Below are 57,671 nucleotides of genomic sequence, written 5' to 3' on the forward strand. Positions count from 1 at the left end.
CTGGTGGCCGCTGCTGGTCGAGGGGCAGTTCGAGCCCGTGCTCGGCGAGGACCTCTACAAGTCGCTCACCGGGGTCGCACCCGTCAACGAATCCCCGTCGGGCGGCCAGAACGGCGGCGGAGGAGGCGGCGGAGGCGTCGGAGCGAGCCAGCCGCACAAGGGCTCCGCGCTGCAGCACGGCTGGTGGTCCTTCGTCGAGAAGGACCTGCGGGCGGTGCAGGGCGAGGACGTCGCGTCGCCGCTGGACAGGCAGTACTGCGGCAAGGGCTCGCTCGAGGAGTGCCGAAGGGTGCTGCTGAGCACGCTGTCGGACGCGCTCGCCACCCCCGCCGAGGAGACGTACCCCGGCGACAAGGAGTGCGACGCGGGCGACCAGGTGTGCGCCGACTCGATCGTGCACCGCTCCATGGGCGGCATCACCGTCCCGCGGATCGCCTGGCAGAACCGGCCCACCTACCAGCAGGTGGTCGAGTTCCCCGCCCGCCGCTCCGGGCGGTAGCCCCGGCGTGTGAGGCCGCCGGCCCGTGCCGCCGCCCCTCCGGACACCGGGAGGGGCGGCGGCACGGCCTTCTCGGTCCGGCGGTGCCGCGGGCCACGGTACGGCGGCGGCGCGGTCAGCTCGCGCCGAGACCTCCGCGCGCCTCCCGCACGTAGCGCATGTAGCGCTTCCAGTCCCAGTGCGGACCGGGGTCGGTGTGGTCCGCGCCCGGGACCTCGTTGTGCCCGACGATGTGCTCCCGGTCGACGGGGATGCCGTACTTCTTGCAGATGCGGGCCGTCAGCCGCGCCGAGGAGCGGTACATCTCGTCGGTGAAGTTCTCCGGCCGGTCCACGAAGCCCTCGTGCTCGATGCCGATGCTCCGCTCGTTGTACGAGCGGTTCCCCGCGTGGTACGCCACGTCCAGCTCCCGCACCATCTGCACCGTCCGCCCGTCCCGCGCCCGGACCACGTAGTGGGTGGCCGACGCGTGCAGCGGGTCGCGGAAGACCTTCACCGCGGTCGGGAAGTCGCTCTGCGTGACATGCACGACCACGCGGTCGATCGTGTAGTCGGCGGGACGGTCGGCGAAGCGGAGGTTCGCCTCCGAGGCGGCGATCCAGCGCACTCCCGGCTGGTCCACCTCCCCGTCGGTGCGCTGCTTGTCGACACCCGGGATCCGCCACCACAGCCGGGACGTCTCGTCCCAGGTCAGCGCCCCTGCCGTGACCAGTGTCGCTGCGCCGCCGGATATGAGGAGGGTGCGCCGGGAGATCGAAGCCATACCGGTCACAACGCATCCGGGGCACGGACTGGTTCCACCCCGCGAGACCGCTCGCCACTCCGTGCGGGGAGAGCGTGCGTTTCCCTCTACTCTGGACGGGTTATGACTGACGCCTCCAGCAGCTCCACGTCCCCCGGCCGCGCCGTCCGTCCCCAGCCCCCGGCGGGGGCCGCCCCCAGACTGCGCGTGCTCGCTGCCATGTCCGGCGGCGTCGACTCCGCCGTGGCCGCCGCCCGCGCGGCCGAGGCCGGCCACGACGTCACGGGCGTGCACCTGGCCCTCTCCGCCAACCCGAAGTCCTTCCGCACGGGCGCCCGCGGCTGCTGCACCATCGAGGACTCGCGCGACGCGCGCCGCGCCGCCGACGTCATCGGCATCCCCTTCTACGTCTGGGACCTGGCGGAGCGCTTCCGCGAGGACGTCGTCGAGGACTTCGTCGCCGAGTACGAGGCGGGCCGCACCCCCAACCCCTGCCTGCGCTGCAACGAGAAGATCAAGTTCGCGGCCCTGCTGGACAAGGCGCTCGCGCTGGGCTTCGACGCGGTGTGCACGGGCCACTACGCGACAGTGGTCACCCGCGACGACGGCACCCGCGAGCTGCACCGCGCCAGCGACGCCGCGAAGGACCAGAGCTATGTGCTGGGCGTGCTGGACGCCCGGCAGCTCGCCCACGCCATGTTCCCCCTCGGCGACACCCTCACCAGCAAGGACGAGATCCGCGAGGAGGCCGAGCGCCGCGGCCTCGCCGTCGCGAAGAAGCCCGACAGCCACGACATCTGCTTCATCGCGGACGGCGACACCCAGGGCTTCCTCGCGGACCGCCTCGGCACGTCCGAGGGCGACATCGTGGACGAGGAGGGCCGGAAGCTCGGCACCCACGAGGGCGCGTACGGCTTCACGATCGGCCAGCGCAAGGGCCTGCGCATCGGCCACCCGGCACCGGACGGCAAGCCCCGCTACGTCCTCGACATCTCACCCGTGGACAACACGGTCACCGTCGGCCCGGCCGCTTCGCTCGACGTCACCGGACTCACCGCCGTCAAGCCCCGCTGGTGCGGCCCCGCCCCCGACGGCCCCGGCACGTACACCGCCCAGCTCCGCGCCCACGGCGGGGAGACCGAGGTCACCGCCGAACCGGCCGACGACGGGCGGGAGTTGCGCGTCCGCTTCACCGAACCCGTCCGCGGCGTGGCACCCGGCCAGGCGATCGTCCTCTACGACGGCACCCGCGTCATCGGCTCGGCCACGATCGCCACGACGGACCGCGCCCACCCGGCAGGCGCGGTCAGGGAATAACATTTCTGTGTCGCCGGGGACCTCTCCTGACGCAACGGACCCACAACGAGTGCTGCGTCGCAACTATCGTCTGTTGACCCGTCGTCTGGGTGCCCGGATAGGGATTTATGGCGCCCTGTTGGTACTGCCCATCGTCGTGATCAGGCTAGGGGCCCCCAACTCCTTCTGGTCCATCGCGCCATCACTCATCGGGTTCATCGGGCTAGCTTTTACGGTCCTCAATTTTGCAGGCCACCCCTTCCGTCTCCGCAAGTGCGGCAAGGTGCTGGACGCCTATCCCTTGGAGCCGGGAACCGTGACCCGTATCGGAAAGCCCACGCAAACCCACAACCAGAGCTTTTACACGCTGGACGTGGGCCGAGGGGATGGTGCGGAGAGCTGCAGGGTGCGTGCGGTCGAACCCCAGGGCCTGAACAGGTGGCCCAAAGGAGCCGACGACGGCGTGTACATCGCCGGGGACTTGGCGTTCGGCGGCGTGATCGTGGTGCCCGGCAGCAACGCACTGCTGCTCATGCGTCCAGAGCCTTGGGACGACGCCGGCCCGAAGCGGAACGCCGCCGCCCCGGACCGCAGGGAGCGTGCCAAGAAGGCAGGGATCGAACTCATCCCCTTCTAGTGCCGTGGCCGAGAGACGGCCGACGACGGTCAGTTGACGGCGTAAACCAGGATCAGCGCGTCAACCACCCCTGAGGTGCTCGTAGTTGTGGGCCCGGGCATCGCCCGGGCCCACAACTGCGAGGCAGAGGTCAGGATCCGTACACCGACCCGCTGAAGACCTTCTCCAGCTTGTCGAACTCCTCCAGGCAGCGGCCCGTGCCGATGGCCACGCAGCTCAACGGGTCGTCTGCGACGTACACGGGCATGCCCGTCTCCTTCGCGAGGCGTTCGTCCAGGCCGTGCAGCAGGGCGCCGCCGCCGGTGAGGACGATGCCGCGTTCCATGATGTCGCCGTAGAGCTCCGGCGGGCACGCGTCGAAGGCCGTGCGTACCGCGTGGACGATGGCGGCGACGGGTTTCTCCGTGGCCTCCCGGATCGCCTCCTCGCTCAGTTCCACCGTCTTCGGCATGCCGGTCTCCTTGTCCCGCCCCCGTACCGGTGACGAAGTGCCGCTGCCCAGCGACATCTTGACGTCCTCCGCGGTTCTCTCGCCGACCGCCATCGCGTGGTGCTGCTCGATGTAGGAGGCGATGGCGGCGTCCAGCGCGTCCCCCGCGACCCGCGCGGAGTGCGTGACGACCGTTCCGCCGAGGGAGATGATCGCCACCTCGGTGCTGCCGCCGCCGATGTCGACGACCATGGAGCCGCGCGCCTCGTGCACCGGCAGCCCGGCCCCGATCGCCGCGGCCATCGGCTCCTCGATGAGGTGGACGGAGCGGGCGCCGGCGCGTGCCGCGGTCTGGAGGACGGCCCGCCTCTCGACTCCCGTGACGCCACTGGGGACGCAGACGACGACCCGCGGGCCGCGGCCCCGGCCGACGCGCGCCGCGCGGATGAAGTGGCGCAACATGCCCTCGGTGGCCTCGAAATCGGTGATGACGCCGCCCTTGAGGGGGCGAGTGGCGGTGATGGAGCCCGGAGTCCGGCCGACAGCCTGCTTCGCCTCGGTCCCCACGGCGAGCACCTTGCCCGTTCGCGACTCGACGGCCACGACCGAGGGTTCGTTGAGGATGATGCCGCGTCCGCGCGCGTAAACCAGCGTGTTGGCCGTGCCGAGGTCTATGCCGATGTCACGCGTGGTGAACGAGCTGCTCTTTGCCATGTGCTCTCGCCGTGTTAGGTGCGGGGTGTGCCGAAATGTCTCGCTGCGCTTGCAGCATACCCAACTGTCCAGGTTTCAGGACAACTCGGCCCCCAGAAACCTGAGATCGCAAAGGCGCTGGTGGGGGGCGCTATTCGAGTCGAACAGGGGGCCGACCGTTCGGTTCGGTGGCATAGACCCCGGCGAGTCTGGATAGCTATGCGCTGGAGTCCGAGCGCGCGGTGCCCGTGACTGAAGCCTTGGCGTCCTGGGTCGGCCGCGCCGTAGGCCACCGTCTCAGCAACCGGAGGTTCCCCATTACCGCGCGACCGACGCAGGAATTCGGAGACAATCCCGTCGACGTCCGGGAGACCGGGCATTACACGGAGGAATACGTCCCAAGTTTCGTGGATAAATGGGACTCTCTCATAGACTGGGAAAAGCGCTCGCAGAGCGAGGGCAATTTCTTCATCGACCTGCTGCGAAAGCACGGCGTGAAGAGCGTACTCGACGTCGCCACCGGCACCGGATTCCATTCGGTGCGGCTCCTCGAGGCAGGGTTCGACGCAGTGAGCGCCGACGGCAGCGCCGACATGCTGTCGAAGGCGTTCAAGAACGGAATGGAGAACGGCGGCCACATACTCCGCGTCGTCCAGGCTGACTGGCGGTGGCTCAACAGGGACGTGCACGGGGAGTACGACGCCATCGTCTGCCTCGGCAACTCCTTCACGCACCTGTTCTCCGAGCGCGACCGCCGCAAAGCGCTCGCCGAGTTCTACGCGATGCTGAAGCACGACGGCGTCCTCATCCTCGACCAGCGCAACTACGACGCGATGCTGGACCGCGGCTACTCCAGCAAGCACACCTACTACTACTGCGGTGAGGACGTCGCAGTGGAACCGGAGTACCTGGACGAGGGGTTGTGCCGTATGCGGTACGAGTTCTCCGACGGATCCGAGTACCACCTCAACATGTATCCGCTGCGGAAGGACTACACCCGCAGGCTCATGAGCGAGGTGGGCTTCCAGCACATCGAGACGTACGGGGACTTCCAGCACACCTACCGTGAGGAGCAGCCGGACTTCTTCGTGCACGTCGCCGAGAAGGAGTACCGCATGGAAGAGGGGGGTGGCGCCTACTCGGCCGCCGTCAGCACCGCCCGCACGTACTACAACTCGGCCGACGCCGACGCCTTCTACCACTCGGTGTGGGGCGGCGAGGACATCCACATCGGCCTCTACGAGGACTCCGCGGAGCCCATCGCGGACGCCAGCCGGCGCACCGTGCAGCGCATGGCGGACAAGCTCGGCCTCGACGAGTCCTCGGTCGTGCTCGACCTCGGTGCCGGGTACGGCGGTTCGGCGCGCTACGTGACCGAGACGCACGGCAGCAGCGTCATCGCGCTCAACCTGAGCGAGGTGGAGAACGAGCGGAACCGTCAGGAGAACGCCCGCCGCGGGCTCACCGGCAAGATCGAGGTCGTGGACGGTTCGTTCGAGGACATCCCCTGCCCGGACGAGAGCATCGACGTCGTCTGGTCGCAGGACGCGTTCCTGCACAGCGGCAACCGTCTCAGGGTCCTGGAGGAGATCGCCCGCGTGCTGCGCCCGGGCGGGCAGCTCATCTTCACCGACCCGATGGCCGCGGACGGCACCTCCACCGGCGAGCTCAAGCCCATCCTGGACCGCATCCACCTCGACACCATGGGCTCTCCCGGCTTCTACCGGCGCGAGTTGGCGCGCCTCGGGTTCAGCCCGGCGAGCGGTGACGGCTTCGAGGAGCACCGCGAGCAGCTCGTCAACCACTACGGCCGGGTGCTGGAGGAGACCGAGCGCCAGGAGGCCGAAGGGCTCGCCGGCAAGGTGAGCAGCGAGTACCTCGCGCAGATGAAGAAGGGACTGAAGCACTGGGTGGACGGCGGCAACGAGCGCCGACTCACCTGGGGCATCTTTCACTTCAAGCGCTGAGAAACGATTTTGCGGCGCTGTGACGGCGTCGCCGGACGGCCCGTGCACCTTGGGCTCCGCCGCGTCGGCGTAGCTGGGACGAACACGCCTGCGTGCGTGTCAGGGGAGGCGCGGGCCGTCCCCGTGCGGTCCTTCCCGCTCCGGCGGTCCGCCGCCCTGGCCCGGGAGGGTGCCCTGTCCCGTCGTGCGGCCCTGCCCGGGCGTGCGTCCCCACCCGGGCGGCTGCGGCGGTCCCTGCCGTAAGGACGGCGGGAACTGCTGCACCACGTCGCGGAACCGGTGCTCCCCCGTGCCCGGGACGGGCGGCATGCCGGAGGCCGGGCCCGCGGCGAGCAGGCGGCTCAGCCCGCGCCGCGTCGCGGCGACCACGACACGGTCGCCGCCTTGGAGGACGTAGCCGGGGTGGAGGCGCCACTCCAGTTCGCCGGCGCCGGTCGACGAGACGGACGAGAGGTCGTGCCGCCGTTCCTCCTCGTCGGCGGTGTCCAGCGCGACGACGCGCCACGCCTCCGCCCGGAAGGCGCTGGCCACGGTGCGTCCCTCCAGCAGCGGGTTTCCGCGCACCTCCACGGTCGCGAAGACCAGCACGCGGCGCCCCACCGAGATGGCTCCCAGCACCTGGCGTCCCATCATGGCCCCGGCGAACGCGGGGGCGGCCAGCGCCGAGACGCTGCGGCTGCGGGTCTGCGCGGCCGGGTAGGTGTCGCGCAGGGCGCGGTACACCGTGGCGGCGAACTGGTCGTCGAACAGCCGCATCACGACGCGGAGTTCGGCCTTGATCTGGCGTGCGTTGAGCGAGGCCTCGAGGTTGATGCCGTCCGTGCTGGTGAGCGCCAGCAGAGCACGGCTGCGTTTGATCTTCGCCTCCTCCAGCACTCCGTCCTCGGTGACGTCGGCGATGAGCGTGGGGACGCGCCGCCGGCGGGCGAGGGCTATGCCCCGCGCCTCCGGGTCCCGTTCGATGCACACCACGGGGATGTTGAGCTCCAGCAGCCGCTCCAGGACGTGCTTGCCGACCTTTCCCAGGCCCACCAGCACCACGTGGCCGGAGAGTCCGCGCGGCGGGTTCGGCAGCGCCGTCGCCTTGCGGAAGGCGCCGTAGCTCTCCAGCACGACGGCGAGGAAGAGCGGCAGCAGCATCATTCCCGCGAGTGCGGCGAGCAGTTGGAGGACCTGCTCACCGGAGCTCTTCTCCAGGTTGGGCTCGTTGATGGCGAAGACGTCCAGAAGCGTGACGTACCCGGCGTGCAGCGGGGTCTCCCCTGTGATCGCCCAGCTGACGGTGGCGAGGACGAGCACCACAGCCGTCATGGCGAGCAGCGAGTAGCGCAGCCGCCGCGAGAACAGCTCCTTGAGGGCCAGCATCCGGGGCAGCCGCGGCGCGCGCACGGCACCGGCGCGGTCCCGCCGCGTGATGGCCTCCAGGACGACGGCGCTGCGCTCGGGCGACAGCCCGGCCAGGTCCTCCTCGTCGGGCAGCAGCACCGGCCCGTCGTGCGGGCGGGGGCGCCCGCTCCCGGCCTGCGGTGCGGTGGCGGTGGTGCCTCCGGTGGCGTCCGCGGAGGCGCCGGGGCGGGGGTGTGCTCCGTCCTCGTCCTGCCCGTCGCCCTGGCCCGGTCCCGCCCCGGACGTGCCGTCGGCTCCGTCTTCGGGGGAGCCGGCGGCGTCCTCGGTGTCGCCGCCGCCGTCGTCGGCGACGCCCTCCGCGTCGTCCGGGTCGTCCGCGGCGGGCAGGAGGGCGAGTGTGCACAGGGGGTTGCGGCGGTCGACCGTCCGCAGCGTGCGTTCCTTGGCCCGCAGCAGCAGCCCGTCCGCGTAGAGGACCTTGTCGCTGCCCACGACGGCCGCCGCGACGATCGACGGCGCCGCGGTGTCGGAGTCGGAGAGCACTGTCGTGGTGGCGTCGGTCAGGGCGCCGCCGGCCGCCCTCGCCCCACGGAGCCGGGCGGCGCGGTCGAGCAGATCCGCCAGGTAGCGGCCCAGGTTCTGGTTGAACATCCGGATGACGAGCCGGACTTGCGGGTTGAGACGCCGCGCCCGCAGCGCGATGTAGATGTTCAGCTGGTCGTCGCCGGAGGTGAGGGCCAGGGCGCTCGCCCGCTCGATGCCGGCCCTGAGCAGCGCCGTGTCGTCGGGCACGCCCGCCTCGACGGCGTCCACGGAGAGTTCGCCCGCTCCGACCAGTTCGGCGATCTGCGGGCCGTGGTTCCCTCCGCGCAGCGACGGCAGGACGACGGTGACGTGCTGCCTGTAGACCGTGGCCAGTTCCTTGGAGACCCGCTGGGCGAGGGCGTTGTCGCCGCAGACCACCATGTGTCCGCGCAGGGCGCCGGGCTCTAGGCTGCTGTCCATGGCCGCCAAGGACAGTTCCCCCTTGAACATCTGTGTCTTCTGCTCAGCCGCTGAACTCGACGCCGTGTACACCGAGTCGGCGCGCGAGTTCGCCGAGCTTATCGGCAGCCGCGGACACTCGCTGGTGTGGGGAGGATCGGACGCCGGGCTGATGAAGGTCGTCGCCGACGGCGTCCAGCGGACGGGCGGACGGCTCGTGGGGATCTCCGTGGAGTTCCTGCAGGGCGTGGCGCGGAAGAACGCGGACGAGATGGTCGTCACCGCGAACCTCGCCGAACGCAAGGCCAGGCTCCTCGAACGGGCGGACGCCTTCGTGATCATGGTGGGCGGCACGGGGACGCTCGACGAGGCGACGGACATCCTCGAGCTGAAGAAGCACGGGCTGCACGCCAAGCCCGTGGTCCTGCTGAACACGGCGGGCTACTACGACGGCCTCCGTCAGCAGCTCGCCAGGATGGAGGCGGAGGGCTTCCTCCCGGTGCCGCTGGCCGAACTGGTCGCCTTCGCCGACGACGGCGAGCGCGCGATGGAGCTGCTGGAGTCCGCGTAGGACTGCCGGGACGGCCCGGACGGGCGTGGTGGACGGCTCCCGGCGCACGACCCGCGCCACTGGCGAGGGGCACCGCCGGCGAGCCGGGGTGCCCCTCCAACAGCCGAGCAGCTGCGGTTACTTCCTGTTGTACAGCCGCATCGTGAGCGTGCCGAACACCGCGATGAGGACGCCGGACGCGATGAGGGTCCAGCTGATCTCGCCGCCGGGCCAGTGGCCGTCCATCAGGCCGCGGACCGCGGCGACGAGGTGCGTGACGGGGTTGACGTCGACGAACGCCTGCAGCCAGCCCGGCATCGTGCGGGGCTCCACCAGGATGTTGCTGAGGAAGGTGAGGGGGAACAGCACCATCATGCTGACGCCCATGACCGACTTCTCCGTGCGCAGCAGCAGCCCGAACATCGTCCACAGCCAGGAGAAGGCGAACGAGAAGGCGACCAGCAGGGCGATCCCGGCGACCACGCCCATGAAGCCGCCGCCCGGCCGGAACCCCAGCACCAGGCCCACCGTCAGGATCACGACGGACGCCATGGTGTAGCGGAAGGCGTCACCGAGGAGGTAGCCGACCATCGGGGCCGGACGCCAGATCGGCAGCGTGCGGAAGCGGTCGAACACCCCTTTCTCGATGTCGGTGTTGACCGAGACGCCCGTGTACATCGTGGTCATCACGACGCTCATCACCATGATGCCCGGCAGCAGGTACTGCAGGTACTCCGTCGTCGAACCCGCCAGCGCCCCGCCGAAGAGGTACGTGAACATCAGCGTCATCATGATCGGGAACGCCGTCACGTCGAAGAGCTGCTCGGGCACGTGCTTGATCTTCAGCATCGCCCGCCAGCCGAACGTCAGGCACACGGACAGAGCGCTGGGACGCGGGGGCCTCGGGCCGGCGACGAGCACCGTGGCGAGGTCCTCCGGTCTGCCCTGCGACGGCCGGCCTCTCTGCTGCTGACGTGCCGCGGAGGCCGTCATCCGGGCGTGGGACGCCTGTGCGGAGGCCGCGGAGGCCCCCGGGTGGCCGGAGGGGGAGGCGGCGGGCGGCGGGGCGGATGCGGGCGTGCTGGTCATGAGCGTGTCTCCTCGGCGGCGTGGCCGTTCTGCGAACTGCGCGAGACGGGCTCGCGGCCGTCGGCCTGCTCGCCCTCGTCGTGCGCGGGGTGGTCGGTGAGGGCGAGGAAGACCTCGTCGAGGCTGGGCTGGCCCAGCGAGAAGTGGTCGACGGTGATCCCCGAGCGAGTGAGCTCCGCCAGCGCCAGAGCGGCCTGCTCGGCGGCTCCGCGCTCCGTGCCGCCGCCCTGCACGCGGGCCGTCAGCGCCACCGGGTCGGACTCGGGCTGCACTTGGGCGGCGAGAGTCTGCGAGAGCACGGAACGCGCCTCCTCCCGCTGGGCGCCGTCGCGCAGCCGCAGATGGATCGAGCCCGCGCCGACGGACGACTTCAGCTGCCCGGGCGTCCCCTCCGCGATGACCCTGCCGTGGTCGATCACGGCGATGCGGCCGGCGAGTTGGTCCGCCTCGTCCAGGTACTGCGTCGTGAGCAGCACCGTCGTCCCCTGCGCGACGACGGCCCGCACGATGTCCCACACCTGGTTGCGGCTCCTCGGGTCGAGGCCGGTGGTGGGCTCGTCCAGGAACAGCAGGTCGGGGGTGTTGAGGATGCTGGCGGCGATGTCGATGCGCCGGCGCATGCCGCCCGAGTACTGCTTGACCTGCCGCCCGGCGGCCTCCTCCAGGCCGAACGCCTCCAGCAGCTTCGCCGCGCGCTTGCGTGCCGACTGCTTGGAGTGGCCGAGCAGCCGGGCCAGCAGCACGAGGTTCTCCGTGCCCGTCAGGTCCTCGTCGACCGAGGCGTACTGCCCGGTGAGGCTGACGCGGGAGCGTACGGCGTCCGCCTCCCGCAGCACGTCGTGCCCGAAGACGCGGGCCTCCCCGGCGTCCGGGCGCAGCAGGGTGGCCAGCATCTTCACCGCGGTGGTCTTGCCCGCGCCGTTGGGGCCGAGCACGCCGTAGACCGTGCCCGCGGGAACCCGCAGGTCGATGCCGTCGACGGCTCTGTTGTCCCCGAAGACCTTCACCAGTCCTGACGTCTCGATCGCCGGACCGTCGTGCTGCCGCGGCTCGGTGTGCTTCGCGGTGTCGGTGCGCATCGCTGCCCTCCCTCTTTCTCGTGGTGTGCCGTGCGACGGTACGACGCGGCGCGTGCGGGAAGCCGCCGGCTTCACTGCGAGCAGACCCGGCGCGGCGCGAAAACTCATCGGCGGCGCGCCACCGGTTCGTAACCGGGTTCGAACCTGAGCGACCATGGAGCCATGGCAACCCATCTGATCACCGGTGCCGGTTCCGGCATCGGCGCCGCCGTCACGCGGCGCCTGCTCGACCGTGGCGACGAACTCTGGCTGCTGGCGCGGGACGCCGGACGGGCCAAGGAGCTGCGGGACCGCTTCCCGGGCGTCCGCACGCTCGTCGGCGACCTCGCGGAGCCCGAGCGGCTGTCGTGGGCGCTCGGTCACCAGGAACTGCCCGGACAGCTCGACTCCCTCCAGCACATCGCGGGCGTCGTGGAGCTCGGAGAGGTGGGCGAGACGACGGCGAAGGTGTGGAGCGGCACCCTCGCCGCGAACCTCACCGCGCCCGCCGAGCTGACCCGGCTGCTGCTGCCGCAGGTGCGTCTCGCGCGGGGGCACGTGCTCTTCGTCAACTCCGGTGCCGGGCTCCGCGCCAACCCGCAGTGGGCCGCGTACGCCGCGAGCAAGCACGGCCTGAAGGCGCTCGCGGACGCGCTGCGGGCCGAGGAGAGCGGGCACGGGGTGCGCGTCACCTCCGTCTACCCGGGGCGCACCGCCACGCCGATGCAGGAGAAGGTGCACCGGCAGGAGGGCAGGGCGTACGACCCGGAACGATGGATCCCCGCCGACGCGGTGGCGACGGCGCTGCTGACCGCGCTGGACATGCCGCGCGGCGCGGAGGTCACCGACCTGACCGTGAAGCCGACCGCATGAGCGGCACGCCGCACGGAACGGGCACGCGCGCGGACTCTCCCGCTCCCGGCGGGACTTCGGGGGGCTTCCCCTGGGGGCCGGCCGCGGCGACCGGCATCGGCTCGATGCCGGGGGAGGACGCAAGGGAGGCGGCGCGAGCCGTCGCCGGCACCCTCGAAGCCCTGCCGTTCCTGCCGGAACTGCCCGCGAGGGGACCGGGCGCCGACATGATCGGCAGGACGGCCGGGCTGCTCGTCGAGCTCTACGCGCATCTCGAACCCAGCGGCTGGCGGCTCGGCGACAGGCCGGGGCGCGACACCAGGCGGTCCCGGGCCTGGATGGGGGAGGACCTGGACGCGCTGGAGGAGTTCACGCAGGGCTTCCAGGGGGCGCTGAAGGTCTCGGCCGTCGGTCCCTGGACCCTGGCGGCGGCCCTGGAGCGGCGCAACGGCCAGGCAGTGCTCGGTGACGCGGGCGCGTGCCGCGATCTGGCCGCCTCCCTCACGGAGGGGCTGCGGGCGCATCTCGCGGACGTACGGCGCAGGGTGCCCGGGGCGCGCCCCGTACTGCAGCTCGACGAGCCGTCGTTGACGGCGGTGCTGCGCGGGCGCGTGCCCACCGCCAGCGGCTACCGCACGCACGCGGCGGTGGACAGGGCCGTGGCGGAGGGTGCGCTGCGAGAGCTGATGTCGGCCGTGGAAGTGCCCGTCGTGGTGCACTCGTGCGCGCCTGAGCCGCCTTTCGCACTGCTGCGCCGTGCGGGGGCCGCGGGCGTCGCAGTCGACGCCTCCCTGCTCACCGAGCGTGAGGACGAGATGATCGGCGAGGCGGTCGAGGGGGGCACGGCGCTGTTCGCGGGGGTTGTGCCCGGAGTCGCGCCGGCGTCGGGTGCGTTGTCAGACCCTGCCGGTAGCGTCAGTGGTGTCAGGTCGCTGTGGCGCAGGCTCGGGCTGTCCCCCGCCCTCCTCACGGAGTCGGTGGTGGTCACTCCGTCGTGCGGTCTGGCGGGCGCCTCACCCGCGTACGCGAGTGCCGCTCTCGCCCACTGCGTCCGGGCCGCGAGATCCCTCGCTGACAACCCTGAGTAACGGGAGGACGAGACGGTGGCCGGGGAACAGCAGTCGACAGTGCCCGCCGAGGCGCGCGAGAAGCACCAGCGGATCGCGGAGCAGATCGAGGAGCACCGCTTCCGCTACTACGTGCGGGACGCACCCGTCGTCAGCGACGCCGAGTTCGACCGGCTGCTGCGCGACCTGGAGGCCCTGGAGGCCGAGCATCCGGAGCTGGTGACGCCCGACTCCCCGACGCAGAAGGTCGCCGGGAAGTACGAGACGGAGTTCACGGAGGTCGCCCACCGCGAGCGGATGCTCTCGCTGGACAACGCGTTCGACGACGCGGAGCTGGGGGAGTGGGCGGACCGGGTCGCCCGCGAACTGGAGGGCGTGAAGCACCGCTTCCTCTGCGAGCTCAAGATCGACGGGCTCGCCGTCAACCTCACCTACGAGCGGGGGCGTCTCACCCGGGCCGCCACCCGGGGGGACGGCCGCACGGGCGAGGACATCACGCCCAACGTCCGCACCATCGCCGACATCCCCGAGCGGCTCAGCGGCGAGCGCGTCCCGGAGCTGGTGGAGGTGCGCGGCGAGGTCTTCTTCCCGATGGAGCGCTTCGAGGAGCTCAACGCCCGCCTGGTGGAGGCCGGCGACAAGCCGTTCGCCAACCCCCGCAACGCCGCGGCCGGTTCGCTCCGCCAGAAGGACCCGAAGGTCACCGCGTCGCGCCCGCTCCACATGGTGGTGCACGGCATCGGCGCCCGGGAGGGCTTCGAGACCGACACCCTGAGCCACGCGTACGACCTGCTGCGCGAGTGGGGTCTTCCGACGTCCACGCACACCAAGGTGGTCGACGGGCTCGACGGTGTCCGCGAGTTCATCGCGTACTACGGGGAGAACCGGCACTCCGTGGCCCATGAGATCGACGGCGTCGTGGTGAAGCTGGACGAGGTGCGCCTCCAGGGCCGCCTGGGCTCCACCTCCCGTGCCCCCCGGTGGGCCATCGCGTGGAAGTACGCGCCGGAGGAGGTGAACACGAAGCTCCTGGAGATCCGCGTCGGCGTCGGACGCACCGGCCGGGTGACGCCGTACGCCGTGGTGGAGCCGGTGACGGTCGCGGGTTCCGAGGTCGAGTTCGCGACGCTGCACAACCAGGAGGTCGTCCGGTCCAAGGGTGTCCTCGTCGGGGACACGGTGGTGCTGCGCAAGGCGGGAGACGTCATCCCGGAGATCCTGGGCCCGGTCGCCGACCTGCGGGACGGCAGCGAGCGCGAGTTCGAGATGCCCGCGCACTGCCCGGACTGCGGGACGGCGCTTCGGCCCATGAAGGAGGGCGACATCGACCTCCGCTGCCCCAACGCCCGTTCGTGCCCGGCCCAGTTGCGGGAGCGGCTGTTCTATCTCGCGGGCCGCAAGTGCCTGGACATCGAGCACTTCGGGTACGTCGTCGCGACCGCACTGACGCAGCCGCTGGAGCCCGCGGAGCCGCCGCTGAAGGACGAGGGAGGGCTGTTCGACCTGAAGGTCGAGGATCTGCTGCCGATCAAGTCCTACGTCCTGGACCCGGACACCGGCCTGCCCAAGCGCGACCCGGAGACGGGCGAGGAGAAGGTCGTCACCCTCTTCGCCAACCAGAAGGGCGAGCCGCGGAAGAACACGCTGGCGATGCTGGAGAACATCCGGGCCGCCAAGGAGCGCCCGCTGGCCCGCGTCATCGCCGGGCTGTCGATCCGGCACGTCGGGCCCGTGGCGGCGGAGGCGCTGGCGCGGGAGTTCCGTTCGCTCGACCGCATCGCGGCGGCCGACGAGGCGGAACTCGCCGCCACCGAGGGCGTCGGCCCCACCATCGCCGCCTCCTTGAAGGACTGGTTCGCGGAGGAGTGGCACCGCGACATCGTCGGACGCTGGCGCGCCGCCGGCGTCCGGATGGAGGCGGAGGGCGCCGCCGAGGCCGGTCCGCGGCCCCTGGACGGGATCACGGTCGTCGTCACGGGGACGCTCGCGACGCTCACCCGGGACAGCGCGAAGGAGGCGCTCCAGCAGCGGGGCGCGAAGGTGACCGGGTCGGTTTCGAAGAAGACCGGATTCGTGGTCGTCGGCGAGAGCCCGGGGTCGAAATACGACAAGGCCGTCCAGTTGAGGGTGCCTGTTTTGGACGATGACGGACTCGCCGTCCTGTTGGAGCAAGGGCCGGACGCGGCACGCGAAGTGGCGGAAAAGCACCCCGAATAGGGCGCTGAGGGCCCGTCAACTGCCCTCCCTTTTCCCGGTGTTGTGCGCGGGTCACAGGTGTCTCATGCGTTTACGCCAGGGTATGCACTCAGGAGCCGCACTGTTATCGGCCGTTGCTCCTGAAAGGGGCCGGATAAGCCGGGTCGCGCACAGCCAACCCCGGCCGATCGCTGCCCTGGCGGCGCTGTGCGGCCTACTGTTGATGTGTGTGCCTGGTTGGCGAGCAGGCACAGACGGCTGCGAGAGGGACGGGCATGCAGGAATTTCCTGGGGGCCACGGCCCCCCGTACTCCGGCCTGCCCGACGGCGCGGGCGGCAGCGGTACGGGGTCCACGGCCGGAGCGGAGGACGTGCCGTGGGTGCAGCGCATCGCCGCGCTGAGGGTTCCCGGACTGCCGTTGCTCGTCGCCGTCGGCGCGGGGGTGGCGCTGGGAACGGGCGTCTTCCGCGTCCTGTCGGAGGGGCGTGCGCTCTTCCCCTCCGGCGTCACGGGCTGGTCGCTGGCGGTGCTCACCGGCGTCATCGTCGGGCATCTCGTCGCCCTCGGCCGTGACCGCTGGTGGGGCGGCACCGGTTCGGGCGCCGCGCTCACCCTCGCGATCCTGCTGCTCCACGGCTGGGTCCCGGCGGTCCTGGTGAGCCTGGCCGTCGTCGTGCTGGTCGGCGCGGCGCGGCGGCACCGATGGCGCCAGGCCGTGCTGCACGGCGCCGTCGACATCCTCGGAATCGGGTCCGCGGCCGTCGCGCTGGCGGCGTTCGGCGTGCACCCGTCCGTCGAGAAGCCCTGGGATCCGGAGAGTTGGGGCTACGCGGCGCTGCCCGCGATCGTCCTCGCCGCCTGCGCCTATCTGGTGGCCACGCGCACCCTGCTGTGGTTCTCCTACGCGCCCCGCAAGACGGGGCTGCTCACCGTGCTGCGCCGCTCCCTGCTCCGTCACGGGCTGGTGGCGCTGGCGCTGCTGGGGATCTCGCCGCTGATAGCTGTCGTCGCGGCCCACCGTCCGGTGCTGCTCCCGCTGTTCACGGTCCCGCTGATCGCGCTGGACTCGACGCTGTGGATCGCGCGTGTGCGGGCGGAGGAGGCGCTGCGCGACCCGCTGACAGGTCTCCCCAACCGGCAGTGGCTGCTGGAGCGCACCTGGTCGGCGCTGGAGGAGGCCGACCGCACGGAGGCGCGCGGCGCGCTCGTCCTGATCGACCTGGACCGCTTCCGCTCCGTCAACGACACCCTCGGCCATCTCGCGGGCGACAGGCTGCTGTTGAAGATCGCGGAGCGGCTGCGCGGAGCGCTGCCGCGCGGTGCGGAGGCGGCACGCCTCGGGGGCGACGAGTTCGCCGTCCTGCTGCCGCTCGCCGACTCCACGACGAGCGCCATGCGCGCGGCCCGCACCCTCGTCTCCGCCCTCGGGTCCCCGCTGGACCTCGACGGCCTCACCCTCGTCCTCGAGGCGAGCGCCGGTGTCGCGGTCTTCCCGGAGCACGCGCGCGAGGCCGAAGGGCTGCTGCGCCGCGCGGACGTGGCGATGTACGAGGCCAAGCGCGACCGTACGGGCGTCGAGGTGTACGAGGCGACGCGCGACGGCAACACCCCCGACCGGCTGGGGCTCCTGGCCGACCTGCGGCGTGCCCTCGACGCCGGCGAGGTCGAGCTGCACTACCAGCCGAAGGTCCGGTTCGACGGCGTCGTCTCCGGTCTGGAGGCGCTGGTGCGCTGGGTCCACCCCGAGCGCGGCCGCGTCCCTCCGGACGAGTTCATCGCCATCGCCGAGACGTCGGGGCTGATGCCGCGCCTGACGGAGTACGTGCTGGAGACGGCGCTCGCGCAGGTCGCCCGCTGGCGCAAGGGCGGCCTGACGGTGCCGGTCGCGGTGAACGTCTCGCCGCGCGACGTGCACGCGCCGGGCTTCGCCGGAGCCGTCGCGGGGCGCCTGGCGCGGCACGGAGTCCCCGCGGGGGCCCTGCAGTTGGAGATCACCGAGCACGTGCTGCTGGAGGACCCGCAGCGCGCCGCCGACACCCTGGCCGCTCTCGCCGGGCACGGCGTGAAGATGTCGCTGGACGACTTCGGCACCGGCTACTCCTCTCTCGTGCACCTGCGGAGGCTCCCGGTGAGCGAGTTGAAGATCGACCGGTCGTTCGTCGCGCGCCTCGCGGTGGACGCGGAGGATGCGGAGATCGTCCGCTGCACGGTCGACCTGGCCCACTCCCTCGGCCTGCTGGTGGTGGCCGAGGGCGTCGAGGACGACGAGACGTGGGAGCGCCTGCGGGACCTGGGCTGCGACGCCGTGCAGGGCTGGCTCGTCGCGGCGGCCATGCCCCCGGACGAGACGACGGCCTGGCTGCGGGCGCGCGACGGAGTCCCGGACTCCCTCGAACGCGCCCGTCCGCGGCCCGAGTTGGAGTGCGGTTCCCCGCCGGCGACGGGTTCGGCCACCTCGTCGTCGCGGCACACGCCGGGTCCGGCGGGAGGATCGCCGCGCTCGTCGGGGCCGCAGCCCCCGGGCCCGACCCAGTCGCACGACGCGAACCGTCCCACGGGCTGGCAGCCGGTCCAGTAGGGCGCGGCACCTCCCGCCACGTCACGTCACGTCCCGCCCGCCACGCCGCCGCCCGCCACACTGCCGCCCGCCGCGACCCGGCGGGCGCCTCCGGGGCGCTTTCCGGGCGCCGCGCGGCGGTGCGTCCCGGGGCGCGCGCCGCACGTCGGGCTTCCACCCGGCTCCCGGGCGCTCCGCGCCGCACGCACGACCTGCGGTGTTCCTGGCCGCACGGAGGCCGCCGGGCAGCCGAGCGGTCCGGCCCCGTGCCGCTGCCCGTGCCGCCGGGCGCCGGGCCCCGCCGGGGGCTCGCGGCCCCTTCCGGTCCGGCTCCGATCCGGCTCCCGTCCGGAGCCGTCGGCGTTCCCCGGCGCCCGGCGGCACGGGCAGCGGCACGGGAGCCATAGGATTGGGGCGGAAAATCCAACACTCACCCAGAGGACCGCTGCATGCCTGGCATCTCGCGCGAGGAGGTCGCCCACCTCGCCCGGCTGGCGCGCCTGGAGCTGAAGGACGAAGAGCTCGATCACTTCGCCGGACAGCTCGACGACATCATCGGTGCGGTCGCCGCCGTGTCCGACGTCGCCGAAGAGGACGTACCGCCGACCTCCCACCCGCTGCCGCTCACCAACGTCATGCGCCCGGACGTGGTGCGTCCGGGCCTGACCCCCGGGCAGGCGCTCTCCGGCGCCCCGGCGCAGGAGCAGCAGCGTTTCAAGGTGCCGCAGATCCTCGGGGAGGACTGATCGCGATGGCCGATCTGACCAGACTGACCGCCGCGGAGACCGCGGAGCGGATCGCGAGCGGCGCCGTCAGCGCCGTCGAGGTCGCCGAGGCGCACCTCGCGCGCATCGACGCGGTGGACGAGAAGGTGCACGCCTTCCTCCACGTCGACCGCGAAGGCGCGCTGGCGAAGGCCCGCGAGGTCGACGAGAAGCGGGCACGCGGCGAGGAGCTCGGCCCGCTGGCTGGCGTGCCGCTGGCGCTGAAGGACATCTTCACCACCAAGGGCGTGCCCACGACGGTGGGTTCGAAGATCCTCGAAGGCTGGATCCCGCCGTACGACGCGACCGTGACGCGGAAGCTCAAGGAAGCCGACGTCGTCATCCTCGGCAAGACCAACATGGACGAGTTCGCCATGGGGTCCTCGACGGAGAACAGCGCATACGGTCCGACCGGCAACCCCTGGGACCTGACGCGCGTTCCGGGCGGCTCCGGCGGCGGCTCGTCCGCCGCGATCACCGCCTACGAGGCGCCGCTCGCCATCGGCACCGACACCGGCGGTTCCATCCGCCAGCCGGCGGCGGTCACGGGCACCGTGGGCGTCAAGCCGACGTACGGCGGGGTCTCGCGGTACGGCATGGTCGCCTTCTCCTCGTCGCTCGACCAGGCCGGGCCGTGTGCCCGTACGGTGCTGGACGCGGCTCTGCTGCACTCCGTGATCGCCGGCCACGACGAGCTGGACTCGACCTCCATCGACCAGCCCGTCCCGGACGTCGTCGCCGCCGCCCGCAACGGGAGCGTCGAGGGCCTGCGCGTGGGCGTCGTGACGGAGTTCCGCGGAGAGGGCTACCAGGCGGGCGTGCTCCAGCGCGTCGACGAGACCGTGGAGTTGCTGCGCGAGCTGGGCGCCGAGATCGTCGAGGTCTCCTGCCCGTCGTTCACGAAGGCGCTGGCCGCGTACTACCTGATCGCCCCCTCGGAGTGCTCGTCCAACCTCGCCCGCTTCGACGCCATGCGCTACGGCCTGCGCGTGGGCGACGACGGCTCGCACTCGGCGGAGGAAGTCACCGCGCTCACCCGGGAGGAGGGCTTCGGGGACGAGGTCAAGCGCCGCATCATGCTCGGCACGTACGCGCTCAGCTCCGGCTACTACGACGCGTACTACGGCTCGGCACAGAAGGTGCGCACGCTCATCACCCGTGACTTCGAGCGGGCCTTCTCCCAGGTGGACGTGCTCGTCTCGCCCACGACGCCGACCACGGCCTTCCCGCTCGGCGAGCGCGCCGACGACCCGATGGCGATGTACCTCGCCGACCTGTGCACCATCCCGGCCAACCTGGCCGGCAACGCCGCCATGTCCGTTCCGTGCGGCCTGGCTCCGGAGGACGGCCTCCCCGTGGGGCTGCAGATCATCGCTCCGGCCATGGCCGACGACCGTCTCTACCGTGTCGGTGCGGCTCTCGAAGCCGCCCACCAGGCACGTTGGGGTCACCCGCTGCTCGAGGAGGCACCGTCGCTGTGAGTGGAAAGCTGCAGAAAGCCAAGGGGCTCAAGAAGTCCAGGATCGGTATGTACGCGTCCATCGCCGGCTCCCTGTTCGGTGCCGTGAGCACCTTCAAGCGCGGCCGGGAGGCCAAGCGCGAGGGCGACACGCTGCAGATGATCGACGTGGCCGTCTCCGCGGCGGGCATCGTCACCGGACTCGCGCTCCTCGTGCGGGAGCTCCGGCAGCTCGACATCGACGATGTCCTCGGGGACGACTGAGAGGCAATTCCGTGACCGTCACTGAACTGGTGTCCTACGAGGACGCGTTGGCGTCCTACGACCCCGTCATGGGCCTCGAGGTCCACATCGAGCTCGGCACCCGTACGAAGATGTTCTGCGGCTGTTCGACGACGCTGGGAGCGGACGCCAACAGCCAGACCTGCCCCACCTGTCTGGGGCTGCCCGGCGCCCTGCCGGTCGTCAACGCGAGCGGCGTCGAGTCCGCCATCCGTATCGGACTCGCGCTCAACTGCCGTATCGCGGAGTGGTGCCGCTTCGCCCGGAAGAACTACTTCTATCCGGACATGCCGAAGAACTTCCAGACCTCCCAGTACGACGAGCCGATCGCCTTCGACGGCTACCTCGACGTGCAGCTGGAGGACGGCGAGATCTTCCGCGTCGAGATCGAGCGCGCGCACATGGAGGAGGACACCGGCAAGTCGACCCACATCGGCGGTGCCACCGGCCGCATCCACGGTGCCTCGCACTCGCTGCTCGACTACAACCGCGCCGGTATCCCGCTCATCGAGATCGTCACGAAGCCGATCGAGGGCGCGGGGGAGCGGGCGCCCGAGGTCGCCAAGGCCTACGTCGCCGAACTGCGGGAGCTCATCAAGGCGCTGGGCGTCTCCGAGGCTCGCATGGAGATGGGCCAGATGCGCTGCGACGTGAACCTGTCGCTGCGTCCCCGTGGCCGGGAGGCGTTCGGTACGCGCAGCGAGACGAAGAACGTCAACTCGCTGCGCAGCGTCGAGCGGGCCGCCCGGTTCGAGATCCAGCGGCACGCCGCGGTGCTCGACGCGGGCGAGGAGATCGTCCAGGAGACCCGGCACTTCCACGAGGACGACGGCAGCACCACCTCGGGGCGCGTCAAGGAAGAGGCGGAGGACTACCGCTACTTCCCCGAGCCGGACCTGGTGCCGGTGGCGCCGTCCCGCGAGTGGGTGGAGGAGCTGCGCGCCGGGCTGCCGGAGTTGCCGCGCGTGCGCAGGAACCGGCTGCGCGAGGAGTGGGGCATCTCGCAGCACGAGATGCAGTCCGTGCTCAACGCGGGGGCCGTCGGCCTCATCGTCGCCACGGTCGACGCCGGAGCGCCGGCCGACCAGGCGCGCAAGTGGTGGATGGGCGAGCTGGCCCGTCGCGCCAACGAGTCCGGCACCGACCTCGCCGACCTGCCGATCGGGCCCAAGGAGGTCGCCCGCGTCTGCGAGCTGGTCCAGGAGGGCTCGCTCAACGACAAGTTGGCGCGCCAGACGATCGAGGGCGTCCTGAACGGTGAGGGGACGCCTGACGAGGTCGTCGAGAAGCGGGGCCTGAAGGTCGTCTCCGACGAGGGTGCGCTGGGCGCCGCCGTCGACGAGGCGATCGCCGCGAACGCCGATGTCGCCGAGAAGATCCGCGGCGGCAAGGTGCAGGCCGCGGGCGCGCTGGTGGGCGCCGTCATGAAGGCGACGCGGGGCCAGGCGGACGCGGCACGCGTCCGGGAGCTGATCCTGGAGAAGCTGGGCGCCGAAGGCTGAGACCAGGGGCCGGCCCCGCGACCCCGGACGGGGCCGGGGCCGGTGCACGGGAGAGCAACGGGAGCCGGGGGCGGTCCGATCGGACCGCCCCCGGCTCCTGCCGTTCCGTACGGGCCGCCGAGCCTGCGGTCACCCGGTGTGACCTGCTGGTATGCGGTTTCGTCCCGTCTTGTGTGGTCCTCGACACAAAGCTCGCCAAGGATCTTCCTCAGGTGTCACGCTGCAAAGACGGTCACATCACGACAGCATCACGACCGCCTTGTCACCGCAACGCTCGGCACCGCACGGACAACCCGAACCGGGTGATCGAGCCGCCACGTCACCTGGGAAGGTCGAAGCACATATGACGGCTCTCGCCCGCTGGTGCCTGCGCCGCCGTCTCGCTGTCGTGCTGATGTGGTGCGCAGTGCTCGTCGGAGTGGGCGCGTCGGCCCTCGTAGCCGGGTCCGGCTACTCCAACAAGTACGACGTGCCGGGCACGGAGACGGCCCGCGCGAGCACCCTCCTCAGCGAGGCGTTCCCGGACCGCTCCGGCGACAGCGACACCATCGTCTGGCACACGGACTCGGGACGCGGCGCGGACAAGGCCACCGACAGCGTCCGCGACACGGAGGTCAGGGACCGGATGGACCGGGCTCTCGACGACATCGCGGACCAGCCCGGCGTCCGGAACGTCACCAGCCCCTACGGGGAGGGCGTCGAACCTCCCCCGGAGCCGGGAGAGCAGGGGCACGAGGAGCGCATCAGCCGCGACGGGCACACCGCCTACGCCACCGTGACGTTCGACTCCGCCGTCGAGGACGTCGAGGAGAAGGACGTACAGGCCGTCATCGACACCGCCAAGAAGGCGGGCGGCGACGTGGAGGGCCTCCAGGTCGAACTGGGCGGCCCGGGCATCGCACTCACCGAGGAGCAGGACGGCCACCTGAGCGAGGCCGTCGGCATCGCTGTGGCGGCGGTGGTGCTGCTGCTCGCCTTCGGATCCTTCGCCGCGATGCTGCTGCCGCTGGTCACCGCCCTGGTGAGCGTCGGCACGTCGATCCTCGGCATCGGCCTGCTCAGCCACGTGATGACGATCGCCGACTTCGCGCCCATGCTGGGGACGCTGATCGGGCTCGGCGTCGGCATCGACTACGCCCTGTTCATCGTCACGCGGCACCGGCGCGGGCTGAAGGAGGGGCTGCCGGTCGAGGAGGCCGCTCAGCGTGCCCTCGCCTCGGCCGGCCGCGCGGTCGTCTTCGCGGGCGTCACGGTGTGCATCGCCCTGCTCGGCATGCTCGTGCTGCGGCTGGACTTCCTCAACGGCGTCGCCGTGGCCGCCTCGTTGACGGTGGTCCTCGCGGTCCTGGCGTCGGTGACGCTGGTCCCGGCGCTGCTCGGCGTGATCGGGATGCGGGCGCTCAGCAGACGCGAACGCCGGCGGCTGGAAGCGGACGGGCCCGAAGCGCCCGCCGGGACCGGTGATCCGGGCGCGACGGCGGAGAAGCCCGCCCTGGGCGGTGCGGCCGCGAAGGAAGCGCCGGGCGAGTGCGAACCGGCGGCGAACACTCCTCGTACGGCGCCGGCCGGTGCCGCGGCGCGCTGGTCCTCGTTCGTGGCACGCCGTCCGCGGCTGCTGGGCGGGTTCGCCGCGGCGGTGATGGTGCTGCTCGCGCTCCCGGTCTTCGGGCTGCAGCTCGGCACGTCCGACCAGGGGAACAACCCCACGACCTCCACCAGCCGCCAGGCCTACGACCTGCTCGCGGACGGATTCGGGCCGGGGACGAACGGTCCCCTGACCCTCGTCGCCGAGATCGACGGAGCCGCTGCCAAGCTCGACTTCGAGAAGCTCCCCGCCGAACTGCGCGACGTCGAGGGCGTGGCGCATGTTTCGGGCGGTGAGCTGGACGGCAGCGGCAGTACCGGCGTGATCACCGTCGTGCCCGACAGCGCCCCTCAGGCGCAGGAGACGTCGGAGCTCGTCGAGCACCTGCGTACGGACGTGCTGCCGGAGGCGTCCGACTCCAGCTCGCTGGAGGTCCGCGTCGGCGGCGTCACGGCCGCGCACGACGACTTCGCCGACGTCATCCTCGGCAAGCTGCCGCTGTTCGTGGGGATCGTCGTCTCGCTGGGCTGCGTGCTGCTGCTGCTCGCCTTCCGCAGCATCGGGATTCCGCTCAAGGCCGCGCTGATGAACGTGCTGGCGGTGGCCGCCGCCTGCGGCGTGGTCGTGGCCGTCTTCCAGTGGGGGTGGGGGAGCAGCCTGCTGGGGCTGGGCGGGCCAGGGCCCATCGAGCCCTTCCTCCCCGTGATCATGGTGTCCGTGCTCTTCGGGCTGTCGATGGACTACCAGGTCTTCCTCGTCAGCCGCATGTACGAGGAGTGGCGCCGGACGGGAGACAACCGCAGAGCGGTACGCGTCGGCCTCGCCGAGACGGGGCGGGTCATCAACTCCGCCGCAGTGATCATGATCGCGGTCTTCGGTGCGTTCGTGCTCAGCGGCGACCGGATCATCGCCATGTTCGGCATCGGGCTGGCGGCGGCAGTGGCGCTGGACGCCTTCGTCCTCCGTACGCTGCTCGTCCCGGCGCTGATGCACATGCTCGGCGGCGCCAACTGGTGGCTCCCGGCCTGGCTGGAACGCCGCCTGCCGCGCCTGAGCATCGAACCGGAGCAGGTACCCGGCCCCGTCCCCGGGACGCCGGTGCCCGGGCAGGTTCCGGCAGCGGAACCGGTGCCGGAACCGGTGCCCGGAGCGGTGCCGGAACCGGCCGGCGGACCGGCCCCCCCGGCGCTGCCCGGACAGCGCCGGGAAGCTCTCATCGGACTCTCAGAATCGACCCCTACGGTGACGCCCCATGGCTACCGAGACATCGAAGACTGACAAGACCGAAGAGACCGGCACCGCGCCGGAGACCGAGCGCGAGGAGAAGGTCACGGGCGTGGGGTCGACCGCCCCCGAGGCCACCGATACCGAGGACGCGGTCGTCGCGAAGGACGCCGTCGAGGCCGACGAAGGCCACGCCCACGTCGAGGACGACGACCCCGGCACGGACACCCCCGCGCCCGTCACCGCCGCACGGGGCGGGTTCGGCGCCGGTGCGGCGGCCGTCGTGAGCGCCGGACTGGGCCTGTGCTCCCTGACGGGAACCTCGCTGAGCGAGATGCTGCGTGAGCGCAAGCAGATGATGGGACAGATCGAGGCCAGCTCGCAGCCGCCGACCGGCGGCGGTGGCGGCGTCGACCAGGTCGCCGCGCTCTACGGCGCGCCCTGGCACACGTCCGCCCTGTTCAACGGCGTCTTCGCGCTGCTCGCCGTCGTCGTCGGCGGTGTCCTCCTGGCGCTGGTCAGCAAGCGTGCCGACACGGGCTCCTGGGTGAAGGCCGTCGCACTGGGCGGACTCATCCTCGGCGTCATCGGCCTCGCCGTCGCGGGAGGCATGTACCTGGACCTCTTCGCGTCGCAGCCCAAGGTCCCGGGCCAGCCCGGCTGACGCCCCGCCCGGCGCCGTCGCCTGTACCATCCGGCCGGCCGGGCCCGCCTTTCCACACGGCTCGTGAGCGGGCCGGGGACGTCTCAGCGGTCTGCCCGAACGCTGAGACGCCCTCCCGTCCGCTCACGAGCCGCTCGTGCGCGTGCGGCCGTCACGCCGCCCGACTACCGGGCCCTCGAATGAGCGTTGTACTCGGGCAGCCCGTGCCGCGGCGGCTCCTGAAGCCACAGGAATCGGGCCCTAAGGCACCCGGCGCGGCGTCTGAGGACCTGCCCGCGGGGACTAAGGCCCCCGGTCCACCGAAGACAGGGCACTCGCCCGATGTGCCGGAGTCGTCCGGAGACGAGGCTGGACGGACAGCGAACGCCGCACAGAGGCGGCGTTCCGCCTCTGTCGGGGAGTCCGGAATGAACTACACGCACGAAGCCGCGCTGCTGCGCATCGCCGAACTGCGTCACCAGGCGGCGGCCGAGCGCAGGGTGCGGGAGCACGCAGCGAGCCGCCGTGAGCACGAGTCCCGGGAGGAGGCCGAGAGCCGCGTCCGGACGCTGCGGCGCAAGTGGTCCCCGGCCGCGTGACGGCGGCAGCGGCGCAGTCGGCCCTCGCACATCGGATACCGGGGGTGAAATCGCCTCCCGCGATGCCGGTGCCCGGTGTCATGCTGGTCGATGTGCCCGTCGACTCCACTGTCAGTCCCGTCCTCGTCGGCCGTCAGGACGAACTCGGCCTTCTCCGTGAGGCGCTCGCCCGTGCCGACGAGGGCCAGCCGCAGGCCGTGCTCCTCGGAGGCGAGGCCGGCGTCGGCAAGTCCCGGCTGCTGGAGGAGTTCCTGTGCCGGGCCCGCTCCGCCGGGGCCGTGACCGCGGTCGGCGGATGCCTCGAACTCGGGGCGGACGGGCTGCCGTTCGCGCCCTTCGCCACGGCGCTGCGGTCCCTGCACCGCTCGCTGGGCGACGCGGAGCTCGCGTCGGCCGCATGCGGCAGGCAGGCGGAGCTGGCACGGCTGCTGCCCGATCTGGCTCCGCCGCCGGGCACTCCGGAGGCGGCGCAGGCCGAGGCGTGGGACGAGGAGGACGGCCGCGCCCGGCTCTTCGAGCTGACCGCGCAACTGCTGGAGCGCCTGGCCACGGGCCGCACCGTCGTACTGGTCCTGGAGGACCTGCACTGGGCGGACCGCTCGACGCGTGAACTGCTCGGCTACCTCTACCGGTCGGTGCAGACGTCGCGGCTGCTCGTGCTCGCGAGCTACCGCGCCGACGACATCCACCGCCGCCATCCGCTGCGCCCCTTCCTCGCCGAGGTCGACAGGCTGCGCACGGTGCGGCGCATCGAGCTGCCCAGGCTGAGCCGCACGGAGGTGCACGCCCAGATCGCGGCCATCCAGGGCGTCTCCGAACCCGACCCCGAGCAGGCCCGGATCATCTTCGAACGCTCGGAGGGCAACCCGTTCTTCGTCGAGGAGCTCACGGCCAACTGCGCGACCTGCGGCATCAGCGACTCCCTCCGGGACCTGCTGCTGGTCCGCGTCGAGGGGCTGCCGGAGCCGGTGCAGCGCGTGCTGCGGACGGCCGCGCAGGCCGGGTCGGCCGTCGAGCACGCGCTGCTGGCCGCCGTGTGCGGGATGCCGGAGCAGGAGCTGCTGGAGGCGCTGCGGCTCGCTGTCGGCGCGAACGTCCTGCAGCCCACCGCCGACGGGGACGGCTACCGGTTCCGGCACGCGCTGCTGCGGGAAGCCGTCAGCGAGGATCTGCTGCCCGGTGAGGGGGCGGCCCTCAACCGCCGGTACGCGGAGGCCCTCGAAGCGGAGCCCGGGCTCGTACGGGCGGAGCAGTGCACCACGCGCCTGGCGCACCACTGGTACCACGGCCGGGACGCCTCCCGGGCGCTGCCCGTGGTCCTCGCCGCGGCCGTCGAGGCGCGCCGCCGCCACGCCTTCTCGGAGCAGCACCAACTGCTGGAGCGCGCAGTCGAGTTGTGGCACGAGGTCCCGCCGGAGGTGCGGGAGGGGCTGCGTCCCGTCGACGAGGCCGAGGTCTATCCGGGCTGTGCGGACGGGCCGGGCTCCGGGTCGCTGACGTTCATGGACGTGCTGGCCGAAGCGGTCGTGGCCGCCCGCACCGGCGGGGACGTCGAACGCGCCTACGCGCTGACCAAGCGCGCCCTCGACCTGCTCGACGAGGGCGAGGAGCCGCTGCGTGCCGCCTGGTTCTGGGTCCAGCGCGCCAAGCTCGTCGAGGCGTCGGGCCGCGGGGACGGCTGGGACGAGATCGCCCGCGCCCAGGAGCTGGTACGCGGGCTGGCCCCCTCGGCCGTGCACGCGGAGGTACTGGCGAGCGCGGCCGGCTGGGGCATGATGCACCGGCCCGGCGCGGAAGCCATGGGCGCCGCGGTCCGCGCTGTCGAACTGGCCCGGGTCGTCGGGGCGACCACCATCGAACTGCAGGCACGCACCACCCTCGGCATACTGACGGCGGACTCGGGCGATCTGGACGCGGGCATCGCCGAGATGCGGCGGGCACGCGAACAGGCGGTGGAGGCAGGCGCGTTCGGGGTCGTAGGCCGCGCCGACATCAACATCGCCACCGAACTGGAGGCGATGGGGCGCTCCAGCGAGGCGGTCGCGGCGGCGGCCCGCGCCGTCGAGGTTGCCGTGGCGCACGGGCGGCCCGCGCAGTGCTCCGTCGCCCTCATCTGCCAGGCCGAGTCGCTCTTCGCCCTGGGTGACTGGGCGGAGGCCGCCCGGCTCAGCGACGAGGCCGCGGCCACGGCACGCTCCGTCGACAGCCGCGGCTGGGCGGCCATGCTCAAGGCCCAGTTCCTGATGGGGCGGGGCGAGCCGGTCGCGGCGGAGGCCGCTCTCGGCACTGCCCGTGAGGTGATGGGCAGCTTCGCCGCGTCGCCGTACATCGCTGTCCAGCTCCGCCACGGCGCTCTGATGCTGGCCGCCGAACGCGATGAACCCGGCGCCGCGCGCGCGGAGTTGGACGCCGCCCTCGAGAGGGGCTTCCCGCCGGGGACCCACCGCTACGCGTGGCCGCTGCTGCACGCGGCGGCGGTGCACGAGTCGACGGTGCGGGGCCTGCCCGCCGCCGAGGAGGGGCGGTCCGTGACCCTGGCCGCGCTGGCGACGGCGGTACGCCGCCTGGCGCACCCCGCGCCCGTCTGGCAGGCCTACTCCCTGCTGGTACGGGCGGAACTCGGCCGCGCGCACGGGCGGAGCGACCCGGCGGCGTGGGAGGCCGCGGTGGAGGCGTTCGCGGTGCAGGAGCGTCCGTACCAGCTTGCGCAGGCACGGCAGCGCTGGGCGGAATCGCTGCTGAGCGTCCCCGCACAGGGCGACGAGGGCGTGGCGGCGCGGACCGGCCGGGCAGAAGCGCGAGCGGACCGCGACCGCGCGCGGGAGCTGCTGGCGGCGGCCCACGCGGAGGCCGTGCGGCTCGGTGCCGGGCCGCTGCGCAGGGAGGTCGAACAGCTGGCGGTCCGCGCGAGGTTGCCGTTGCAGGCCGGGGGTCCGAGCGCGGGCGACGGCGTGCCTGCGCGCGCCGTTCCGGTGTCCGCGGGCCCGGCTGCCGAGCCCGAGCCCGCCTCGCGGACGGGAGGGGCGGGCGGTTCCCCGGAGGGGCGCGGGCAGGCGGCGGAGGCGTTCGGGCTGACGCGGCGCGAGGAGGACGTACTCCGGCTCGTCGCCGCCGGGCGCAGCAACAGGCAGATCGCGGAGGAGTTGTTCATCTCGCCCAAGACGGCGAGTGTGCACGTGTCCAACATCCTGGCGAAGCTCGGGGTGGCCGGCCGCGGCGAGGCGGCCGCCATGGCTCACCGGCTGCGGCTGCTCAGCGAGGACGCCTCACCGGCGGCGGGCTGACACGGGCCGGCCTGGGGCGACGGATGCCGGGCCGGGCCGGCCGGGCGGTGAGCGTCAGTCCGGCAGGCCGTCGTCGTCTGGGCCGTCCGCGTCCGCCTCGTCCGCCGTCTTCGGGCGTGCGGGCAGCACGGCGTGCTGATCCTCGAGAGCGATGACGATCCTGCCGGAGCCGAGGTCGACCGGACCGCAGCCCGGCTGGTGCGTGCCCTCCAGCACGTAGGTGTGCTCCAGGCGCTGCTTCTCCTGCTCCAGATACTGCTGGCCGGGGAGGAAGACGTTGCCGGCGATGTCCATCAGTGGCTCCCGTTCTCGTCGTGCTCCGGCGGCGGCCGTTGCCCCGGAGGGCGGATCACGACCTGCCCTGAGGTGAGGTCGACCGGGCCCCGGCCCGGGTCGTCGCTGCCCTGTTCGACCCGGGTGTGCTCCTGCCGCCTGCGTTCGTCGTCGGTGTGCCGGCGTCCCGGCGAGAAAAGCTCCTCGATCAGGTTGAACATGGGCCTCCGCTCGGCCGGGCGCCGCTCCGCGCGCCGCGTCGCGGCCCGCGAGATCCGGACGAAGCGCCTCAGCTCACCTTCAGCTTCAGGATACGGTCATCGCCTTTTTCGGGGGTTCCCCTGCCGTCCGTCTCGCTCGTGACGAGCCACAGCCCGTCCTTGCCGTCCGAGACGACCGTTCGGAGCCGCCCGTACTTGCCGTCGAGGAACGACTGCGGCTTCGCCGCGGGCTTCGTGCCCTTCAGCGGGATGCGCCACAGGCGTTCGCCGCGGAGCCCCGCCATCCACACCGAGCCTTCCGCGACGGCGGCGCCGCTGGGGGAGGCGTCCGCGGTCCTCCACTGCTCGACCGGGTCGACGAACCCGGACCCGCCCGTCTTGCCCTCGGCGTCCGGCCAGCCGTAGTTCTCACCCGGCCTGATGAGGTTCAGTTCGTCCCACGTGTTCTGGCCGAACTCGCTCGCCCACAGCCGCTTCTCCTCGTCCCAGTCCAGGCCCTGGACGTTGCGGTGGCCCCAGGAGTAGACGACGGAGTCCGTGTCGGGATTGCCCTGGCCGGGGGGCTGCCCGTCCGGGGTCATCCGGAGGATCTTGCCGCCCAGCGACTTCTTGTCCTGGGAGAGCCCGCCCTCGCCGGACTCCCCGGTGCCCGCGTAGAGCATCTTGTCCGGGCCGAACGCGATCCGGCCGCCGTTGTGGATCTGGCCCTTGGGGATGCCCTTGATGATCGTGTCGGGGGCGCTGAGCTGGTCGCCCTGGGGCTTGTCCGGGTCGTAGAGCATCCGCACGATGCGGTTGTCGGACGCGGTGGTCAGGTAGGCGTAGACGGTCTCCGCGTTGTCCGGCGGCACCGCGATGCCCAGCAGGCCGCCCTCGCCCCCTGCCGCTACGCCCGGCACGGTGCCGAGTTCGGTCTTCTTCCCGCTGCGGCCGTCGATCCGGTAGATCTTGCCGAGGTCGCGGGTGGAGACCAGCAGGTCGCCGCCTTCCAGCGGCGCCAGCCCCCAGGGAGCCTTCAGCCCGGTGGCGACCGTGCGCTCCACCTTCACCGAGCCCTTCGCGGGCGCGCCGGACGCCGTGCCGTCCGGTGCGGGCTCCTTGCTCGACGGCGCGGAGGAGGAGCGCTCCTTCGACGGGGTGCCGGAGCCGTCGGAGCAGCCCGACGCCAGGACGGCCAGGAGCGCGAGCCCCGCGACGGCTGCGGACGGCAGATTACGGCTTCGCACGGTCTCGGTGCCTCCCGGTTCGGTGACTGCTCCCGTCACAATCTGATCAGCTCGCTCAGCACACCACATCCGTGCCCGGCCGTGGGCGCCATACCGCTTTCCGCGTACTCCGCTTTCCCGCGTGCTCCGCATTACCGCTACTCCGCGCGTTCCGCCGGACGCGCGCCCCGGCGCGGGCGGGCATGCCGCACACCGGAGGCCGCGTCAGGAAGTCCACGGCGCGGGACGGCTACTCCCAGGAGCCCTTCGCCGTGGGCAGCGAGCCCAGCTCCGCCATGTCCCCCGGGGTGAGCACGAGGTCCGCCGCCCGGCTGTTCTCCAGGGCCCAGCGCTCCTTCTTGGTGCCCGGCACGGGAACCACGTTCTGCCCGAGGGAGAGCAGCCAGGCCAGGGCCACCTGCGCGGGAGTGACACCGCCTCCGTGGCGCTCCGCGACCCGGCGGAGTCCGGCCACGACCGGCTGGTTCGCGGCCATCATCTCGGCGGTGAAGCGGGGGTGCCGCGCACGTACGTCGTCGGGCTCGAAGCCGCCGCCCGTGGTGAGCGTCCCGCTCAGGTAGCCGTTCCCGAGGGGCATCGCCGCGATGAACCCCACACCCCGCGCCGTGCACCAGGGCAGCAGCGTCCCGAGAGCCTCCCGCGACCAGACCGACAGCTCGGCCTGCACGCCGCTCACGGGGAAGACCTGCTGAACGCGCTCCAGTTGCCTGATCGTCGGCTCGTGTATGCCGCGGCCCTTGCCGCGGCTGCGGTGGTCGGCCCGTGCCCCCACCGCGCAGAAGCCGAGCGCGCGCACCTTGCCGGCCGTGACGAGCTCCGCCATGGCGCCCCAGGTCTCCTCCACGGGCACCTCCGGGTCGGCCCTGTGGAGCTGGTAGAGGTCGATGACGTCCGTCTGGAGGCGCCGCAGCGACGCGTCGCAGGCCCTTCTGACGTAGCCGGGGCGGCCGTTGGCGACGATGTGCTGCTCGCCCACCAGCAGCCCGCACTTGGTGGAGACGAAGGCGTCGTGCCGGCGCTCCTTGAGGGCGCGGCCGATCAGCAGCTCATTGGTGAACGGGCCGTACATGTCGGCCGTGTCCAGCAGCGTCATGCCGCGGTCCAGGGCGGTGTGCACCGTGCGCAGTGACTCCTCGCCGCGCTGCTCGGACGTGGAGTACGCCCAGGTCATCGGCATGCAGCCGAGCCCGATCGCACCCACTTCGAGCGCTGCCGCACCGATTGTCCTGCGCTCCACTTGGACGGACTCCCCTCTGCCGGGCCCCCAAACTAGCGCCTGCCCCCGACAGCCTCGGCAGAGGCTCCGGCCCCCGCCCGGGGGTCAGCATCTAGCCTCTGACCATGGCATCCTCACCGACGACCACCGCGACAGACGTCTGGCTGCCCATTCCGCCCGCACAGATCGACGGGCTGCCGGACACCCTCACGTACCACTTCTGGGACGGCGACGAGGAGTTCCCCGCCGACCCCGCGGACTGCGGTTTCTACGTCGTCCCCTACATGAAGGGCAAGGCGGTCTCGGTGCGGCCGCTGCCGCAGATGACGGGTCTGCGCGTCGTCCAGACCCTCACGGCGGGCATAGACCACGTCGTCGACGCCGTCCCTGACCTTCCCGCCGGGACGCTGCTGTGCAACGCACGCGGGGTGCACGACGCCTCCACCGCCGAGCTGGCCCTCGCCCTCACGCTCGCCGCCCTGCGCGAACTGCCCCGGTTCGTAAGGGCGCAGGACGCCGAGGAGTGGCAACCCGGTGTCCACGAGGCGCTCGCGGACAAGACCGTCCTCATCGTCGGGCACGGCGCCATCGGCGCAGCCGTCGAGGAGCGGCTCGTCCCGTTCGAGGTGGCGGAGGTGCTGCGGGTCGCGCGCAGCGCACGCTCCGTCGCGCGCGGGCCGGTTCACGCGCTGGGGAGCCTCCCGGAGTTGCTTCCGCATGCGGACGTGGTGATCCTCTGCACCCCGCTCACCGACGAGACCCGCGGTCTCGCGGACGCCGGATTCCTCTCCCGCATGAAGGACGGCGCCCTGCTGGTGAACGTGGCACGGGGAGGCGTGGTGGACACCGACTCCCTGCTGGCGGAGCTGAGTTCGGGACGTCTGCGTGCCGCGCTCGACGTCACCGATCCGGAGCCGCTGCCCGCCGGGCACCCCCTCTGGCACGCCCCGAACACCTTGATCACGCCGCATGTCGGCGGTCCCACGTCGGCCTTCCTGCCGCGCGCCAAGCGGTTGCTGAGCAGCCAGCTGAACCTCTGGGCGGCCGGTGATCCGCTGGAGCACACCGTCGCCGTCGCCGGGTGACGCGGAGGGGGCCGGAGGGGCGCCGGGGGAGCCTGAGGCCGTGCCCGGCGTGACCGCGGCTCGGTGCGGGGAGCTTCCCAAGGGGCCCTGAAATCGGGGAAAAACACTCTCCGGATGCGTACGAACGCTGGCTGTGTCCGCAAAGCCGCAGGTCGTCACGTTCTGTATCCGCACTATGTCCCTCTGTGACGGTTTGGTGTATCGTCCGAGAGGGGGGCGAACCCGGACACGAGGGGGCGACGGGCGGATGCGCAGTCAATTGACGAACTGCCGGTGTGCACGACAGCGGACCCCACAGACCACTTCTCTTCGACAGAGCCTCAACGAGGGTTCCCGCACCGGTGTTTCAGGGCGCGGGCAGGGTGCCGGCCGGGAGCGGAGCCACGAAGGGCCCGCGGGTGCACGGAGGGCGTCGTGAGCGCCGGCGGCGCGGTCCCGGGGAACGGCCCGCTCGTCGCGGCTCGTTCGTGCACGCCGGCGTACGCGCCGCAGGCACCGCAACTCGTCGGCGGGCGCGGTCCGCGTGAATCCGGCAGCCCCGGGGGTGCCGCGAGTAAGGGCGCCCCGGTCCGTCCCGCGCCTGCCGCGGGGGACGCGGGTGCCGGTGCTGAGGCCGGCGCTGAGGCCGGCGCGAAGGCGCGTGCGGGCCGCGGCGCGGGAGCGGGTCTGCTCCCGCAGTTCGTGCTCGTGACCCTCTGCGGCGGATACGCCGTCGGGGCGGCACTCGGCTGGGGCTCGCACCAAGTGGCGCTCGTCATGGGGGACTTCGGGCTCAGCGCCGCCGGCGTGCTCGCGGCGGTCTCGTGCTTCTGGTACGCCCGTGCGCACCGTGGCACGCAACTGGGCCCCGCCTGGCTGCTGTTCGGCCTCTCGTCCCTGATGGCGGCGGCGGGCAACGCCGTCTGGGGGTGGTACGAGGTGGTGCTGCACCAGCCGGTGCCGCGCCCGTCCGTCGCGGACTACTGCTTCCTGCTCTTCGCGCCGCCCGCCATCATCGGCCTGCTGGTGCTGGCCAAGAGGCCGGTCACCCGCGCCGGCTGGGTCTGCCTGGGGCTGGACTCCTGGCTCATCGGCGGTTCGCTGCTCACCATCTCGTGGTCGCTGGCGCTCGCCCACACCGCGTACTGGGAGGGCGACTCCGTGGCGCGGGCCGCGCTCAGCCTCGCCTACCCGCTGCTGGACATCGTGCTCGTGAGCATGGTGCTCGGCCTGCACTTCAAGCGGTCCGCCGCATACCGCTCGGCCATCAACACCGCCATCGGCGCGCTCGCCCTGACGGTGCTGTGCGACGCGCTGTTCAGCTCGCCGCTGCTCCAGGAGCACTACACCTCGGGGCAGTTGCTCGACGCCGGCTGGTTCGCGGGTTCCCTGCTGCTCGCGTACGCGCCGTGGGTGGGCCGCGGCGAGACCGAAGCGCTCCAGGGCGGTCGGGTCCGCGGCCGCGGCGCCGGGGACGGCGGCCGGGGCGCCGCCTCCGGAGTCCGTTCCGAAAGAGCGGAGTGGGAGGCCGTCCGTGACTGCCCGAGCCGCCCCATCGCCGGTTCGCTCGCGGCGCTCACGCCCTATCTGGCCGCCGCCGTATGCACGTTGGGCATCCTGTACAACGCGGTGGCAGGCCGGGAGATCGACGGTGTCGTCCTGTTCACGGCATGCACCGTCGTGCTGGCCCTGCTCGTCCGGCAGGGGATCATGCTCCTGGACAACATCAGCCTCACCCAGGAACTGGCCCAGAAGGAGAGCCACTTCCGCTCCCTGGTCCAGGGCTCCAGCGACGTCATCATGATCGCCTCGCCGACCGGGGTGCTGCGCTACGTGTCGCCCGCCGCGACGGGCGTCTACGGCAGGGACGGCGACGCCCTCATCGGTTCCGAACTCGCCTCCCTCATCCACCCCGAGGACCTCGCCCGCGTGCTCCACGAGCTGCGCCGCTTCCTCGCCTCGTCCCCGGAGCAGGACGCGTCGACGAGGATCGAGTGCCGTTTCCGGCACGGCGACGGGCACTGGCTGAACGTCGAGTCGACGGTCAACCGCTACCGCAGCGGCCTCATCTTCAACAGCCGCGACGTGACCGAACGGGTGCGGCTCCAGGCGCAGTTGCAGCACAACGCCTCGCACGACCCGCTCACCGACCTGCCGAACCGCGCGCTGTTCACGGAACGCGTGCGCAAGGCCCTCGTCGGCCGGCGCGGCGGGGACAGCGAACACGCCGTGCTCTACATCGACCTGGACGGCTTCAAGGCGGTCAACGACACCATCGGCCACCAGGCCGGCGACGAACTCCTCGTGGCCGCCGCCCGGCGCCTCCAGGAGTCGGTACGAGCCGGGGACACGGCCGCGCGGCTGGGCGGCGACGAGTTCGCCGTCCTCATCCTCGGGGACGGCAACCCCAGCACCCACGCGGACGCCGAACGCGAGCTGCGCATCCACGAGATCGCCGACCGGCTGCGGCTGACGCTCTCCGAGCCGTACCGCGTCGAGGGCAAGGAGGTCCACGTCGCCGCGTCCATCGGGATCGCCTTCGCGGAGCCGGGCATCACGCCGACGGCGCTGATGCGCAACGCCGACCTCGCGATGTACCGCGCCAAGCAGGCAGGCAAAGCCCGTGTCGAGCTGTACTCGCCGCACATGCAGACCCAGCGGCAGCAGGGCACCGGCAAGCGCGCCCAGCTCTCCACGCGGCTGCGGGCGGCCCTGCGGGACGGCGAGTTCACCCTCCTCCACCAGCCCGTCGTCGAGCTGTCCAGCGGAAAGGTCACCGCCGTCACGGCGCAGCCGCGCTGGGGCTCGGCGCAGGGCATGCTCTTCACGCCGGCCGAGTTCCTGCGCACCGGGGGCGGTGCCGTACCTTCCCCCGCGGCGGAAGCGGGCAGCGGTCCTCCGTTACCGGGCCGCTCCGGCGGCAGACTCCGCGAGGCGGAGGAGGCGGCCACCGAGAGGGTCGCCGAGGTGAGCCGGTGGCTGCTGGAACAGGCCGTGCAGCAGGCCCACGCCCGGCATCTCGCCGGGTTCCCCGTGCCGGTGTCGGTGCGGCTCCCGGCGAGCCGGCTCACGGACGGTTCGGTGAGCGTCAGCTCCGTCGAGAGCCTGCTCGGCCGGTACGAACTCCAGGCCGGATCGCTGATCGTGGAGCTTTCGGACACCGACCGGCGCGTCTCGCTCGACGAGCTGGAGAAGGCGCTGAGCGCGCTGCGCCGCCTCGGAGCGAGCATCTCCCTCGACGGCTTCGGAGGCGGTCCTCTCGCCGTCTCGGCACTGCGGCGGCTGCCCATGGACATGGTGCGGCTCGACCGCGTACTCGTGGACGGCCTCGCCGAATCGCCACGCCAGCGGAAGATCACCACCGGGCTGCTCCGCATGGCCGGTGATCTCGGTCTCACCACGGTCGCCGAGGGCGTCGACCTGCCCGAACAGGCCGTCAGGCTGCGGGAGATGGGATGCAGCCACGGCCAGGGTGCCCTCTTCTCGGGCCCGCTGGACGAACACCGCTTGCGCCACGCCCTGTCGCGCGGCAGCTATGCCCTGCCCGAGCCCCCCAGGGCGCGCGGCGCCGGCCGGGGACGTACGAGCGGGGTGCGGGCGGGAGGCGCGACCGGGGCCCGGGGCGGCCTCGCCGGAGGCGGCAGGGGCCTGGCGGCGGCCGCGGCGGCAGGCCGTACGGTCGAGGAGCAGCGGCGCGGGAGCCGCTCGGTGGTGGTCGCGGGGGCCCTGCCCGTACGGATGCAGGACCGCCGGGAGACGATGCCTCCGTGGCTCGTGTCGGGCGGCTCGCGGGACGGGGCGGAAGGCGCCGCACCTCCCTCGACGCCCTGTTCGCATGCTGAGACGCGCGTCCCACCCACTTGACACGGAATGTGTGCCGGGGGGAAGGTCTGTGCCATGCGCACCCGAATTCTCGTACTTGGAAAGCGCGTCGCCTGACCAGGTCCGCATCACCGACCTGGCGCTCTCAGCGACGCGCTCCCCCTCGCTTGCCTCACGGCACGAGGGGTTTTTTGTTGCACATGCACCGGGGCCTCAGGCTCCGTCCACGCACCGACCTCACGCACCCACAGCACGAACCGAGCGTCAACCCTCACCTCTGAGAAGAGATCACCGATGACCGAGCAGGCCACCGGGGCCCCGAAACCGCAGCCGCGGGCCCGTACCGTCGGACAGCAGCAGGCTGCGCCCGTCGAGATGACCGGCGCCCAGTCCCTCATCCGTTCTCTCGAGGAGTCCGGTACCGACACGGTATTCGGCATCCCCGGCGGTGCGATTCTCCCGGCCTACGACCCGATGATGGACTCCGCCCGGGTCCGGCACGTGCTGGTGCGGCACGAGCAGGGCGCGGGCCACGCGGCCACCGGATACGCGCAGGCCACCGGCAAGGTCGGCGTCTGCATGGCGACGTCCGGCCCGGGCGCGACCAACCTCGTCACCCCTCTCGCCGACGCGCACATGGACTCGGTGCCGCTGGTCGCGATCACCGGCCAGGTCGCCTCCGGCGCCATCGGCACCGACGCCTTCCAGGAAGCCGACATCTGCGGCATCTCCATGCCCGTCACGAAGCACAACTTCCTGGTCACCGACCCGGACGAGATCCCGCGCACCATCGCCGAGGCGTTCCACATCGCGTCCACCGGGCGTCCAGGACCGGTCGTCGTCGACATCGCCAAGGACGCGCTGCAGGGCCGTACGACGTTCACCTGGCCTCCCGTCGCGGACCTGCCCGGCTACCGTCCGGTCACCAAGCCGCACGCCAAGCAGATCCGTGAGGCCGCGAAGCTCCTCGCGGAGGCCCGGCGTCCTGTGCTCTACGTCGGCGGCGGCGTCATCAAGGCGCAGGCCACCGCGGAGCTGCGCATCCTCGCGGAGCTGACGAAGGCGCCGGTGACGACCACGCTGATGGCGATCGGCTCGTTCCCCGACAGCCACCCGCAGCATCTGGGCATGCCGGGCATGCACGGCAGCGTCGCGGCCGTCACCTCGCTGCAGAAGGCGGACCTGATCGTCGCCCTCGGCGCGCGCTTCGACGACCGGGTGACCGGCAAGCTGGACTCCTTCGCGCCGCTGGCGAAGATCGTCCACGCGGACATCGACCCGGCGGAGATCGGCAAGAACCGCGCGGCGGACGTCCCGATCGTCGGAGACGCCCGCGAGGTCATCGCCGACCTGGTGGTCGCCGTCCAGGCCGAGCTGGGGGCGGCTGCTCCCGCCTCCGGCACCGACGCGTACGCGGCCGCCCGCGCCGGCTACACGGACTGGTGGACGCAGCTGAACCGCTGGCAGGAGACCTACCCGCTCGGCTACGACCTGCCGGAGGACGGCTCCCTGTCCCCGCAGCAGGTCATCCAGCGCATCGGCCGGCTGGCTCCCGAAGGCACCGTCTTCGCGGCGGGCGTGGGGCAGCACCAGATGTGGGCCGCCCACTTCATCGACTACGAGAAGCCGGCGACGTGGCTCAACTCCGGCGGCCTGGGCACCATGGGCTACGCGGTCCCCGCCGCGCTCGGCGCCAAGGTGGGCAGGCCGGAGAGCACGGTCTGGGCGATCGACGGCGACGGCTGCTTCCAGATGACGAACCAGGAACTGGCGACAGCGGCCCTCAACGGCGTCCCGATCAAGGTCGCGATCATCAACAACGGCGCGCTCGGCATGGTCCGCCAGTGGCAGACGCTCTTCTACAACCAGCGCTACTCCAACACGAAGCTGCACTCAAATCCGGTGGGAGCGGGCTCCGACGGGGAGCCGGCGGGCAGGGGCACCCGCTGCCCCGACTTCGTGAAGCTCGCCGAGGCGATGGGCTGCGTCGGCATCCGCTGCGAGGATCCCGAGGAGCTGGACTCGGTGATCGAGAAGGCCAACGCCATCAACGACCGTCCTGTCGTGATCGACTTCATCGTCCACGAGGACGCGATGGTCTGGCCGATGGTCGCGGCAGGCACCTCCAACGACGAGGTCATGGCGGCGCGCGGAGTGCGCCCCGACTTCGGCGACAGCGACGACTGACGACTGAGGCCAGGGAAGAGGAACCAGAGGAATGTCCAAGCACACACTCTCCGTCCTGGTGGAGAACACCCCGGGCATCCTGGCCCGGATCGCCTCGCTGTTCTCCCGCCGCGGCTTCAACATCGACTCGCTCGCCGTGGGCGTGACCGAGCATCCCGAGATCTCCCGCATCACCATCGTGGTGAACGTGGAGGACCTGCCGCTGGAGCAGGTCACCAAGCAGCTCAACAAACTCGTCAACGTTCTCAAGATCGTTGAGCTGGACCCGGCTTCGGCCGTCCAGCGTGAACTCGTTCTGGTGAAGGTCCGGGCCGACAACGAGACCCGCTCCCAGATCGTCGAGATCGTGTCCCTCTTCCGCGCCAAGACCGTGGATGTCTCGCCGGAGGCCGTCACCATCGAAGCCACCGGCAGCAGCGACAAGCTCGACGCCATGCTCAAGATGCTGGAGCCGTACGGCATCAAGGAGCTGGTGCAGTCGGGGACCATCGCCGTCGGGCGCGGGTCGCGCTCCATCACAGACCGGAGCCTGCGCGCCCTCGACCGCTCCGCCTGACAGGGCGACGGCGGCGACCCCTCCCTCACCGCTCCGCCCGGCCGCAATAGGTTGGGCGGAGCACCCCCCTTTGAACCACCCGGGGAGCACCCCCGGACCCGAACGAGGAGATTTCCCAAGTGGCCGAGCTGTTCTACGACGACGACGCCGACCTGTCCATCATCCAGGGCCGCAAGGTGGCGGTTCTCGGCTTCGGCAGCCAGGGTCACGCCCACGCGCTGTCGCTGCGCGACTCCGGCGTCGACGTGCGGGTGGGCCTGCACGAGGGCTCCAAGTCGCGTGTGAAGGCCGAGGAGCAGGGCCTGAAGGTGACCACGCCGGCCGAGGCGTCCGCCGAAGCCGACGTGATCATGATGCTGGTTCCGGACCCGCTCCAGGCCAAGGTGTACGAGGAGTCCGTCGCCCCGAACCTGAAGGACGGCGACGCCCTCTTCTTCGGACACGGGCTCAACATCCGGTACGGCTTCATCAAGCCCCCGTCCAACATCGACGTCTGCATGGTCGCCCCCAAGGGCCCCGGCCACCTGGTGCGCCGCCAGTTCGAGGAGGGCCGCGGCGTGCCGTGCATCGCCGCCGTCGAACAGGACGCGACGGGCGACGCGTTCGCCCTGACCCTCTCCTACGCGAAGGCCATCGGCGGCACGCGTGCGGGCGTCATCAAGACCACGTTCACCGAGGAGACCGAGACGGACCTCTTCGGCGAGCAGGCGGTCCTCTGCGGCGGCACTTCCGCGCTGGTCAAGGCGGGCTTCGAGACGCTCGTCGAGGCCGGCTACCAGCCGGAGATCGCGTACTTCGAGTGCCTCCACGAGCTGAAGCTGATCGTGGACCTGATGTACGAGGGCGGTCTGGAGAAGATGCGCTGGTCGGTCTCCGAGACGGCCGAGTGGGGCGACTACGTCAGCGGCCCGCGCGTCATCAACGACGGCGTCAAGGACGAGATGCGCAAGCTGCTCGACGACATCCAGGACGGCAGCTTCGCCAACAACTGGATGAAGGAGTACAATGCCGGGCTGCCGAAGTACAACGAGTACAAGAAGGCAGCCAACGACCACCTGCTGGAGACGACGGGGCGCAAGCTCCGCAAGCTGATGAGCTGGGTCGACGAGGAGGCGTGAACCTCCCCGTGGTGAGCGCCGGGGCGCCCACCGCCCGCTGAACCGCACCCGGGGCCGCCCCGCTTCCGCGAGGGAGCGCGGCGGCCCCGGCGTGCTGCCGTCCCGCCCGCCGAGCCGAAGGAGTCTGCACGCGTATGGCCGGATCCGCGACCCGCTACCTGTACCTCGCACGGCACGGCGAGGCCTCCGGCGCCGGAACGCTGACGGAAGCGGGCCGCCGCCAGGCCGTGCTGCTCGGCGACCGGCTCCGTGGCCGGCCGCTCACGGCGGTGTGGCACGGCCCGCTGCCGCGTGCACGGGAGACCGCCCGGCTCGTCGGCGGCCGGCTCGGTCAGGTGCCGCTCCATCAGACGGACGTGGCCGGCGACTACCTCCCGTACGTGCCGGCTCCGGACGAACTGCCCCCGGAGTCGGTCGAGTTCGTGCTGGACCGGCTCGCGCGCCTCCCCGCGTCCGAGCGCGAGGCCGGGCGGACTCTCGCGCCCAGGGCCCTGGAGCGGTTCGCCGGGCCGGTGGACGGGGACGAGCCGCGCCACGAGCTGATCGTCACGCACAACTTCCTGGTCGGCTGGTTCGTGCGGGACGCTCTGGACGCGCCCGAGTGGCGGTGGTTCGGGCTCGACTACGCGAACGCCGCGCTGACCGTCATCCGCTACACCCCGGGCGGCCGCCCCGCCTGCCTGGTCGTCCACAACGATGTGGAGCATCTCCCGGCGGAGCTGCGCTGGACGGGATCGCCGCAAGAGGACCGCGTCTGACGGAGGGCCGCGAACTCCGTTGCTCAGCCCCGGGGTTGCGGCTCGCCGGTGATCAGCTCCACCAGCGCGGCCGGGGCCTTGCCGGGGGAGCCGGCGTCGTACGGGGGCTGCGGGTCGTACTCGATCATGAGCTGCACGGTCTGCGCATGCTCGTCCCCGGCGATCCTGCCCGCGAGCGTGAGCCCCATGTCGATCCCGGCGGACACCCCGGCTGCCGTGACGTACTTCCCGTCGAAGACGACGCGTTGCTGCGTGGGCCGGGCGCCGAACGTCTTCAGCTGCTCCAGCGCCGTCCAGTGCGACGTGGCCCGGCGGCCGTCCAGCAGTCCCGCCGCGGCGAGCAGCAGTGAGCCCGTGCACACGGAGACCGTCCAGGTGGTGGTGGCGTCGACTGTGCGGAGCCAGTCGAGGACGGTCTCGTTCCGCAGGTCGGGTTCCGGGCCGCCGGGGACGACCACGATGTCCGGGCTCGTGACGTCGCCGAGGGACTTCTCCGCGACCAGCGAGAGGCTGCGGTTGTCGTCCAGCACGGGGCCGGGCCGCTCGGACACGAAGACCGTCTCCGCGTCCGGCAGCGGCCCGAGCGTTTGGTAGGGGCCCACGGCGTCGAGAACTGTGCAGTTGTCGTAGAGGAGGATCGCGATCTGCATATCGGTCCTTTCGGAGTGCGAGGAGCGTGAGGAAGCGCGAGGTAGCGCTAGGACGGGAGCGTCAGAGAGAGTCCGGAAGGTGCCGGACGGCAGGACGTGCGGAGTCGGGGGTGCGGGGACGCGCGGCCGCCGGTGGGCGGAAGCGGCGCCGGTAGTCCGCGGGCGCCGTCCCCAGGCCCTTGACGAAGGCGCGCCGCATCGCCTCCGGAGTGCCGTAGCCGCAGGCGCGCGAGATCTCCGCGATGCCGCGTGAACTCTCCTCCAGAAGCCTGCGCGCCTGGTCCAGGCGGACGCGGTCGACGTAACGGCCGGGCGTCGTGCCGGTCTCGTCCTGGAAGACGCGCGCGAAGTGCCGCGGGGAGAGCCGGACGCGGTCGGCGAGCGCCGTGACGGACAGATCGCCGTCCGGATGCTCGACGATCCACTGCTGGAGCTCGCGCAGCGGCTCACGCCGGGCGGTCTGGGCGGCCAGCTGGGCGCTGAACTGGGCCTGGTTCCCCGGGCGGTGCAGGAAGACCACCAGATGACGGGCCACGTCGAGCGCGATGTCCCGCCCGAGGTCCTCCTCGACGAGCGCGAGCGCCAGGTCGATGCCCGCCGTCACCCCGGCGGAGGTGGCGATGTGGCCGTCGCGGATGTAGATCGGGTCCGGGTCGACCTCGGTCTCCGGGTGGCGGCGCGCGAGCGTACGGCTGTACGCCCAGTGCGTCGTCGCCCTGCGCCCGCGCAGCAGCCCCGCGTCCGCGAGGAGCATCGCGCCGGTGCAGACGGAGACCAGGCGCCGGGCGCGGGGAGCCCGCGCACGCAGCCAGTCCACGAGCCGCGGGTCCGGTGCACCGGTGCCTTGGCCGCCCGGCACCAGCAGCGTGTGCGGTGCGCGGGCGTCGTCGAGCGAGAGATCGGGGACGAGTGTGAGGCCGCTGGACGTACGGACCGGACGGCCGTCCAGCGACGCCGTCCGCAGCCGGTAGGCCCCGGGGTCGCGGGCGGCGAGGCAGGCGCCGGCGAAGACCTCCACGGGACCCGTGACGTCGAGGCTCTGCACGTCGTCGAAGACGACCACCAGCACCTCTTCGCTGCTTCTGCGCGGCTTCCCGGTCACGGTTGACGATTCTTCAGTCCGCCTCCGGTGTCCGCAATGACGAAGTTCCCACCTTTCCTGCCATGGGGACGGCACGGCCGCCGTGCTTCCCGGACGGGCCGCCGCCCGGCGCCATCGGGATTCGCGGCGGCGCGCCTGGGGAGGATGTGCGCGGGGAGGCGGCCGTACGCCGCGACGACGTCCGATGAGGAGCAGGCATGACCGGCGTGGGGCGACCCGCTCCCAGCGAACTCTCCGACGCCCGGCTCGGGGAGCTGGTGGCGCGGCTGGGCGTCGAGGAACGCGTCCGGGTGCTCACGGGTGCGACCGCGTGGACGCTGCCCCCGCTGCCCGCCGTGGGGCTCCGCCCCCTGACCGTCTCCGACGGACCGATCGGTGTGCGCGGCCGAGGCACGGCGCCCACCACCTCGGCGCAGCTCCCCGCGCCCTCGGCGCTCGCCGCGACGTGGGACGAGAGCCTGCTGGACGAGCTGGGCACGCTCATGGCGGCGGAAGCACGTGCCAAGAGCGCGGACGTGGTGCTCGCGCCGGTGGTCAACCTTCAGCGGACGCCCCTGGGCGGACGGCACTTCGAATGCTTCTCCGAAGACCCGCTGCTCAGCGGACGGCTTGCCGTCGCGTACGTCAGGGCCGTCCAGCGGCACGGGGTGGGCGCCTGCGTGAAGCACTTCGTCGCCAACGACTCCGAGACGCAGCGGACCGCCTACTACTCGCGGCTGAGCGCCCGCGCGCTCCGCGAGGTGTATCTGGCGCCGTTCGAACGGGTCGTAAAGGACGCGGGCGTGTGGATGCTCATGGCGGCCTACAACGGACTCGACGCGGGGTCTCCCCGGGACGGCCGGGGATCGGGGGGAGGGACGGCCGCGCCCGCGACGGAGCACCGGTGGCTGCTGCGCGAACTCCTCAAGGAGGAATGGGAGTTCGACGGCGTCGTGGTGAGCGACTGGATGGCGGCGAAGAGCACCGCCGCCTCGGCGCGCAACGGACTGGACCTGGTCATGCCGGGTCCGGGCGGTCCCTGGGGCGCCGCCCTGCTGGAGGCCGTACGCTCCGGCGAGGTTCCGCAGGAGGACGTCGACGACAAGGTGCGGCGCATCCTCCGGCTGGCGGGCCGGGTCGGCGCGCTCGCGGGGACTGCGGGTCCTCCGCCGGAAGATCCGTCAGCTGACGTCGTCCCGGAGCACCTCGGGGACGAACCCCACGCCGCCGAACGGAGGTTGGAGACCGCCTCGGGGGACGAGCCCGCCACCCGCGCCGTGCTGCGCCGCGCGGCGGCCCGGGCGACCGTGGTGCTGCGCAACGACGGGCTGCTGCCGCTCCCGCGCTCCACCTCCCGCATCGCTCTGATCGGCGCCAACGCCCTGGAGCCGTTCGTGCAGGGCGGCGGCAGCGCGCACGTCACGGCGCCGTACGTGAGCCGTCCGCTCGACGCCCTGCGTGAGGCGTTCCCGTCCGCGATCGTCACGGCGCACCGCGGCGGCCGCACCCTGAGCCACGCGCCGCTCATGGAGGGTGCACACGTCGACGGAGGCGAGGTCGAGCTGACCGTACTCGGCCCGGGAGAACGGCAGTTGGAGACGCGCACTCTGCCGCTGCCCTGGGACGGTGTGGTGCGCGGGCTGCCCGAAGAGGCGGTCTCCGTCCGCGTCGAGGCCCGAATCGGTCTCCGCGAACCGGGAGAGCATCTGCTGGAGGCCGCTCCGGCGGGAGCGCACCGGATCGAGATCGACGGGGCCGTGCTCAGCGAGAGCACGGACCGGGTGGGGAAGGAAGCCCTGCTCGACTCGTCGGCGAACCACCCGCGCGGCTACGTGCGGACGGTGCAAGTGCCGCGCGGCGGAAGGCTGTTGTCCCTGTCCGCGACGGTGCAGGTCGTCGACGCCGGGCCGTTCGGCCGCTTCGCGCGCGTGGAGCTGCGGCATCTGCCGCCAGGGCCGGGAGACGGCGCGGAGATCGCCGAGGCCGTGCGGGCGGCCGGCGAGGCGGACGTCGCCGTCGTGGTCGTCGGTACCAACCACGAGACCGAGTCGGAGGGCTGGGACCGGGAGAGCCTCGAACTCCCGGGACGGCAGTGCGAGTTGGTGGACCGTGTCGCCGCGGCCAACCCCCGCACCGTGGTCGTGGTGAACGCGGGCGCTCCCGTGCTGCTGCCGTGGCTGGATTCGCCGGACAGCGCTCCGGCGACGCTGTGGTGGTGGCTGCCCGGCCAGGAGGCGGGCACCGCGCTCGCCGACGTGCTGACGGGCGCGGCCGAACCCTCCGGACGGCTGCCGTGGACGCTCCCCGCGTCCCACGGCGACGTGCCCGTGCCGGACGGCGTGCCGCGCGACGGTGTCATCGACTATGCCGAGGACCTCGACGTCGGCCACCGTGGCTGGGACCGCCTGGCCCGTACGCCCGCCCGCGAGTTCGGCTTCGGCCTGGGCTACGCGGACTGGTCGTACGGCCCTCCGCGAGCGGGTCCCTGGCGGGCGGGCGAACCGCTGGAGGTGTCGGTGCCGGTGCGGAACACCGGGGCGCGCCCCTCCCGCGAGGTCGTGCAGCTCTACCTGGAGGCTCCGGCTGCTCTCGCCGGGCCGTCCGGGGAGAACCCGCGCCGGCCGGTGCGCTGGCTCGCCGGGTTCACCGTCGTCGAAGCGGCACCGGGCGCGACGGTGACCGCCTCCGTCCGCGTCTCCCCACGGGCCTTCGAGGTGTGGGACGAGGCGGCGCGCGGCTGGCGGACCCCCGCGGGCGAGTACCGCCTGCTGGCCGCGCGTTCCAGCCGCGACGTCAGGGGGGAGGTGACCGTACCCGTGCGAGCGGAGGCGTGAAGGTGCACAGGGGGCGCAGGAACGATCTCCCGGCGCCCCTGGGAGCGGGCCTCTCCGCCGCCCGCGCCCCGCGACCAGCGCCGCCGCCTCCGGGGCCCCGGAGCAGGGGACCACCGGGAGGCGCGGCACGCATCCCGGTTGCTGAGACCCCGTCGCGCCGGCGGCCGGTCAGGACGATGATCGATTACCGGGAGGGGAAGCCCCCACCTGGCGTGGCTGGCTACACTGCAAGGCACAAGCCAAGCGCGCCACAGGCTCACAGCGTCGTGCGTCTGCCCTGCGCCCGCGGGGATGACCCCCTCCACCGTCTACGGCCGCCGGGACGCGGCCGTTCCCCGCCGCCTGCCCGCGGTGAGGATGACCCGCCCCCTGGGCCTTCGGCCCGGGAGGTACCCCCAGACTGGAGACCACGTGAGCAAGCCCGTAGTACTGATCGCCGAAGAGCTTTCGCCCGCCACCGTCGACGCTCTCGGACCGGACTTCGAGATCCGCAGCTGCAACGGAGCCGACCGGGACGAACTCCTCACCGCCATCGCCGACGTCGACGCGATCCTCGTGCGCTCCGCCACGAAGGTCGACGCGGAGGCCGTCGCCGCGGCCCGCAAGCTCAAGGTGGTGGCCCGGGCGGGCGTCGGGCTCGACAACGTCGACGTACCCGCCGCCACGAAGGCCGGCGTCATGGTCGTCAACGCGCCCACGTCCAACATCGTCACCGCCGCCGAGCTCGCCTGCGGCCTCCTGATCGCCAGCGCGCGGAACATCCCGCAGGCCAACTCGGCCCTGAAGAACGGGGAGTGGAAGCGGAGCAAGTACACGGGCGTGGAGCTGAGCGAGAAGACGCTCGGCGTCGTGGGCCTCGGCCGCATCGGCGTGCTGGTCGCGCAGCGGATGTCCGCGTTCGGGATGAAGGTCGTCGCGTACGACCCGTTCGTGCAGCCCGCCCGCGCCGCGCAGATGGGCGTGAAGCTGCTCTCCCTGGACGAGCTGCTCGCGACCTCCGACTTCATCACCGTCCACCTCCCCAAGACGCCCGAGACCCTCGGCCTGATCGGCGACGACGCCCTGCACAAGGTCAAGCCGGGCGTGCGCGTCATCAACGCGGCTCGCGGCGGCATCGTCGACGAGGCGGCGCTGGCCTCCGCGCTGAAGGAGGGGCGCGTGGCGGGCGCGGGCCTGGACGTCTACGCCAGCGAGCCGTGCACCGACTCCCCGCTCTTCGAGTTCGACCAGGTCGTGTGCACGCCGCACCTGGGCGCCTCCACCGGCGAGGCCCAGGAGAAGGCGGGCATCGCCGTCGCCAAGTCCGTGCGGCTCGCTCTGGCGGGCGAGCTCGTGCCGGACGCCGTCAACGTCCAGGGCGGCGTCATCGCCGAGGACGTGCGCCCCGCGCTGCCGCTGGCCGAGGGCCTCGGCCGGATCTTCACCGCCCTCGCGGGAGAGGTCGCGGTGCGCCTGGACGTCGAGGTGTACGGCGAGATCACGCAGCACGACGTGAAGGTCCTCGAACTCTCCGCGCTCAAGGGCGTCTTCGAGGACGTCGTCGACGACACGGTCAGCTACGTCAACGCGCCGCTCTTCGCGCAGGAACGCGGCGTCGAGGTCCGGCTCACCACGTCCAGCGAATCGCCCGAGCACCGCAACGTGGTGACCGTGCGGGGCACGCTCAGCAGCGGCGAGGAGGTCTCGGTCTCCGGCACCCTGGCCGGGCCCAAGCACCTGCAGAAGATCGTCGCCGTCGGCGAGCACGACGTGGACCTGGCGCTCGCGGAGCACATGGCCTTCTTCCGCTACGCCGACCGCCCCGGCGTCGTCGGCACCGTCGGACGCATCCTCGGCGAGGCCGGCATCAACATCGCCGGCATGCAGGTCGGCCGCGCCACGGCGGGCGGTGACGCGCTGGTCGCGCTGACCGTCGACGACAACATCCCCGCCCCCGTGCTCGCGGAGATCAAGGGCGAGATCGGTGCGACGTCCGCCCGCAGCGTGGACCTCACCGACTGACCGGCACAGCCCGACGCGCGTCTGCTCCGGCAGCCGCGTCCGCTCCGGCAGCGGAGTGCCCGGACCGCCCACCGCGGTCCGGGCACAGCCCGTTCCCGCCCGCCGCCGGCCCGTCGTAACCCCGCACGGCAAGCCAGAGAGAGGAACCGCGGTGCCCGTCGAACGTCCCGTGCCGCCCCTCACGGGCGGAGAGCGCGAGAGCCTCCGCGTCTACCTCGACTTCCACCGGGCGACGCTCGAGTGGAAGTGCGAAGGGCTCACGGACGAGGAGCTGCGCCGCCGGTCGATGCCGCCCTCGTCGCTGTCGCTGCTCGGCCTGGTCCGGCACATGGCGGAGGTCGAGCGGGCCTGGTTCCGGCGGACGATCAACGGCGAGGACATCCCTCTCCTCTGGTCGGAGGAGGGCGACTTCCAGCAGGCGTACGACGCGAGCGGCTCCACGCGCGCCGAGGCGTTCGGCGCCTGGCGGACCGAGGTCGAGCACGCCCGCCGCATCGAACGGGAGGCCGCGTCGCTCGACGTGACCGCGCACCAGCCGAGGTGGGGCAAGGACGTCTCGCTGCGGATTGTCATGCTCCACCTCATCCACGAGTACGCCCGGCACAACGGCCACGCGGACTTCCTGCGCGAGGGCATCGACGGCACCGTCGGAGCCTGAGGGGACAGCGGCCCGTCCGCCCGGGCCGCTGGGCGGGTGGTCCCGCCCGGGCGCGCGGGCGGGGCGGCTCAGTCCTCCGGCGGCGTCCACACGTACGGCGTCATCGTCGTGACGGCGTGGAAGCCCAGTCGCGTCAGTACCGGGCGGCTGTCGGCGGAGGCCTCCACGTGCAGGTACGGCACGCCGCGCTCGGCCGCCGCCTTCGCCCGGAGGGCGACGAGGCTCCTGTAGATGCCCCGGCCCCGCCAGCCGGGCAGAGTCGTACCGCCGCGCAGGCCCGCGTGACCGGTCTCAACGCTGAGGAACATCCACGCGGTGCAGACGACCCGGCCGGCGGCCTCCGCCGTCAGTACGACGGTCTCCTCCGGTGCGGCCGCCGTCCGCCCGGTCAGCACGCCGGCCAGCCAGCTCAGGTCGCCGCCCCAGACCTCGGACTGCATCTCCGCGATCCGGCGCATGTCCCGCTCACCGGTGACCCGGCGCACCACGACCCCTTCCGGAAGGTCCGGTTCCTGCGGGGTCCCGGAGGTGCGGGCGAGGAGGACCGTCCGCCGCCGCTCGGGCGTGAACCCGGCGGCCAGCAGACGTCCGGGCAGTTCGGGCGGCTCGTCGTGCTCGTGGGTGCGCCACTCCACGGCCTCGCCGCGCTCCGCGAACCGGTCGCGCTGCCGGGCGATGAGGCGGTCCAGCGCGGCACCGCGCACACCCGTGTCGCGGGGCGGGAAGACGAAGCCGCGGAACTGGCCGACCGAACGGACCACGGGGCCGTCGCGCTCGTACACGACGCCGGGCAGCTGCTCCGGGGGCCCGCCGCGGATCCGCTCGTCGTAGACCGCCCGCAACGCTCCGCCGGTGTCCGTCATGGTGGCGAAACTACGCACCGGCCCCGTCGCGTGCCCCTGGGTTTCAGCTCCGCCCGACGTCCGCCGTGCGCGTGCCCACCGCGGCGGACGGCCCGCACGCCGCGCGGACCGGTGACCGCGGACGGGTCCGGAACGCGGTCGCGGCGGCGGGCCGTCCGATCGCGGGGCAGAGCGGGGCGGGTGTCAGCAGTTGTTGCTCACGACGTCCCGCCAGGTCTGGCTGCTTCCGGCGTACTCGGTCCCGTTGAACGAGGCGTTGACCCGCTCGGAGTCGGCCTTGCCCCAGGAGGCCTCTCCGTCGCCGTTGGCGTCGACGCCGAGCTCGAAGTGGAGGTGGGGGTGGTCGTTCGACCCTGCGCCCGTCCGCCCGACGGCGCCGATCTGCTGGCCCTGGGCGACGGTGTCGCCTACGTTGACGGCCCGGGACTCCATGTGGATGTAGGTGGTGTGGTAGCCGCCGCCGTGGTTGATCTGGACGACGTTGCCGGCGTTGTCGTGCCAGAAGGACATGTTGACGGTGCCGGCCTCCGCCGCCAGCAGCGGGGCGCCCTCGGTGCCGTGCTGGTCCGGTTCGCGGACCATGTCCAGCGCGGGGTTGTGGCCCCACGTGTCGAGCCGCCAGGAGTCACCGCAGGTGAAGGGGAGCTGGAAGTTCGTCGCCTGCGGCTCCGCGGCGGACGCCGCCACCGGCGCCACCGCCCCCGCTACCAGGACCATGCCCAGCAGGATGCCGGTTCGCTTCTTCATGAAAGCCTCTCCGTCGAGTGTTGTCGTGGACACAACATTTCTGGTCGCGGCAGCGTACCCGTGACGGGCGCTTCGCACAGGGCCTCCGCTCAGCCCGTGCCCGAAGCGGACGAGCGCGCCCCCTTACAGCCGCGCCGCTTTCAGCGCCATGTGCAGCAGCAGTCGCGACGCGCCGTCGTCGAGGTCGAGGGCCGTGAGCGCTTCGATGCGCGCGAGCCGGTAGTAGAGCGTCTGCCGGTGGATGCCGAGCACCGAGGCGGTACGGCCCGCCTGCCCGGCGTGGTCGAGGAACACCTCGGCCGTACGGGCCAGTTCGGCGTGCGCGGGGCTCAGCAGGGCCTGCACGGAGGGTTCGTCGGCGGCTTCCGGCGCCAGCCCGGTCAGCAGCCGGTACGGGCCTATCGCGTCCCACTCCGCGACGGGCCCCAGCCGCGCCTCCGCCCGGGCCGCGCGCGCGGCGGCGACCGCCTCACGCCACGCGGGCTGCAGCTCGGCGAGGCCCCGGCGCGGGGCGCTCACACCGGCGGCGGCCGGCGGGCGGGGGACGCGGAGCAGCCGGTCGGCCGCGGTACGTGCGGGATCGCTGCCCTGCACGGAGCGCAGCCGCACGACGGCGGCCAGGACGGGCCCGGAGAGCGGGCCGTCGCCATCGGGCCCGGACGGCGCCCCCGCCCGTGACGCCCCTGCCCGAGACGCCGCCCGGCCTTCCGCGTCGCGCGGCCCGGACGGCCCGGCCGCGGCGGGGAGCACGCACCGGGCCATCACATGGGGCGGTACGTGCGCGGCTCCGGGGTCAGGCGCGGCCGTACCGTCCGTACGCCACGGCGCCACCGCCAGCAGCGCCAGCGGGCCGGAGGCGGCCGGCCCCATCAGCTCCCGCAGTTCGGCGGCGGCAGCGGCGCTCTTCTCCCCGCTCCCCGCCGGGCCCTGCCCCTGACCCGGCCCCGCGCCGGATCCCGTGCCGCGGCCCGGCGTCTCGGCGCCGCCGAGCAGCAAGGCCCGCAGCAGCTCGCCTGTGCGCGCCTCCGTGCGGGCCTCCGCCGCCAGCAGCTCGCCTGTGCGCGCGGCCACCGCCATGGCCGGCGCCATCCGCGGGTCGGCCAGGTCGAGCCTGCCGTCGTCGATCAGCCAGATGTAGCCGTGGACGACGCCGCCGTACCGCACGGGCAGGCAGATCCGGCCGTGCACGACGCCCGCCGAGGGCTCCGGGTGGATGCGCACGGGCCCGGTCGCCCTGGCGATGCCGAAGCTCTCGAACCACGCCCGCACCTCGGCGGTCGAGCCGCGTCCGAGGATCGAGCGGGTCCGTACGGGGTCGAGGGCGGGCTCGCCGCCCTCGCCGTGGCTCTCGTGCGCGCCGAAGGCGATCAGCGCGAAGTCGCGGCCCTCGAGGGTGGCGGGGGTGCCGAGCAGGGCGGAGACCTCGTCGATGAGCGCCTGGTAGTCCTCGCGCATGTCCGTCCGCTCCGCTGTTCATCTGCCCGTGCCCCTGGCCCCGCCGTGCCGGCGGCTCGCCCCGTGCGCCGCCTCCCCGCGGGCGGTCCCCCCATTCTCGTACAGATGTCTGAGATCTGGGACACGGATGCGTGACAGCTGTCGATGGCGGCGGCTCGGCGCGATCCTTAGATTCAGGGTGGCTCCGACGCCCCGGCCCGCCGTGCCCTCGGCCCGCCACGGACGCCAGGAGCGTGCACAAGAACGCCAGTGGAGGTGCCCGTGTTCGGACCAGTGCTCCTCGCCGCCTCGCGCAGCGACGGCATCCGCCGTCTCGTCTCGTCGGCGCCGGTCACCCGCCCCGTGGTCGACCGTTTCGTGGCCGGTGAGCAGCTCGCCCCGTGCCTCGACGCCGTGCGGGCGCTGACCGGCCGCGGGCTCCAGGTCACCCTCGACCACCTCGGCGAGGACACCACCGACCGCACGGAGGCGCTCCGCAACCGCGACGCGTACCTCGCCCTCGCCCAGGCCCTCGCCGACGAGGGCCTGGGGCCCCGGGCGGAGATGTCGGTGAAGCTGTCCGCGTTCGGGCAGGCCCTTCCCGGTGGGCACGACATCGCCCTGGCGAACGTCCGGCCCGTCGTCGAGGCCGCCGCCGAGGCGGGGACGACGGTGACGCTGGACATGGAGGCGCACCACACGGTCGACTCCACTCTCGCCGTCCTGGCCGACCTGCGTGCCGGCCACCCGCAGACCGGCGCCGTCCTGCAGTCCTGCCTCCACCGCACCGAGGAGGACGCTCTCGCCCTCAGCGGAGAGGGCTCGCGCGTACGGTTGGTCAAGGGGGCGTACGACGAGCCGGCCGATGTCGCACACCAGAAGAAGGCGGACGTGGACCGTGCGTACGTCCGCTGCCTGAAGATCCTCATGTCCGGCAAGGGCTACCCCATGGTCGGATCGCACGACCCGCGGATGGTCGCCATAGCGCAGGAACTGGCACGGCGGCTCGGACGCAAGCACGACGAGTTCGAGTTCCAGATGCTCTACGGCATCCGGGACGCCGAGCAGCAGCGACTGGCCGACGAGGGCCACCGGGTGCGCGTATACGTCCCCTACGGAACGGACTGGTACGCATACTTCATGCGGCGCCTCGCGGAGCGCCCGGCCAATCTCGGCTTCTTCCTCCGCTCGCTCGCCACCCGCAGCTGACCGGCTGAAAGACAGCACTGACAGTGAAGGAGACACGGCCGCCATGGACGCTGTGACCCAGGTCCCCGCCCCGTACAACGAGCCGGTGCACACCTACGCACCCGGCTCCCCCGAGCGTGCCCGCCTGGAGCGCAAGCTCAAGGAGCTCGCCGAGAACCCCGTCGACCTGCCCATGACGATCGGCGGGCAGAAGCGGATGGGGGGCGGCGAACGCGTCGACGTCGTCCAGCCGCACAACCACGGCAAGGTGATCGGCACCTACGCCGAGGCCACGCGTCAGGACGCGCAGGAGGCGATCGACGCCGCGCTGGCGGCGGCCCCCGCATGGCGTGCGATGTCCTTCGACGACCGTGCCGCGATCATCCTCAAGGCCGCCGAGCTGCTCTCCGGTCCGTGGCGGGAGACGATCGCCGCCTCGACGATGCTGGGGCAGTCCAAGACCGTCCAGCAGGCGGAGATCGACGCGCCCTGCGAGCTGATCGACTTCTGGCGCTTCAACGTGCACTTCGCGCGCGAACTGCTGGAGGAGCAGCCGCCCATCCAGCCGAAGGGCGTGTGGAACCGGCTCGACCACCGTCCGCTGGAGGGCTTCGTCTACGCGATCACCCCCTTCAACTTCACGGCCATCGCCGGCAACCTGCCCACCGCGCCGGCGCTGATGGGCAACGTGGTGGTCTGGAAGCCGTCCCCGACGCAGACGCACTCCGCCGTGCTCCTCATGGAGCTGCTGGAGGAGGCCGGCATGCCCAAGGGCGTGATCAACCTCGTCACGGGCTCCGGCAAGGAGGTCTCCGAGGTCGCGCTGCCCCACCCGGACCTGGCGGGCGTGCACTTCACGGGCTCGACCAGGACCTTCAAGTACCTGTGGAGGACCGTCGGCGAGAACATCGACCGCTACAAGTCCTACCCGCGCATCGTCGGCGAGACGGGCGGCAAGGACTTCATCGTCGCCCACCCGACTGCCGACGCGGCGGTGCTGAAGACGGCCATGGTCCGCGGCGCCTTCGAGTACCAGGGCCAGAAGTGCTCGGCGGCGTCCCGCGCCTACATCCCGCGTTCGCTGTGGGAGGGCGGCCTGAAGGACGAACTCGTCGCGGAGACCGAGGGTCTCGCGATGGGTGACGTCAGCGACCTGTCGAACTTCATCGGCGCCGTCATCGACGACCGTGCGTTCGCCAAGAACAAGGCGGCCATCGACCGCGCGAAGCAGGACCCGAGCTGCGAGATCCTCGTCGGCGGAGAGTACGACGACTCCGTGGGCTGGTTCGTCAAGCCGACGGTCATCGCCTGCACCGACCCCGAGAACGAGGTCTTCTCCGAGGAGTACTTCGGCCCGATCCTCGCCGTCCACGTCTACGAGGACGACACGTGGGAGTCGATGCTGGAGCAGATGGAGTCCGTCGCCGCCTACGCGCTCACGGGCGCCGTCCTCGCGAAGGACCGGGCGGCCCTGGCGGAGGCGAGCGAGAAGCTCCGCTTCGCCGCGGGCAACTTCTACCTCAACGACCGGCCGACCGGCTCCATCGTCGGCCAGCAGCCCTTCGGCGGCGCCCGCGCCTCCGGCACCAACGACAAGGCGGGGTCCAAGTTCAACCTGCTGCGGTGGATGTCGCCGCGCGCCATCAAGGAGACCCAGGTGGCGCCGACCGACTACCGCTACCCGCACATGGGCTGAGCCCTCCGGCCGCGGAGCGTTCCGCGGCCGCGCCCTTCCACGGCGGCCCCGGCGTCCACCTCCCGGCGGGAGGACGCCGGGGCCGCCGCGTCGGCGCCCGGCAGGGCCGTCGCCGACCGCCTGGACGGCCCGCCCGGAGGGTCGCCAACTGCCTGGTACCGTCCGGCACATGCCGATCCGCGCCGTGCTGTGGGACGTCGACGACACCCTCTTCGACTACACCGGCTCGGACCGTGCCGGAGCCCTGCGCCACATCGAGGCGGAGCGGCTCCTCGCGCGCCACCCCTCGCCGGAAGCCGCTCTCGAACGCTGGCGCGAGGTGATGGAGGAGCAGTTCGCACGCTTCGTCAGCGGAGAGCTCGGTTTCCTGGAGCACCGCAGGGAGCGGGCCCGGGCCTTCCTCGGCACGCCCCTCCCCGACGCCGAGGCCGACGCCTGGTTCGGACGGTACGTCTCGCTGTACGAGCAGGCCTGGACGCTCTTCCCCGACGCCGTCCCCGCACTGGACGCGCTCACGCCCCGCTACAGGCACGGGGTGCTCTCCAACTCGTCCGCCGCCGTGCAGGAACGCAAGCTGCGGCACCTGGGCATCCGGGAGCGGATGGAGACGCTGCTGTGCGCGGACGAAATCGGCCACGCCAAGCCCGCTCCCGAGGCGTTCCGCGCCGGCTGCGCGGCGCTCGGCCTTCCGCCGCGGGAAGTCGCCTACGTCGGGGACAGATACGACATCGACGCCTGCGCGGCGAACGAGGCCGGGCTGCACGGCGTCTGGCTCGACCGCACGGGGACGGCCGGCGCCTCGCCCGCCACCGCCGTGATCAGGCGCATCACCGGCCTCGCTGAGCTGCCCTCTCTCCTCGCGCGACTTCCGTAACGGCCTCGTGGCCTGAACCGAGTGGCGTTCGTCTCAGATAGTAGGAAGGCCAACTATTTGGCGAGACAACACTGCCCGCCACCTCTACCTTTGTAGAAGCCGAACGTCTCGCTCATCCAGCGACCGGCGGACGAGGCTGCGGTGCTTCCGCGCAGGCGACCCCTGCTGCACCTCATGCCCCCGCCCCTTCCGGCGTCTATCGACCCCACTCTTCTTCGATCTGTCTGTGCAGAAGGAGTTGCTGATCATGGATGAGACTGCCCGCCGCCGCATGCGGCACGCCGCCCGCACCAAGCGCGACGCCGACCGCAAGAACGCGGCCGCCGCCCTGCAGCGCGCGCTCGACCGTCGCGACAACGGCGGTTCGACCGGCCACTGACGGACACCGGCGGCGGGGCGGCCCGGTTCGACCGCGCCGCCCCGCCGCTGTTCGTCCGCGTCCCGACTGCCTCCCGCCGGCGCGGTGTTGCACCGCACGGCGCCCGCCCACGTGCGGGGACGCGGACACCCGTCCGCGATATGGACGGCACGTGTCATGCTCTGGGACAACCACTAGGGTCGCTGCCATGTCTCGCACCATCAGCCTCGCAGTGATCCCCGGTGACGGAATCGGCCAGGAAGTCGTGGCCCAGGGCCTGAAGGTCCTGACGGCCGTGCTCCCTCAGGACGTGAAGCTCGAGACCAAGCAGTACGACCTGGGCGCCAGGCGATGGCACGCCACGGGCGAGACACTGACGGACGCGGAGCTCGAGCAGCTCAAGCAGCACGACGCGATCCTCCTCGGTGCCATCGGCGACCCCGGTGTGCCCTCCGGGGTGCTGGAGCGCGGGCTCCTCCTCAAGCTGCGCTTCGCGTTCGACCACTACGTCAACCTGCGCCCCTCCAAGCTCTTCCCGAACACGGAGACGCCGCTGGCCGGCCGTCCGGACATCGACTTCGTCGTCGTCCGCGAGGGCACGGAGGGCCCGTACGTCGGCAACGGCGGAAGCATCCGCACCGGCACGCCCGCCGAGGTGGCCAACGAGGTCAGCGTGAACACCGCCTACGGGGTCGAGCGTGTCGTGCGCGACGCCTACGAGCGCGCCCAGGCCCGCCCCCGCAGGAAGCTGACGCTCGTGCACAAGAACAACGTGCTCGTGCACGCGGGCCACCTGTGGAAGAACACCTTCGACAGGGTGGGCCGGGAGTACCCCGAGGTCACCACCGACTACCTGCACGTCGACGCGGCCACGATCTTCCTCGTGAACGACCCCGCACGCTTCGACGTGATCGTCACGGACAACCTCTTCGGCGACATCCTCACCGACCTCGCCGCCGCCGTGAGCGGGGGCATCGGCCTCGCCGCCTCCGGAAACATCAACCCGTCCGGCGAGTACCCCTCCATGTTCGAGCCGGTGCACGGCTCCGCCCCCGACATCGCCGGCACCGGCAAGGCCGACCCCACGGCCACCGTGCTCTCCGTCGCCCTGCTGCTGCGGCACCTCGGCCTGGAGGCGGAGGCCGTCCGTGTCGAGGACGCCGTCGCCGCCGATCTGGCCGGGCGCGCCGCCGCCCGCACGACGGACGAGATCGGCGACGCACTGGCGGTACGAGTAGCCGGCTGAGCCCTGCCGGCACCCGCCCCGGACCGCCGGGGAGGGGCCCCGTCACCTCCGGCGCCGGGAATCCCCGGCCGCCGGCGCTGCGTACGCGCGGAGGTGACAATCGGCCGGGCGGGCGTCGCCCGGCCGCTGTGCTACGCGGGGGTCGGGGTGCCACCATCCATTCAGGGGCCGCCCACCCGACTCACCCTCGGGCCTTCGCGTGATAATCGGACGTGGGGGCCGGCACATCAGGGAAAGCTCGGACGTCCTGGCAACTGGGGGCGAACGGGAGCGCGGTCCGCCACGACACACAG

Annotated in this window: 45 protein-coding genes (1 of these 45 running past the window's edge); 31 read left to right on the forward strand and 14 right to left on the reverse strand. The window is 72.3% G+C overall.

The genetic code is table 11. The features are described from left to right. A protein-coding gene (locus tag H181DRAFT_RS14690) for a penicillin acylase family protein (protein ID WP_078895745.1) crosses the window boundary here: on the forward strand, nucleotides 1-499 show its end. It extends 2,264 nt beyond the left edge of the window; 499 of the gene's 2,763 nt are visible here — the last part of the coding sequence; its start codon lies off the left edge, out of view; its stop codon occupies nucleotides 497-499. 115 nt (nucleotides 500-614) lie between these two features. On the opposite strand, the gene H181DRAFT_RS14695 is transcribed toward H181DRAFT_RS14690, so the two are convergent. After that, nucleotides 615-1,262 (reverse strand): N-acetylmuramoyl-L-alanine amidase, encoded by a 648-nt coding sequence (locus H181DRAFT_RS14695; RefSeq protein WP_045864898.1) that lies wholly within the window; start codon nucleotides 1,260-1,262, stop codon nucleotides 615-617. Between the two features lie 102 nt (nucleotides 1,263-1,364). Between H181DRAFT_RS14695 and mnmA the strand changes: the two genes are divergently transcribed. Both mnmA and H181DRAFT_RS29165 read left to right on the forward strand, forming a co-directional pair. Then, nucleotides 1,365-2,558 (forward strand): tRNA 2-thiouridine(34) synthase MnmA, encoded by a 1,194-nt coding sequence (gene mnmA, locus H181DRAFT_RS14700; RefSeq protein ID WP_045864899.1) that lies wholly within the window; start codon nucleotides 1,365-1,367, stop codon nucleotides 2,556-2,558. A 118-nt stretch (nucleotides 2,559-2,676) separates the two neighbouring features. After that, nucleotides 2,677-3,174 carry a hypothetical protein gene (locus tag H181DRAFT_RS29165; RefSeq protein WP_139131707.1) on the forward strand — a complete coding sequence of 166 codons (498 nt, stop codon included), beginning with the start codon at nucleotides 2,677-2,679 and terminating at the stop codon, nucleotides 3,172-3,174. A gap of 130 nt (nucleotides 3,175-3,304) precedes the next feature. Here H181DRAFT_RS29165 and H181DRAFT_RS14710 read toward each other — a convergent pair whose 3' ends face one another. Next, nucleotides 3,305-4,318, reverse strand: coding sequence for a rod shape-determining protein (locus tag H181DRAFT_RS14710; RefSeq protein WP_045864901.1), 1,014 nt, complete (start codon nucleotides 4,316-4,318; stop codon nucleotides 3,305-3,307). Nucleotides 4,319-4,791: 473 nt separating this feature from the next. Between H181DRAFT_RS14710 and H181DRAFT_RS14715 the strand changes: the two genes are divergently transcribed. Next, on the forward strand, nucleotides 4,792-6,264 hold the full coding sequence (locus H181DRAFT_RS14715; RefSeq protein WP_254666845.1) for a glycine/sarcosine N-methyltransferase: 1,473 nt from the start codon (nucleotides 4,792-4,794) through the stop codon (nucleotides 6,262-6,264). 99 nt (nucleotides 6,265-6,363) lie between these two features. On the opposite strand, the gene H181DRAFT_RS14720 is transcribed toward H181DRAFT_RS14715, so the two are convergent. After that, entirely contained in the window at nucleotides 6,364-8,616 is a 2,253-nt protein-coding gene (locus H181DRAFT_RS14720; protein ID WP_254666846.1) for an NAD-binding protein, read from the reverse strand. A 22-nt stretch (nucleotides 8,617-8,638) separates the two neighbouring features. On the opposite strand from H181DRAFT_RS14720, the gene H181DRAFT_RS14730 reads away from it, so the two are divergent. Continuing rightward, complete coding sequence (locus H181DRAFT_RS14730) at nucleotides 8,639-9,166, forward strand: LOG family protein (protein ID WP_045864902.1); 528 nt, start codon at nucleotides 8,639-8,641, stop codon at nucleotides 9,164-9,166. Between the two features lie 117 nt (nucleotides 9,167-9,283). On the opposite strand, the gene H181DRAFT_RS14735 is transcribed toward H181DRAFT_RS14730, so the two are convergent. After that, nucleotides 9,284-10,138: an ABC transporter permease gene (locus H181DRAFT_RS14735; protein ID WP_045865114.1), complete on the reverse strand. Its 855-nt coding sequence runs from the start codon at nucleotides 10,136-10,138 to the stop codon at nucleotides 9,284-9,286. 92 nt (nucleotides 10,139-10,230) lie between these two features. Beyond that, nucleotides 10,231-11,313 carry an ATP-binding cassette domain-containing protein gene (locus H181DRAFT_RS14740; RefSeq protein WP_045864903.1) on the reverse strand — a complete coding sequence of 361 codons (1,083 nt, stop codon included), beginning with the start codon at nucleotides 11,311-11,313 and terminating at the stop codon, nucleotides 10,231-10,233. 162 nt (nucleotides 11,314-11,475) lie between these two features. Here H181DRAFT_RS14740 and H181DRAFT_RS14745 point away from each other — a divergent pair, with 162 nt between their 5' ends. From H181DRAFT_RS14745 to H181DRAFT_RS14795, 12 genes are all read left to right on the forward strand, one after another. Beyond that, nucleotides 11,476-12,165 (forward strand): SDR family oxidoreductase, encoded by a 690-nt coding sequence (locus tag H181DRAFT_RS14745; protein WP_045864904.1) that lies wholly within the window; start codon nucleotides 11,476-11,478, stop codon nucleotides 12,163-12,165. After that, entirely contained in the window at nucleotides 12,162-13,232 is a 1,071-nt protein-coding gene (locus H181DRAFT_RS14750; RefSeq protein ID WP_074467867.1) for a methionine synthase, read from the forward strand. The genes H181DRAFT_RS14745 and H181DRAFT_RS14750 overlap by 4 nt, the downstream gene beginning before the upstream one ends. 15 nt (nucleotides 13,233-13,247) lie before the next feature. Then, nucleotides 13,248-15,428, forward strand: coding sequence for an NAD-dependent DNA ligase LigA (gene ligA / locus H181DRAFT_RS14755; protein WP_045864905.1), 2,181 nt, complete (start codon nucleotides 13,248-13,250; stop codon nucleotides 15,426-15,428). Between the two features lie 254 nt (nucleotides 15,429-15,682). After that, entirely contained in the window at nucleotides 15,683-17,986 is a 2,304-nt protein-coding gene (locus H181DRAFT_RS14760; RefSeq protein ID WP_158715440.1) for a putative bifunctional diguanylate cyclase/phosphodiesterase, read from the forward strand. Between the two features lie 428 nt (nucleotides 17,987-18,414). Continuing rightward, nucleotides 18,415-18,711 carry an Asp-tRNA(Asn)/Glu-tRNA(Gln) amidotransferase subunit GatC gene (gene gatC, locus H181DRAFT_RS14765; protein ID WP_045864906.1) on the forward strand — a complete coding sequence of 99 codons (297 nt, stop codon included), beginning with the start codon at nucleotides 18,415-18,417 and terminating at the stop codon, nucleotides 18,709-18,711. A gap of 5 nt (nucleotides 18,712-18,716) precedes the next feature. Then, nucleotides 18,717-20,210, forward strand: coding sequence for an Asp-tRNA(Asn)/Glu-tRNA(Gln) amidotransferase subunit GatA (gene gatA / locus H181DRAFT_RS14770; protein WP_045864907.1), 1,494 nt, complete (start codon nucleotides 18,717-18,719; stop codon nucleotides 20,208-20,210). Continuing rightward, the gene (locus H181DRAFT_RS14775; RefSeq protein ID WP_045864908.1) at nucleotides 20,207-20,452 is read left to right on the forward strand and encodes a hypothetical protein; all 246 of its coding nucleotides are present in this window, start codon (nucleotides 20,207-20,209) and stop codon (nucleotides 20,450-20,452) included. The genes gatA and H181DRAFT_RS14775 overlap by 4 nt, the downstream gene beginning before the upstream one ends. An 11-nt stretch (nucleotides 20,453-20,463) precedes the next feature. Further along, a complete protein-coding gene (gene gatB / locus H181DRAFT_RS14780) occupies nucleotides 20,464-21,972 on the forward strand; it encodes an Asp-tRNA(Asn)/Glu-tRNA(Gln) amidotransferase subunit GatB (RefSeq protein WP_045864909.1) in 1,509 nt (502 codons plus the stop codon). 343 nt (nucleotides 21,973-22,315) lie between these two features. Next, nucleotides 22,316-24,835, forward strand: a complete 2,520-nt coding sequence (locus H181DRAFT_RS14785; protein ID WP_074467868.1) for an MMPL family transporter — start codon at nucleotides 22,316-22,318, stop codon at nucleotides 24,833-24,835. Further along, on the forward strand, nucleotides 24,810-25,445 hold the full coding sequence (locus tag H181DRAFT_RS14790) for a GHMP family kinase ATP-binding protein (protein ID WP_045864910.1): 636 nt from the start codon (nucleotides 24,810-24,812) through the stop codon (nucleotides 25,443-25,445). Before H181DRAFT_RS14785 ends, H181DRAFT_RS14790 begins: the two co-directional genes overlap by 26 nt. Before the next feature lie 407 nt (nucleotides 25,446-25,852). Next, on the forward strand, nucleotides 25,853-26,023 hold the full coding sequence (locus H181DRAFT_RS29460; RefSeq protein ID WP_158715441.1) for a hypothetical protein: 171 nt from the start codon (nucleotides 25,853-25,855) through the stop codon (nucleotides 26,021-26,023). Between the two features lie 62 nt (nucleotides 26,024-26,085). Beyond that, nucleotides 26,086-29,307, forward strand: coding sequence for a helix-turn-helix transcriptional regulator (locus H181DRAFT_RS14795; RefSeq protein ID WP_045865118.1), 3,222 nt, complete (start codon nucleotides 26,086-26,088; stop codon nucleotides 29,305-29,307). A gap of 54 nt (nucleotides 29,308-29,361) precedes the next feature. Here H181DRAFT_RS14795 and H181DRAFT_RS14800 read toward each other — a convergent pair whose 3' ends face one another. The 4 genes from H181DRAFT_RS14800 to H181DRAFT_RS14815 all read right to left on the reverse strand — a co-directional run bounded on the left by H181DRAFT_RS14800 (nucleotide 29,362) and on the right by H181DRAFT_RS14815 (nucleotide 32,264). Then, nucleotides 29,362-29,601, reverse strand: a complete 240-nt coding sequence (locus H181DRAFT_RS14800) for a DUF6191 domain-containing protein (RefSeq protein ID WP_045864911.1) — start codon at nucleotides 29,599-29,601, stop codon at nucleotides 29,362-29,364. After that, nucleotides 29,601-29,801: a DUF6191 domain-containing protein gene (locus tag H181DRAFT_RS14805; protein WP_045864912.1), complete on the reverse strand. Its 201-nt coding sequence runs from the start codon at nucleotides 29,799-29,801 to the stop codon at nucleotides 29,601-29,603. Before H181DRAFT_RS14805 ends, H181DRAFT_RS14800 begins: the two co-directional genes overlap by 1 nt. A 68-nt stretch (nucleotides 29,802-29,869) precedes the next feature. Continuing rightward, complete coding sequence (locus tag H181DRAFT_RS14810) at nucleotides 29,870-31,027, reverse strand: PQQ-dependent sugar dehydrogenase (protein ID WP_045865119.1); 1,158 nt, start codon at nucleotides 31,025-31,027, stop codon at nucleotides 29,870-29,872. A gap of 229 nt (nucleotides 31,028-31,256) precedes the next feature. After that, entirely contained in the window at nucleotides 31,257-32,264 is a 1,008-nt protein-coding gene (locus H181DRAFT_RS14815; RefSeq protein ID WP_045864913.1) for an aldo/keto reductase, read from the reverse strand. 104 nt (nucleotides 32,265-32,368) lie between these two features. Between H181DRAFT_RS14815 and H181DRAFT_RS14820 the strand changes: the two genes are divergently transcribed. The 6 genes from H181DRAFT_RS14820 (at nucleotide 32,369) to H181DRAFT_RS14845 (ending at nucleotide 41,748) form a co-directional block, all read left to right on the forward strand. Continuing rightward, nucleotides 32,369-33,328 (forward strand): 2-hydroxyacid dehydrogenase, encoded by a 960-nt coding sequence (locus H181DRAFT_RS14820; RefSeq protein ID WP_045864914.1) that lies wholly within the window; start codon nucleotides 32,369-32,371, stop codon nucleotides 33,326-33,328. Nucleotides 33,329-33,994: 666 nt separating this feature from the next. Then, a complete protein-coding gene (locus H181DRAFT_RS14825; RefSeq protein WP_045865120.1) occupies nucleotides 33,995-37,171 on the forward strand; it encodes a putative bifunctional diguanylate cyclase/phosphodiesterase in 3,177 nt (1,058 codons plus the stop codon). Between the two features lie 252 nt (nucleotides 37,172-37,423). Then, nucleotides 37,424-39,316 carry an acetolactate synthase large subunit gene (locus H181DRAFT_RS14830; protein WP_045864915.1) on the forward strand — a complete coding sequence of 631 codons (1,893 nt, stop codon included), beginning with the start codon at nucleotides 37,424-37,426 and terminating at the stop codon, nucleotides 39,314-39,316. Between the two features lie 31 nt (nucleotides 39,317-39,347). Further along, a complete protein-coding gene (ilvN, locus tag H181DRAFT_RS14835; RefSeq protein WP_045864916.1) occupies nucleotides 39,348-39,872 on the forward strand; it encodes an acetolactate synthase small subunit in 525 nt (174 codons plus the stop codon). A gap of 119 nt (nucleotides 39,873-39,991) precedes the next feature. Next, complete coding sequence (gene ilvC / locus H181DRAFT_RS14840; protein WP_045864917.1) at nucleotides 39,992-40,990, forward strand: ketol-acid reductoisomerase; 999 nt, start codon at nucleotides 39,992-39,994, stop codon at nucleotides 40,988-40,990. Nucleotides 40,991-41,124: 134 nt separating this feature from the next. Continuing rightward, entirely contained in the window at nucleotides 41,125-41,748 is a 624-nt protein-coding gene (locus tag H181DRAFT_RS14845; protein WP_045864918.1) for a histidine phosphatase family protein, read from the forward strand. A 23-nt stretch (nucleotides 41,749-41,771) separates the two neighbouring features. On the opposite strand, the gene H181DRAFT_RS14850 is transcribed toward H181DRAFT_RS14845, so the two are convergent. Beyond that, entirely contained in the window at nucleotides 41,772-42,398 is a 627-nt protein-coding gene (locus H181DRAFT_RS14850; protein ID WP_045864919.1) for a DJ-1/PfpI family protein, read from the reverse strand. A gap of 61 nt (nucleotides 42,399-42,459) precedes the next feature. Further along, nucleotides 42,460-43,500, reverse strand: coding sequence for a GlxA family transcriptional regulator (locus tag H181DRAFT_RS14855; protein WP_074467870.1), 1,041 nt, complete (start codon nucleotides 43,498-43,500; stop codon nucleotides 42,460-42,462). Between the two features lie 197 nt (nucleotides 43,501-43,697). Between H181DRAFT_RS14855 and H181DRAFT_RS14860 the strand changes: the two genes are divergently transcribed. The 3 genes from H181DRAFT_RS14860 (at nucleotide 43,698) to H181DRAFT_RS14870 (ending at nucleotide 48,972) form a co-directional block, all read left to right on the forward strand. Beyond that, a complete protein-coding gene (locus H181DRAFT_RS14860) occupies nucleotides 43,698-46,313 on the forward strand; it encodes a beta-glucosidase (RefSeq protein WP_045864920.1) in 2,616 nt (871 codons plus the stop codon). A gap of 357 nt (nucleotides 46,314-46,670) precedes the next feature. After that, a complete protein-coding gene (gene serA / locus H181DRAFT_RS14865) occupies nucleotides 46,671-48,314 on the forward strand; it encodes a phosphoglycerate dehydrogenase (protein WP_045865122.1) in 1,644 nt (547 codons plus the stop codon). Nucleotides 48,315-48,465: 151 nt separating this feature from the next. Next, nucleotides 48,466-48,972, forward strand: a complete 507-nt coding sequence (locus tag H181DRAFT_RS14870) for a DinB family protein (RefSeq protein WP_045864921.1) — start codon at nucleotides 48,466-48,468, stop codon at nucleotides 48,970-48,972. A gap of 68 nt (nucleotides 48,973-49,040) precedes the next feature. Here H181DRAFT_RS14870 and H181DRAFT_RS14875 read toward each other — a convergent pair whose 3' ends face one another. From H181DRAFT_RS14875 to H181DRAFT_RS14885, 3 genes are all read right to left on the reverse strand, one after another. After that, nucleotides 49,041-49,835 (reverse strand): GNAT family N-acetyltransferase, encoded by a 795-nt coding sequence (locus H181DRAFT_RS14875; RefSeq protein WP_045864922.1) that lies wholly within the window; start codon nucleotides 49,833-49,835, stop codon nucleotides 49,041-49,043. A gap of 183 nt (nucleotides 49,836-50,018) precedes the next feature. Further along, complete coding sequence (locus tag H181DRAFT_RS14880; RefSeq protein WP_052708590.1) at nucleotides 50,019-50,582, reverse strand: M23 family metallopeptidase; 564 nt, start codon at nucleotides 50,580-50,582, stop codon at nucleotides 50,019-50,021. 123 nt (nucleotides 50,583-50,705) lie between these two features. Then, nucleotides 50,706-52,037: a PucR family transcriptional regulator gene (locus tag H181DRAFT_RS14885; RefSeq protein WP_045864923.1), complete on the reverse strand. Its 1,332-nt coding sequence runs from the start codon at nucleotides 52,035-52,037 to the stop codon at nucleotides 50,706-50,708. Nucleotides 52,038-52,298: 261 nt separating this feature from the next. On the opposite strand from H181DRAFT_RS14885, the gene H181DRAFT_RS14890 reads away from it, so the two are divergent. The 5 genes from H181DRAFT_RS14890 (at nucleotide 52,299) to H181DRAFT_RS14905 (ending at nucleotide 57,378) form a co-directional block, all read left to right on the forward strand. Continuing rightward, entirely contained in the window at nucleotides 52,299-53,225 is a 927-nt protein-coding gene (locus H181DRAFT_RS14890) for a proline dehydrogenase family protein (protein WP_045865124.1), read from the forward strand. Nucleotides 53,226-53,268: 43 nt separating this feature from the next. Next, nucleotides 53,269-54,900, forward strand: a complete 1,632-nt coding sequence (pruA, locus tag H181DRAFT_RS14895) for an L-glutamate gamma-semialdehyde dehydrogenase (protein WP_045864924.1) — start codon at nucleotides 53,269-53,271, stop codon at nucleotides 54,898-54,900. A 169-nt stretch (nucleotides 54,901-55,069) separates the two neighbouring features. Continuing rightward, complete coding sequence (locus H181DRAFT_RS14900) at nucleotides 55,070-55,774, forward strand: HAD family hydrolase (protein WP_045864925.1); 705 nt, start codon at nucleotides 55,070-55,072, stop codon at nucleotides 55,772-55,774. 247 nt (nucleotides 55,775-56,021) lie between these two features. Beyond that, nucleotides 56,022-56,153, forward strand: coding sequence for a hypothetical protein (locus tag H181DRAFT_RS30170; RefSeq protein WP_268241323.1), 132 nt, complete (start codon nucleotides 56,022-56,024; stop codon nucleotides 56,151-56,153). Between the two features lie 187 nt (nucleotides 56,154-56,340). Continuing rightward, on the forward strand, nucleotides 56,341-57,378 hold the full coding sequence (locus H181DRAFT_RS14905; protein ID WP_045864926.1) for a 3-isopropylmalate dehydrogenase: 1,038 nt from the start codon (nucleotides 56,341-56,343) through the stop codon (nucleotides 57,376-57,378). Nucleotides 57,379-57,671: the final 293 nt, after the last annotated feature.

It is taken from the genome of Streptomyces sp. WMMB 714 (assembly GCF_900090125.1).
Lineage (GTDB): Bacteria > Actinomycetota > Actinomycetes > Streptomycetales > Streptomycetaceae > Streptomyces > Streptomyces daqingensis.

What these genes read in the sequence shown, in the direction of transcription:
- H181DRAFT_RS14710 (WP_045864901.1), bottom strand. Translation starts at nt 4,318, where the DNA reads ATGGCAAAGAGCAGCTCGTTCACCACGCGTGACATCGGCATAGACCTC.
- H181DRAFT_RS14695 (WP_045864898.1), bottom strand. Translation starts at nt 1,262, where the DNA reads ATGGCTTCGATCTCCCGGCGCACCCTCCTCATATCCGGCGGCGCAGCG.
- ilvN (WP_045864916.1), top strand. Translation starts at nt 39,348, where the DNA reads ATGTCCAAGCACACACTCTCCGTCCTGGTGGAGAACACCCCGGGCATC.
- H181DRAFT_RS14745 (WP_045864904.1), top strand. Translation starts at nt 11,476, where the DNA reads ATGGCAACCCATCTGATCACCGGTGCCGGTTCCGGCATCGGCGCCGCC.
- H181DRAFT_RS14900 (WP_045864925.1), top strand. Translation starts at nt 55,070, where the DNA reads ATGCCGATCCGCGCCGTGCTGTGGGACGTCGACGACACCCTCTTCGAC.
- H181DRAFT_RS14740 (WP_045864903.1), bottom strand. Translation starts at nt 11,313, where the DNA reads ATGCGCACCGACACCGCGAAGCACACCGAGCCGCGGCAGCACGACGGT.
- H181DRAFT_RS14805 (WP_045864912.1), bottom strand. Translation starts at nt 29,801, where the DNA reads ATGTTCAACCTGATCGAGGAGCTTTTCTCGCCGGGACGCCGGCACACC.
- H181DRAFT_RS14860 (WP_045864920.1), top strand. Translation starts at nt 43,698, where the DNA reads ATGACCGGCGTGGGGCGACCCGCTCCCAGCGAACTCTCCGACGCCCGG.
- H181DRAFT_RS14850 (WP_045864919.1), bottom strand. Translation starts at nt 42,398, where the DNA reads ATGCAGATCGCGATCCTCCTCTACGACAACTGCACAGTTCTCGACGCC.
- H181DRAFT_RS14875 (WP_045864922.1), bottom strand. Translation starts at nt 49,835, where the DNA reads ATGACGGACACCGGCGGAGCGTTGCGGGCGGTCTACGACGAGCGGATC.
- H181DRAFT_RS14750 (WP_074467867.1), top strand. Translation starts at nt 12,162, where the DNA reads ATGAGCGGCACGCCGCACGGAACGGGCACGCGCGCGGACTCTCCCGCT.
- H181DRAFT_RS14795 (WP_045865118.1), top strand. Translation starts at nt 26,086, where the DNA reads ATGCCGGTGCCCGGTGTCATGCTGGTCGATGTGCCCGTCGACTCCACT.
- H181DRAFT_RS30170 (WP_268241323.1), top strand. Translation starts at nt 56,022, where the DNA reads ATGGATGAGACTGCCCGCCGCCGCATGCGGCACGCCGCCCGCACCAAG.
- H181DRAFT_RS14885 (WP_045864923.1), bottom strand. Translation starts at nt 52,037, where the DNA reads ATGCGCGAGGACTACCAGGCGCTCATCGACGAGGTCTCCGCCCTGCTC.
- H181DRAFT_RS14785 (WP_074467868.1), top strand. Translation starts at nt 22,316, where the DNA reads ATGACGGCTCTCGCCCGCTGGTGCCTGCGCCGCCGTCTCGCTGTCGTG.
- H181DRAFT_RS14735 (WP_045865114.1), bottom strand. Translation starts at nt 10,138, where the DNA reads ATGACGGCCTCCGCGGCACGTCAGCAGCAGAGAGGCCGGCCGTCGCAG.
- H181DRAFT_RS14845 (WP_045864918.1), top strand. Translation starts at nt 41,125, where the DNA reads ATGGCCGGATCCGCGACCCGCTACCTGTACCTCGCACGGCACGGCGAG.
- H181DRAFT_RS14880 (WP_052708590.1), bottom strand. Translation starts at nt 50,582, where the DNA reads ATGAAGAAGCGAACCGGCATCCTGCTGGGCATGGTCCTGGTAGCGGGG.
- H181DRAFT_RS14760 (WP_158715440.1), top strand. Translation starts at nt 15,683, where the DNA reads ATGCAGGAATTTCCTGGGGGCCACGGCCCCCCGTACTCCGGCCTGCCC.
- H181DRAFT_RS14905 (WP_045864926.1), top strand. Translation starts at nt 56,341, where the DNA reads ATGTCTCGCACCATCAGCCTCGCAGTGATCCCCGGTGACGGAATCGGC.
- H181DRAFT_RS14720 (WP_254666846.1), bottom strand. Translation starts at nt 8,616, where the DNA reads ATGGACAGCAGCCTAGAGCCCGGCGCCCTGCGCGGACACATGGTGGTC.
- gatC (WP_045864906.1), top strand. Translation starts at nt 18,415, where the DNA reads ATGCCTGGCATCTCGCGCGAGGAGGTCGCCCACCTCGCCCGGCTGGCG.
- H181DRAFT_RS14820 (WP_045864914.1), top strand. Translation starts at nt 32,369, where the DNA reads ATGGCATCCTCACCGACGACCACCGCGACAGACGTCTGGCTGCCCATT.
- mnmA (WP_045864899.1), top strand. Translation starts at nt 1,365, where the DNA reads ATGACTGACGCCTCCAGCAGCTCCACGTCCCCCGGCCGCGCCGTCCGT.
- serA (WP_045865122.1), top strand. Translation starts at nt 46,671, where the DNA reads ATGACCCGCCCCCTGGGCCTTCGGCCCGGGAGGTACCCCCAGACTGGA.
- H181DRAFT_RS14800 (WP_045864911.1), bottom strand. Translation starts at nt 29,601, where the DNA reads ATGGACATCGCCGGCAACGTCTTCCTCCCCGGCCAGCAGTATCTGGAG.
- gatA (WP_045864907.1), top strand. Translation starts at nt 18,717, where the DNA reads ATGGCCGATCTGACCAGACTGACCGCCGCGGAGACCGCGGAGCGGATC.
- H181DRAFT_RS14830 (WP_045864915.1), top strand. Translation starts at nt 37,424, where the DNA reads ATGACCGAGCAGGCCACCGGGGCCCCGAAACCGCAGCCGCGGGCCCGT.
- pruA (WP_045864924.1), top strand. Translation starts at nt 53,269, where the DNA reads ATGGACGCTGTGACCCAGGTCCCCGCCCCGTACAACGAGCCGGTGCAC.
- H181DRAFT_RS29460 (WP_158715441.1), top strand. Translation starts at nt 25,853, where the DNA reads ATGAACTACACGCACGAAGCCGCGCTGCTGCGCATCGCCGAACTGCGT.
- H181DRAFT_RS14790 (WP_045864910.1), top strand. Translation starts at nt 24,810, where the DNA reads ATGGCTACCGAGACATCGAAGACTGACAAGACCGAAGAGACCGGCACC.